General features: G+C 60.8%; 47 protein-coding genes and 1 riboswitch. Of the genes, 27 read left to right on the top strand and 20 right to left on the bottom strand.

Going from position 1 to position 57,493, the window contains the following annotated elements; translation table 11 throughout:
* Positions 1–72: 72 nt before the first annotated feature.
* From Mal15_RS29625 to Mal15_RS29605, 5 genes are all read left to right on the top strand, one after another.
* The gene (locus Mal15_RS29625) at positions 73–2,823 is read left to right on the top strand and encodes a prenyltransferase/squalene oxidase repeat-containing protein (protein WP_233903110.1); all 2,751 of its coding nucleotides are present in this window, start codon (positions 73–75) and stop codon (positions 2,821–2,823) included.
* A 97-nt stretch (positions 2,824–2,920) separates the two neighbouring features.
* Positions 2,921–3,625 (top strand): DUF7450 family protein, encoded by a 705-nt coding sequence (locus Mal15_RS29620; protein ID WP_147871055.1) that lies wholly within the window; start codon positions 2,921–2,923, stop codon positions 3,623–3,625.
* Between the two features lie 470 nt (positions 3,626–4,095).
* Positions 4,096–5,526 (top strand): MotA/TolQ/ExbB proton channel family protein, encoded by a 1,431-nt coding sequence (locus Mal15_RS29615; RefSeq protein ID WP_147871054.1) that lies wholly within the window; start codon positions 4,096–4,098, stop codon positions 5,524–5,526.
* Positions 5,523–7,586 carry a hypothetical protein gene (locus tag Mal15_RS29610; protein WP_147871053.1) on the top strand — a complete coding sequence of 688 codons (2,064 nt, stop codon included), beginning with the start codon at positions 5,523–5,525 and terminating at the stop codon, positions 7,584–7,586. Before Mal15_RS29615 ends, Mal15_RS29610 begins: the two co-directional genes overlap by 4 nt.
* The gene (locus Mal15_RS29605) at positions 7,583–8,626 is read left to right on the top strand and encodes a hypothetical protein (RefSeq protein WP_147871052.1); all 1,044 of its coding nucleotides are present in this window, start codon (positions 7,583–7,585) and stop codon (positions 8,624–8,626) included. The genes Mal15_RS29610 and Mal15_RS29605 overlap by 4 nt, the downstream gene beginning before the upstream one ends.
* Positions 8,627–9,033: 407 nt before the next feature.
* On the opposite strand, the gene purD is transcribed toward Mal15_RS29605, so the two are convergent.
* The gene (purD, locus tag Mal15_RS29600; RefSeq protein WP_390623433.1) at positions 9,034–10,323 is read right to left on the bottom strand and encodes a phosphoribosylamine--glycine ligase; all 1,290 of its coding nucleotides are present in this window, start codon (positions 10,321–10,323) and stop codon (positions 9,034–9,036) included.
* A gap of 559 nt (positions 10,324–10,882) precedes the next feature.
* Here purD and Mal15_RS29595 point away from each other — a divergent pair.
* The 7 genes from Mal15_RS29595 to Mal15_RS29570 all read left to right on the top strand — a co-directional run bounded on the left by Mal15_RS29595 (position 10,883) and on the right by Mal15_RS29570 (position 17,013).
* Complete coding sequence (locus Mal15_RS29595; protein ID WP_233903109.1) at positions 10,883–11,686, top strand: methylamine utilization protein; 804 nt, start codon at positions 10,883–10,885, stop codon at positions 11,684–11,686.
* A gap of 396 nt (positions 11,687–12,082) precedes the next feature.
* The gene (locus Mal15_RS29590; protein WP_233903108.1) at positions 12,083–13,315 is read left to right on the top strand and encodes a cytochrome c; all 1,233 of its coding nucleotides are present in this window, start codon (positions 12,083–12,085) and stop codon (positions 13,313–13,315) included.
* Complete coding sequence (locus Mal15_RS34275) at positions 13,312–13,488, top strand: hypothetical protein (RefSeq protein ID WP_167547121.1); 177 nt, start codon at positions 13,312–13,314, stop codon at positions 13,486–13,488. The genes Mal15_RS29590 and Mal15_RS34275 overlap by 4 nt, the downstream gene beginning before the upstream one ends.
* An 87-nt stretch (positions 13,489–13,575) precedes the next feature.
* Positions 13,576–14,586 (top strand): COX15/CtaA family protein, encoded by a 1,011-nt coding sequence (locus tag Mal15_RS29585; RefSeq protein ID WP_147871051.1) that lies wholly within the window; start codon positions 13,576–13,578, stop codon positions 14,584–14,586.
* A 6-nt stretch (positions 14,587–14,592) separates the two neighbouring features.
* A complete protein-coding gene (locus Mal15_RS29580) occupies positions 14,593–15,654 on the top strand; it encodes a protoheme IX farnesyltransferase (RefSeq protein ID WP_147871050.1) in 1,062 nt (353 codons plus the stop codon).
* Positions 15,655–15,657: 3 nt separating this feature from the next.
* Positions 15,658–16,326, top strand: coding sequence for an SCO family protein (locus Mal15_RS29575; RefSeq protein WP_147871049.1), 669 nt, complete (start codon positions 15,658–15,660; stop codon positions 16,324–16,326).
* Positions 16,327–16,545: 219 nt separating this feature from the next.
* On the top strand, positions 16,546–17,013 hold the full coding sequence (locus Mal15_RS29570) for a DUF420 domain-containing protein (RefSeq protein WP_147871048.1): 468 nt from the start codon (positions 16,546–16,548) through the stop codon (positions 17,011–17,013).
* Positions 17,014–17,135: 122 nt separating this feature from the next.
* Here Mal15_RS29570 and Mal15_RS29565 read toward each other — a convergent pair whose 3' ends face one another.
* The 3 genes from Mal15_RS29565 to Mal15_RS29555 form a co-directional block, all read right to left on the bottom strand.
* Positions 17,136–17,537, bottom strand: a complete 402-nt coding sequence (locus Mal15_RS29565; protein ID WP_147871047.1) for a DUF1844 domain-containing protein — start codon at positions 17,535–17,537, stop codon at positions 17,136–17,138.
* A gap of 5 nt (positions 17,538–17,542) precedes the next feature.
* A complete protein-coding gene (locus Mal15_RS29560; RefSeq protein WP_147871046.1) occupies positions 17,543–19,183 on the bottom strand; it encodes a CTP synthase in 1,641 nt (546 codons plus the stop codon).
* Between the two features lie 65 nt (positions 19,184–19,248).
* Entirely contained in the window at positions 19,249–20,067 is an 819-nt protein-coding gene (locus Mal15_RS29555) for a 3-deoxy-manno-octulosonate cytidylyltransferase (RefSeq protein WP_147871045.1), read from the bottom strand.
* A gap of 53 nt (positions 20,068–20,120) precedes the next feature.
* Positions 20,121–20,397: riboswitch (cobalamin riboswitch) on the top strand.
* Between the two features lie 89 nt (positions 20,398–20,486).
* Here Mal15_RS29555 and Mal15_RS29550 point away from each other — a divergent pair.
* Both Mal15_RS29550 and Mal15_RS29545 read left to right on the top strand, forming a co-directional pair.
* Positions 20,487–21,401, top strand: a complete 915-nt coding sequence (locus Mal15_RS29550; protein WP_233903107.1) for a DUF1559 domain-containing protein — start codon at positions 20,487–20,489, stop codon at positions 21,399–21,401.
* Positions 21,402–21,458: 57 nt separating this feature from the next.
* A complete protein-coding gene (locus tag Mal15_RS29545) occupies positions 21,459–22,280 on the top strand; it encodes a DUF4465 domain-containing protein (protein ID WP_147872677.1) in 822 nt (273 codons plus the stop codon).
* A gap of 44 nt (positions 22,281–22,324) precedes the next feature.
* Here the strand turns inward: Mal15_RS29545 and Mal15_RS29540 are convergent, their stop codons facing one another.
* Positions 22,325–23,230: an NAD-dependent epimerase/dehydratase family protein gene (locus tag Mal15_RS29540; protein ID WP_147871044.1), complete on the bottom strand. Its 906-nt coding sequence runs from the start codon at positions 23,228–23,230 to the stop codon at positions 22,325–22,327.
* A gap of 540 nt (positions 23,231–23,770) precedes the next feature.
* The gene (locus Mal15_RS29535; RefSeq protein ID WP_147871043.1) at positions 23,771–23,965 is read right to left on the bottom strand and encodes a Flp family type IVb pilin; all 195 of its coding nucleotides are present in this window, start codon (positions 23,963–23,965) and stop codon (positions 23,771–23,773) included.
* Positions 23,966–24,221: 256 nt separating this feature from the next.
* Here Mal15_RS29535 and Mal15_RS29530 point away from each other — a divergent pair, with 256 nt between their 5' ends.
* The 3 genes from Mal15_RS29530 to Mal15_RS29520 are packed head-to-tail and all read left to right on the top strand — an operon-like array spanning position 24,222 to position 28,222.
* Positions 24,222–25,988 carry a hypothetical protein gene (locus Mal15_RS29530; RefSeq protein WP_147871042.1) on the top strand — a complete coding sequence of 589 codons (1,767 nt, stop codon included), beginning with the start codon at positions 24,222–24,224 and terminating at the stop codon, positions 25,986–25,988.
* Positions 25,989–27,281: a CNNM domain-containing protein gene (locus tag Mal15_RS29525; protein WP_233903106.1), complete on the top strand. Its 1,293-nt coding sequence runs from the start codon at positions 25,989–25,991 to the stop codon at positions 27,279–27,281.
* The gene (locus Mal15_RS29520) at positions 27,278–28,222 is read left to right on the top strand and encodes a CNNM domain-containing protein (RefSeq protein WP_233903105.1); all 945 of its coding nucleotides are present in this window, start codon (positions 27,278–27,280) and stop codon (positions 28,220–28,222) included. Before Mal15_RS29525 ends, Mal15_RS29520 begins: the two co-directional genes overlap by 4 nt.
* A 110-nt stretch (positions 28,223–28,332) precedes the next feature.
* On the opposite strand, the gene Mal15_RS29515 is transcribed toward Mal15_RS29520, so the two are convergent.
* Positions 28,333–28,725, bottom strand: coding sequence for a hypothetical protein (locus Mal15_RS29515; protein ID WP_147871041.1), 393 nt, complete (start codon positions 28,723–28,725; stop codon positions 28,333–28,335).
* Positions 28,726–29,167: 442 nt separating this feature from the next.
* The gene (locus Mal15_RS29510; protein ID WP_147871040.1) at positions 29,168–30,082 is read right to left on the bottom strand and encodes a tetratricopeptide repeat protein; all 915 of its coding nucleotides are present in this window, start codon (positions 30,080–30,082) and stop codon (positions 29,168–29,170) included.
* Between the two features lie 239 nt (positions 30,083–30,321).
* On the opposite strand from Mal15_RS29510, the gene Mal15_RS29505 reads away from it, so the two are divergent.
* Positions 30,322–30,762, top strand: a complete 441-nt coding sequence (locus tag Mal15_RS29505) for a hypothetical protein (protein ID WP_147871039.1) — start codon at positions 30,322–30,324, stop codon at positions 30,760–30,762.
* On the opposite strand, the gene Mal15_RS29500 is transcribed toward Mal15_RS29505, so the two are convergent.
* The 3 genes from Mal15_RS29500 to Mal15_RS29490 all read right to left on the bottom strand — a co-directional run bounded on the left by Mal15_RS29500 (position 30,759) and on the right by Mal15_RS29490 (position 32,735).
* Entirely contained in the window at positions 30,759–31,307 is a 549-nt protein-coding gene (locus Mal15_RS29500) for a Fur family transcriptional regulator (RefSeq protein WP_147871038.1), read from the bottom strand. The two genes, Mal15_RS29505 and Mal15_RS29500, sit on opposite strands and share 4 nt — an antisense overlap.
* A 365-nt stretch (positions 31,308–31,672) precedes the next feature.
* Positions 31,673–31,993 carry a flagellar biosynthesis anti-sigma factor FlgM gene (locus tag Mal15_RS29495; RefSeq protein WP_147871037.1) on the bottom strand — a complete coding sequence of 107 codons (321 nt, stop codon included), beginning with the start codon at positions 31,991–31,993 and terminating at the stop codon, positions 31,673–31,675.
* Between the two features lie 559 nt (positions 31,994–32,552).
* Positions 32,553–32,735: a hypothetical protein gene (locus Mal15_RS29490; protein WP_147871036.1), complete on the bottom strand. Its 183-nt coding sequence runs from the start codon at positions 32,733–32,735 to the stop codon at positions 32,553–32,555.
* A 164-nt stretch (positions 32,736–32,899) separates the two neighbouring features.
* Between Mal15_RS29490 and Mal15_RS29485 the strand changes: the two genes are divergently transcribed.
* Both Mal15_RS29485 and Mal15_RS29480 read left to right on the top strand, forming a co-directional pair.
* Entirely contained in the window at positions 32,900–33,391 is a 492-nt protein-coding gene (locus Mal15_RS29485; RefSeq protein WP_147871035.1) for a hypothetical protein, read from the top strand.
* Positions 33,392–33,394: 3 nt separating this feature from the next.
* Positions 33,395–33,778, top strand: coding sequence for a hypothetical protein (locus tag Mal15_RS29480; protein WP_147871034.1), 384 nt, complete (start codon positions 33,395–33,397; stop codon positions 33,776–33,778).
* Position 33,779: 1 nt separating this feature from the next.
* On the opposite strand, the gene Mal15_RS29475 is transcribed toward Mal15_RS29480, so the two are convergent.
* The gene (locus Mal15_RS29475; RefSeq protein ID WP_147871033.1) at positions 33,780–35,924 is read right to left on the bottom strand and encodes a fused MFS/spermidine synthase; all 2,145 of its coding nucleotides are present in this window, start codon (positions 35,922–35,924) and stop codon (positions 33,780–33,782) included.
* Between the two features lie 206 nt (positions 35,925–36,130).
* Here Mal15_RS29475 and Mal15_RS29470 point away from each other — a divergent pair, with 206 nt between their 5' ends.
* Complete coding sequence (locus Mal15_RS29470; RefSeq protein ID WP_167547119.1) at positions 36,131–37,048, top strand: cation diffusion facilitator family transporter; 918 nt, start codon at positions 36,131–36,133, stop codon at positions 37,046–37,048.
* A gap of 213 nt (positions 37,049–37,261) precedes the next feature.
* On the opposite strand, the gene Mal15_RS29465 is transcribed toward Mal15_RS29470, so the two are convergent.
* On the bottom strand, positions 37,262–39,097 hold the full coding sequence (locus Mal15_RS29465; RefSeq protein WP_147871031.1) for a TIGR03960 family B12-binding radical SAM protein: 1,836 nt from the start codon (positions 39,095–39,097) through the stop codon (positions 37,262–37,264).
* A 119-nt stretch (positions 39,098–39,216) separates the two neighbouring features.
* Between Mal15_RS29465 and Mal15_RS29460 the strand changes: the two genes are divergently transcribed.
* A complete protein-coding gene (locus Mal15_RS29460) occupies positions 39,217–39,537 on the top strand; it encodes a Rieske (2Fe-2S) protein (protein ID WP_147872671.1) in 321 nt (106 codons plus the stop codon).
* 311 nt (positions 39,538–39,848) lie between these two features.
* Here the strand turns inward: Mal15_RS29460 and Mal15_RS29455 are convergent, their stop codons facing one another.
* Together Mal15_RS29455 and trpB are read right to left on the bottom strand one after the other, a co-directional pair.
* Positions 39,849–40,550, bottom strand: coding sequence for a metal-dependent hydrolase (locus Mal15_RS29455; protein ID WP_147871030.1), 702 nt, complete (start codon positions 40,548–40,550; stop codon positions 39,849–39,851).
* 253 nt (positions 40,551–40,803) lie between these two features.
* The gene (gene trpB / locus Mal15_RS29450) at positions 40,804–42,027 is read right to left on the bottom strand and encodes a tryptophan synthase subunit beta (RefSeq protein WP_147871029.1); all 1,224 of its coding nucleotides are present in this window, start codon (positions 42,025–42,027) and stop codon (positions 40,804–40,806) included.
* A 21-nt stretch (positions 42,028–42,048) separates the two neighbouring features.
* Between trpB and Mal15_RS29445 the strand changes: the two genes are divergently transcribed.
* The 3 genes from Mal15_RS29445 to Mal15_RS29435 are packed head-to-tail and all read left to right on the top strand — an operon-like array spanning position 42,049 to position 45,027.
* Positions 42,049–43,008 (top strand): DUF429 domain-containing protein, encoded by a 960-nt coding sequence (locus Mal15_RS29445; protein WP_233903104.1) that lies wholly within the window; start codon positions 42,049–42,051, stop codon positions 43,006–43,008.
* A 12-nt stretch (positions 43,009–43,020) separates the two neighbouring features.
* The gene (locus tag Mal15_RS29440) at positions 43,021–43,920 is read left to right on the top strand and encodes an Fpg/Nei family DNA glycosylase (RefSeq protein WP_147871028.1); all 900 of its coding nucleotides are present in this window, start codon (positions 43,021–43,023) and stop codon (positions 43,918–43,920) included.
* Between the two features lie 48 nt (positions 43,921–43,968).
* Positions 43,969–45,027, top strand: coding sequence for a prenyltransferase/squalene oxidase repeat-containing protein (locus Mal15_RS29435; RefSeq protein WP_147871027.1), 1,059 nt, complete (start codon positions 43,969–43,971; stop codon positions 45,025–45,027).
* 117 nt (positions 45,028–45,144) lie between these two features.
* Here the strand turns inward: Mal15_RS29435 and Mal15_RS29430 are convergent, their stop codons facing one another.
* From Mal15_RS29430 to Mal15_RS29420, 3 genes are all read right to left on the bottom strand, one after another.
* Positions 45,145–46,191 carry a fatty acid desaturase family protein gene (locus Mal15_RS29430; RefSeq protein WP_147871026.1) on the bottom strand — a complete coding sequence of 349 codons (1,047 nt, stop codon included), beginning with the start codon at positions 46,189–46,191 and terminating at the stop codon, positions 45,145–45,147.
* 147 nt (positions 46,192–46,338) lie between these two features.
* Positions 46,339–48,273: an ABC transporter ATP-binding protein gene (locus Mal15_RS29425; protein WP_147871025.1), complete on the bottom strand. Its 1,935-nt coding sequence runs from the start codon at positions 48,271–48,273 to the stop codon at positions 46,339–46,341.
* 58 nt (positions 48,274–48,331) lie between these two features.
* Complete coding sequence (locus Mal15_RS29420) at positions 48,332–50,434, bottom strand: hypothetical protein (protein ID WP_147871024.1); 2,103 nt, start codon at positions 50,432–50,434, stop codon at positions 48,332–48,334.
* 176 nt (positions 50,435–50,610) lie between these two features.
* Between Mal15_RS29420 and Mal15_RS29415 the strand changes: the two genes are divergently transcribed.
* A complete protein-coding gene (locus Mal15_RS29415; protein ID WP_147871023.1) occupies positions 50,611–51,504 on the top strand; it encodes a cysteine peptidase family C39 domain-containing protein in 894 nt (297 codons plus the stop codon).
* Positions 51,462–54,509, top strand: coding sequence for an FG-GAP-like repeat-containing protein (locus Mal15_RS29410; RefSeq protein WP_147871022.1), 3,048 nt, complete (start codon positions 51,462–51,464; stop codon positions 54,507–54,509). Before Mal15_RS29415 ends, Mal15_RS29410 begins: the two co-directional genes overlap by 43 nt.
* A 5-nt stretch (positions 54,510–54,514) precedes the next feature.
* On the opposite strand, the gene Mal15_RS29405 is transcribed toward Mal15_RS29410, so the two are convergent.
* Positions 54,515–55,753 (bottom strand): lysophospholipid acyltransferase family protein, encoded by a 1,239-nt coding sequence (locus Mal15_RS29405; protein ID WP_147871021.1) that lies wholly within the window; start codon positions 55,751–55,753, stop codon positions 54,515–54,517.
* Between the two features lie 120 nt (positions 55,754–55,873).
* A complete protein-coding gene (locus Mal15_RS29400; RefSeq protein ID WP_147871020.1) occupies positions 55,874–57,469 on the bottom strand; it encodes a serine/threonine protein kinase in 1,596 nt (531 codons plus the stop codon).
* Positions 57,470–57,493: the final 24 nt, after the last annotated feature.

The following is a 57,493-nucleotide window of genomic DNA, read 5'->3' as shown; positions in this document are numbered from 1 at the left end:
TTTTCTGCCCCCCATTTTTCTGTCACCTGCCTTCTAACCTAAAACTTCATTTCCTCCGCGGGCCGATTTGTTTTGCGATTTGAATCTGACTATGACCGTCCTCGTGTCGAAAGCACGCCGACCGATTCGGCGCGGATGTGGCCGCTGGATTTGTCGGTGGTCACGCTGGCCGGTTTGGTCCTGTTTCTGATCGCGACCCCGTTCCGGTTTGATGACCCGCGTCTGTTGTACAACGCGACGACGTACCTGGTGGGGATCATCTGCGTCGCCGTGATTCTTTCGTTGGTCCTGCGGGCGATCACGTCACGCTTCCTACGAAAAGCGATCCTGCTGGGGCTGCTGTTCAGCATCTCCGTGCACCTGTTGCTGTTGATTTTTGCGATCCACTACGTCGTGTTCGCGGCCTACCAGCCGCTTGCTTCCAAGGGCGAAAAACGCGAGCGGACGCCGATCCGAAAAACCGTTCCCGAACACATCTTTCAGGCACCCAAGGAATCCAAAGAAACGCCGGACTGGTCCAAGCCGGTCGACGCGGAAACCAAGTCACGCGAGATCCCCAAAGAGCAGCGTCAATTGCCGCCGGTGGAACGATCGCAACCGCGGTTGGAGGTTCCCAAGCCGCGGCAGCCTGAAAACCAACCGATGCAGAAGTTTTTGATGGAGCGGAATCAGGCCAGCGCTAGCGAACCGATGCCGGCCGATGCGCCGGGGAAACTGGCGCGGCGGGAGAGCAACACGCCGGCGCCCAAGCCGCAAGCCGAGTCGATCGAGGTGCCCTCACCGGCCCAAGAGATGACCAGTCCCGTTCCGGCCGCACCGGCCGAGCGCAAGTTGGCCGACAACGGCACGCCGAGTGCATCGCGACAGGCGGCGGCACGCTTGGACATGCCGGCCGTGGTGCCTCGGCCGAGTGAATCGATTCAGACGCCGCGGGCGATGCCTGCGGCCACGTCGTTGAGCGCAAACGAATCGATGCCGACGATCGGCGATGCGGGGCTGGCGCGATCCAGGCGTTCGCGCACCATCGCCCAGCCGTCTGCAGTCGCCGGTGCCGCGCCGGCACCCGTCGTCGTTTCGGTGGCACGGTCCAGCGAAGACGCCTCGCTGATGCTCTCGCCGACCGACATCCCGACCGAGACGCGAGGCGAAACGACCGGGGCACAGATCACGCTCGGCCCGGCGCCCAGCTTCATGACCGAGACCGCTCCAGTTAGTCCGACCGGCGGCGCGCGGGTCGCTCGCAACACGCTCTCGGCAGCGGTCGGGGCGCCCAACGTGAACGCCGGACCGGCGACACAGGCGCCGGGACGCGGTCGTCGCATGAACGTGGTCCGCGGATCCTCCCCGATGGGAACAATGACGCCGGCCGAGTCGGTGCCGGCCAGTGCCGCGGGAATCGCCGGTGCGGCACCATCGGATCAGCTGGATGATCGGTTGGGCGCGAGCGATGCAGCGGTCGGACGAGAAGGCGAATCCGGTGGGGCGGCGACGACCGAGTTGGCGCCCGCCGGGGCGCCGGCGATGGCGTTGGATCTTTTGGCCGACATCGGGCCGGTCGGGATCAGCGACACACTCGCACCGTCGGCCGGATTGATCCCCAGCGACGCGCAACCGGAGATCGCGGCAATGGAATTGCCGCGCGAAGCAAGGCCCAGGCGCCAAGTCGGCGGTCCGGCCACCCCGGCGGGCACCAAGATCGCCGCCGTGGAATCGTTTTCTCGACGTGTGATGCGAACCAGCGGCGGCGCAGCGTCCAGCGCCCCCGGCATGGGAGGACCTGCGACCGAGGAGGCGATCGAGCGGGGATTGGCCTACTTGGCGAGCGTCCAGAACGAAGACGGCAGCTGGTCGTTGCAGGGGCACGGGGACCGCGTCATTTTGCGAAGCGACACCGCGGCGACCGGATTGTGTTTGTTGGCCTTCCAGGGCGCCGGCTACACGCACACCCAGCACCAATACGCCGGCACGGTCAGCAAGGGGTTGAAGTTCTTGCTGGACAACCAACGCACCAGCGGGAACCTGTACCGCAGCGAAAACGAACTGAGCGATCGCAACGTGATGTTTTACAGCCACGGGATCGCCGCCCTGGCGTTGTGTGAAGCCTACGGCATGACCCAGGACCGCGAGCTGCGTCAGGGCGCTCAGGAATCACTGAACTACATCATGGCAACCCAGCACCGCAGCTACGGCGGATGGCGTTATTCGCCCCAGGTCAGCAGCGACACGAGTGTCACCGGTTGGATGATGATGGCACTTAAAAGCGGCGACCTATCCGGGTTGGACGTGTCACAGGCCGCTTATGACGGGATCGATCACTGGTTGTCGCTCGCACGGGGCGACGGACCGGAGCAATTGGATCGTTACCGGTACAACCCGTTTGCGGCCGACACGCCCCAACAGCGACACGGGCGTTTGCCGACACCGACCATGACCGCCGTGGGCATGCTGATGCGGATGTACAACGGGTGGAGTCGCGAGCAACCCGAGATGCAGTCGGCCGCGGAGTATCTGTTGAAGTACCCGCCGCAGTTGGGTGAGCGACGCCGCCCGTTGCGCGACGGGTACTACTGGTACTACGCCACCCAGTTCATGTTTCACATGGGCGGCGACTATTGGGACCGCTGGAATCAATTCCTGAATCCGCTGTTGCTGGAAACGCAAATCAAGGTCGGCCCGGAAGCCGGTTCCTGGGACCCCGAACTGCCGATCCCCGACCGTTGGAGCGCGCACGCCGGCCGGCTGTACGTGACCACGATGAACCTGCTGAATTTGGAAGTCTACTATCGGCATCTGCCGATTTATGAGGACACCGCCGCCAAGTGACGGTGGACGGCCGAACGACTGATCCCTAGACGGCAGGCGATAATGAAGCACACGCCCCGTGTTCCTTCGTCCGCTTCCGTTTACCGGACTCTTGATCATGTCTGTCCTGCCCTGCTCTGCCCTGCCCTTCCGCGTCTTGTTGCCCGCCGTCTTGATTGCACTCGCATCGGTGCCGCAAACGGTCGCGGAATCACCCCACGACGTGGTGTCGGTTGCGGCGTCCAATCCGGTGCTGCACGGACTAGAGGTGAAGACGGAGTTGGACGAAAAGCGTCGCTGGATCAATTTTCGCGGTCCGAAATTGTACTCGTCTCCGCGGGACAAGAGTCAAGCTGACGACGCGCGGCCGAGCTACTTGAATTGGTACTCCATCCGCAAACCCGATTCTGAGGCGGTCAAAACGATCCAGTTGCGAGACACCTATAGCGGGTCGCAGTCGTTCGGTGTGCGGTTGGGGCAGCCCGCCTTTTATTTGATCCCCGCCCAGACGGTCGCCGACGGCCCGCCGGCCGAGGTTCCGGAATCGTTGGACCATTTCATCGCCTTCGAAATCGTCGACGTCGATTCGTTGGCGTTGCCCGAACCCACGCCTGGAAAGCCTGCGTTTGTTTGCGTGCCGGCCGAAGAATGGCATCATGAAGAGCATGTGCCGATCAAATCCGCGTCGAGTTTCTTGATGGTGTACGCGGTCGAGGCGAGTTCCGTCGACGGCCGTGTCACAACGATCGATTCGTTCGGACTGAACCAATTGACGGTCACATCGAAGGAGTTCGTTGCTGTGGCGGCAAGTCGCGTGCGTTGATTAACGTCGTAGCGGAAGCCGCCAAGGCTTTCGGCGCTCCAGGTGAACGACGCCGGGACGGAACTCCGCAGTGGGGCGCAAGTGAAAAATAGGACCAATACGACCAATAGGACACATGGGACGGAGGTGTGACTGGGGCGGTGATGTCCTATCGGTCGCATCTGTCCTGTTGGTCCTTTCTGGCCACCCGCCCGGTCGCCATCACACGCCCGTTCACCGCACGCCTGTTTGGTGGGTGGCACAATTCCCGATTCGCGCCGCGCAATTCGCGCCCCGCCACGCAATCACGCCGCTTCCGGCGAAACTCTTGGCGAGGTCCGCTACGGGACGTTTGTGCGCTGGTCGATGGGCCGCTGTTGAATTCTGCGGATTGGGTGAAGATGGCCTGAGGGGAAAGACGATGGGGTGGTAAGGATTGTGCTTGGACACCGGTCCAACAATTGGATTCCTCCCTCGGCAAGGACGCAGGCGTGAGCAAAACTGAGTCGCAAAACGCAGGCAAGTTTGATAGCAATCAGGACAGTCGAGTCGCGGACCACCGCGATCGGCTGAGCGGCATCCTCGCGGTGGCCGGTGGGGGCGTGTTGGCGGGCCTCTTTTATGGGGTGGTCTACGCGACCTCGTGGGGACCGCTGGAACGCTACTTTCTCGGGCACCCGGTGGCGATCGCGGCGACCATCTTATTTTGCATCGCGGTTTGCATCTTAGGGCTGAAGGCCTGGGCGACGCGATTGCAATGGGCGTTGCTGCGGCGTGCCGACGATGCGGCCCTGTCGCCCAAACGACAACTCGACTCGCCGACACAGGAATTCCGTGACCGTCACGATGCCGGGTTTGTCGCCCAGACCTGGTCGAGTGATTTGGCAAAACTGCCTCGCGAGGTGGCGCGTTGCCAGCTCGTTGTCCGGCTCCGCGAAGTTCTGATGCGCCAATCCGGCCGCGGGACCACCAAGCATTTGGCCGACGACCTGCGCGAGCTTTCGTCCCGCGATGCCGATTCGGCGCACGACTCGTTCGCCTTGGTCCGGATCATCGTCTGGGCGATTCCGATGTTGGGTTTTTTGGGGACCGTGATCGGGATCACGCAAACGTTGGGCGGTTTGGATTTTTCCAACGGCAACGCCGCGGTCGACAACTTGAAGAGCGGGTTGTACGTGGCGTTTGACACCACGGCGTTGGGGCTGGTGCTTTCGATCGTGGCGATCTTCTTGCAGTTCCCCGTCGAACGAAGCGAGCAGCAGTTGTTAGCTGCAATCGACGAACGCGTGGGTTATCTGACCGGGTTGCATCTGCCGGGTGACGAAGTCGCCGACAACCAATTCGAATTGCTGGCCCAGTTGTGCGAGGGAGTTCGTGCGGCGGTTGCAGAATCGTTGAGCAATCAGACGACGTTGTGGCGGCAAACAATTGACGAAGCCCAGGGGTACTGGCAGCAAGCCCACAACGTGCAATCGCAAAGCTTTGTTGATGCGGTGGAGCAAACCCTGACGCCTGCACTGCGTGACCATGCCCAACAGATGGAGCGTTCGACGCAGCGAAATCGCGAACAGCTTGAGCATCAATTCGACCAATGGCAATTGCAACTTGCGGCGTGGCAAGAAACCATCGTGGCCGGTGCCGACGCGATGACGAAACAGCACGCGGTGATGTTGGACCAAGTCGATCAGGCGGCGTTGGTCCGCGAGCAAGCCAGTTCGGTGCTGAATCTGCAGCAAACGTTGGCGGCGAACTTGAACCTGTTGGACGAAACGAACCGTCGCATCGATGAGAACATGGGCGCGGCGGCCGGCCAGGGCATGGCCGACGCGATGATCGTGCTGGCGCGTGCCGTGGACGTGCTGACGCGCGAGATGGTGGCGGTCAAGTCGAACATCAACCACGATGCGAGGCGGGCTGCATGAGCGGGCGTCGACGCCAGACCCTGTCGCCGACACTGTTCCCGTTCCTGGCCGTCTTGGTTTGCACCCTGGGGACGTTGATCTTGCTGTTGGCGTTGGTGGCACAAAACACGTCCGATGCGGCGCAGCAGATTGCCGAGACGGCGGCCGAGCCGCCGCCACACGATCCGGGACAATTGACCGTCGGTGACGTCGAGTTGTTGGTCGAAGAGGAAGAGTTTCGCTTGGGCGAATTGGTTTCCTTTCGCGACGCACAAACGGGCGATCTGGAAGACCGGCGTGACCAACTGGCTCACGTCGAAGATCACATGCGACGCATTCGTGAGCGGCTGAAACAGATCAGCCAAGCGATGGAGCAGGCGATGTCCCAGGACCCGATGCCGGCGGCGACGGCCGCAGAGGTGAAGGACCTGAAAGAGCAACTGGTCAAAGAGCAGTTGGTCGTGAAGAAGCTGCGTGAAGAAATCGAGACCGCCAAGCCGCGTTTCGTGATCGTTCCCCACCAGGGACCCAACGGCACTGACCGGCGACCGATCTATCTGGAATGCACGGCCAAGGGCGTGACGATTTGGCCCGAAGGCGTCACGATCACGCGGAACCAGTTGGAACAATCCTCGTCCACGGCCAATCCGCTGGATGACGCCCTCCGCGCCGCACGTTATCACGCGATGCAGCAATACGGTGACACGATTCCGCCATACCCGATGTTGTTGGTCCGTCCCGGCGGCGTGGACAGCTATTACGCGGCCCGCGCGGCGATGATGGATTGGGACGATCAATTCGGATACGAACTGGTGCCGGCGGATGTGAATCTGGCCTATCCCAATTCTGATCCGGTGATGCGCCAGCGGATGGAGTACGCGATCAACCAGGCGCTTGATCGAATGACCAAACAGTCGATCGTGCGATCCATTCGTGGATCCGGTAGCCGCCATCCCGAAGGCCGCTATCACGACGGGCCGGTGGGCAACGGTGGAAACTTTCAGCGTGGAACGGGAGCCGGCGGATCGGTCGCGGCGACCGAAGGGCAGATGCCGCCGAGTTCCGCCGACGAATCGCCTTCGCCGACAAAGGTGCCGCGGTTGTCTGTATCACAAATGGATCGCCAGGGCCGGCAGAGTGGATACCGCGATCATCGGATGTTCCCCACTCGAACTTACGGCGGCGGTGGCTCGGGGAATCCGACACCACTGACGCCCGAGGCGGCCAAGCAAAGATTGGAGCGGCAGCTGCAAGAGTCGGCGTCGCTGTTGGCCGAATCGGAAGCCAACGACAACCAGCTGAATCAGGCGGCCACGACGGCGGTCGGCCAGATCGCCGGCGCGAGCGATGCGGATGGCTCCCATCGCGACACCGCCGGGATGCAGTTACCAAGCAGCGGTGATGAACAATCGGCATCGGCCGTGTTGGCCCAAGGCAATGCGGATTCCGGTGGTCGTCAACGTGTCATTGGCAAGGCGAGCAGGCAAACCCAAGATAACCCAGGCGGGATCGGCCCGTTGGCCGGTGCATCGGTGGGAATGCAAGCGATGAACCAGCCCAAGGTGTCTGAGCGCATGAAAGCCAATGTGCCGACCGATGGCCAGAGTGATGCCGAAAACCAGAACCCTGCTTCGTCGCCATCCAATTCGTCCCAAAACCCTCGCCGCATGGTCCAGCGACGCGGGGCCGATTGGGCGCTGCCGAGCAGTGTGGCCTTGGGCCGCGGGAATGAGATCGTTCGTTCGGTGCGGCTGGAGATCTATCCCGATCGTTTTGTGTTGTTACCCGACGCGGTCAGCCGAAGGGGCGAAACATTTGCGGTCGGCCCGGACGGCGTCAACCAGGCGACGCTGGAATTGGCGACCAGTGTTCGCGACCGGATCGAGCGTTGGGGGGCCGCAGCGCCCGGTGCCCGCTGGTCACCGCAATTGAAGGTCGACGTGATGCCCGGTGCGGAGCAGCAATACGAACAATGGAGCCGGCTGATGATCGGCAGCGGGCTGCCGATCCAGCGTGTCGGCGGCGATCAAGGTGACGGATACCGCCACGCAGAAACCAACCCGCAAGGTGATTTCAAATGAGCGGACGACGACGCAGAGAAGGAGTTTCGGTCGGACACGATGCCTTTTTGGACATCGTCGCCAACCTGGTCGGCATCCTGATCATCTTGGTCGTGGTGCTGGGGGCACAGTCGGAGGCGATCCTGCGCGAGGCCAAGCCGAAGACGGTCCAGCCGGTCGATCCCAAGGCGCGAATCGCCGGGCAGGTCGAAATGGAAACGCTGGCCACGGTGGCTGCACGGGCGGCGTCGGCGCAGGCGGATTCGATGCGACTGGAACGCACGATCAAGCTGTTGGATTCCAAGATCGCACAGCAAGCCGAACGGCGGACAATTCTGTTGACGTTGTTGACCGAAGCCGAGGCGGCTTGGGAAGACGAGCAAGCCAAGTTGGACGATGCCCGCCGCGATGCGGCCCTTCGCAACGCCGAAGCGGAGGCGTTGAAGAGCGAGTTGACCGAACTGGTCGGTGCACGCGCCCAACTGGAAACCGAACAGCCGCCGGTCGTCGCGATCTCGCATTTACCGACGCCGATGGCCAAGACCGTGTTCGGAGAGGAGGTCTATTTTCGTTTAAAGAATGATCGGTTGTCGGTGATCCCGTTCAAGTTGCTGACCGAAGAGATTGGACGGAATTTTCGACGAACCTCGGGAAGCCTTCGCGAAGGCGTCAGCGATGCGGCGGTCGGGCCGGTGCGGGGCTATGTCGCTCGGTATGTGCTCAGCCGCAGCAATGAACTGGTCAGCGACGGCAATGCGATCGCCAGGATGAGTCGCGCGCGGGTGGTCGTCGCGTCATTCGAACCGCTCCAGGAACCGCATGGCACTCCGATCGAGCAGGTGTTGGCCAACGATGATTGGTTGGATGTCGAACTGTCGCGTTACCCGGCCGAGACGACGACGGTGACGGTTGCGGTCTATCCCGACAGTTACGGTTCGTTTCGCAAGCTGCGCGAAAAGATCTATGCCAAGGGATACGCATCGGCGGCGCGGCCGATCAAGGACGGCAGCCCGATCTACGTGAACTTCGCCGGCGGCGGGACGCGGTCGGTGGCTCAGTAAGCGGTTGGGAGTTGGGAGTTGGGAGTTGGGAGTTGGGAGTTGGGAGTTGGGAGTTGGAAGTTGGAAGTACGGCCAAAGGCCGTGCACACCCATAGCCTTGGGCATCGCCCAAGGTCTCCGTAGGAATTTGAACCCGATTGGCCAACGGCCATGGACAAACTTGTTGACGTGACGGATTAGTTCGTAGCGGAAGTCGCCAAGACTTTCGTTTTCAGGCGGCCGAAGCGGCTTTTCTAGCGCGAGCCCGCTCTGGCGTTTGCTTGCTGCGCAAACGCCGTCTCTCCCATATCATTGACGTCGATATAAATTACCATGGCTCCCTCTCCCCCGGAAAACCTGACTCGCTGAAGCTCGCCAGGTTTTCCGGGTGCGTGCGTCTCACGCCGTATGCGTGTGCATCTCGAAAACTACCCCAGCGCCTTGTCGCTGATGTCTTTGCGGCACCAGGCGCCGGGCCAGCGGATTTTTTGGACGGCGGTGTAGGCCTTGAGTTTTGCGGCGCTGATGGTGTTGCCGATCGCGGTGACGCCCAACACCCGTCCTCCGGCGTTGACGACGTTGCCGTCGACGGTGGTCGTTCCGGCGTGAAAGACTTTGACGTCTTCGACTTCGGCGGCGTCTTCCAAACCCGTGATCACGCGGCCTTTTTCGTAGCTGCCCGGGTAGCCTTCGCTGGCCATCACGACACACAGGCTGGGGCGGTCATCCCACTCGAGCGGTTCGATTTCGGAGAGTTTTCCGTCGGCCGCGGCGACCAGGACGTCGAACAGGTCCGATTTCAGCCGCATCAGCAGCGGCTGGCACTCCGGGTCACCGAACCGGACGTTGAATTCCAGGACTTTGGGGCCGGCGGCGGTCAGCATCAGCCCGGCGTACAAGACGCCTTTGAAGGGTTTTCGCGCGCGTTTCATCGCGTGGACGACGGGGACCAGGACGTCGGATTCGATTTTCGCGAACATCGCTTCGTCGACGATCGGCGTCGGGCAGTACGCGCCCATGCCGCCGGTGTTGGGGCCGGTGTCTCCGTCGTAGGCTGGTTTGTGATCTTGGGCGGCCGGCAGTGAGATGATGGTTTCGCCGTCGGTGATCGCCAGCACGCTGGCTTCTTGGCCGATCAATTTTTCTTCGATGATCAGTTCGTTGCCCGCTTCGCCGAATTCCTTTTGGCCGGCGATGCGGTCGATCGCTTGCAGGGCGTCGCTGCGGGTCTCGCAGACGATCACGCCTTTGCCGGCGGCCAGTCCGTCGGCTTTGACCACCACGGGGACCTGATCGGTCGGTTCGCTGTACTTGTCTTTGATGTATCGCGAGGCGTCGTCGGCGTTTCGGAAGGTGCGGTAATCGGCGGTGGGGATGTCGGCGGTGTGCAGCAGGTTCTTGCAGAACACCTTGCTGCCTTCGAGTTCGGCCGCGGCGGCGGTGGGGCCGAAGACGCGCAAGCCGGCTTCTTCGAGTGCGTCGACCAGACCCAGCACCAGCGGGGCTTCGGGGCCGACGACGGTCAGGTCGATGGCGTGCTGCTTGGCAAACTGGACCAGGTCGTCGACGTCGGTCGCCGCGATGTCGACGTTGGTCGCTTCGATGGCGGTTCCTGCATTGCCCGGTGCGACGAAGACCTCCGTCACCTTCGGGCTTTGTCCGAGTTTCCACGCGAGGGCATGTTCGCGTCCACCGTTACCGACCACCAATACTTTCATCACATTCACCACGGGAAGGGTTCAACCAAACGGATCGCTGATGCGGCAATGTAATTGTTCGGCGGAAAGGATGGCAGATGGTGCAGCGGGTTGGCTGGACAAACGTAGCTACCTTCGCCAGAAGGTGGATCAGCGGGGTTTTCCACGCTCTGGCGAGCGTAGCTACGGCGATCCGAGAGGCTCGGTCACGACGAATCCAACCCGGCCGACGGAACTTCGCGGGTCTTTACGGCGCTTTAGCGGTAGACATTTTCTCCTTTATGCGTATAATTCCACTCGACCCCCCGGGAATCGTGTTTCTGTCGCCCGCTTTACCCCACCCCACCCCCAGTGGCGACGCGGTTCCCGACGACTAGTTTTTGAGAAGGCGGCGGCCGGCTGAGTTCCCCGCTCTGGTTCGGCCGCCGCCTTTTTCTTTGCTCGTCTTGAACCAGGCTTTGTGAGAAAGCTTTCGATGTCACTCGCTTTTGATGTCGCTGCCGGACGCGGTCTTAATCTCGCCCCGCGGACCAATTACACTCGACGCGTTCGAGGCATCCACCCCTGTAGGAGTTTACGTGTGAACCACTTTGTATCTTTGACCCGATTGTTTGTTCCTTCGGCCGCCGCGATCGCCGTTTGCGCGATGCTGGTGGCCAGCCCACCCGCCCAGGCCCAAGAAACGGGCACGCTGCGGATGACGTTCAAATTGAAAGGGGCGGCGAAATCCTTTCCGCCGATCGCCCCCAACGTGGATCAGGCGTTTTGCGGATTGAAGGAGATTCCGGATGAAACCCTGGTCGTGAATCCCAAGAACAGCGGCATCAAGAACGTGATCGTCTACGTATACACGGGACGTCGCGGGACGGAGTTGCCGGAAATGGAATTGAAGCCGGAAACTCACGAGTTGGCCAACCTGGATTGCCGGTTCGAGCCCCACGTGTTGATCGCTAAGAAGGGCGACACGATCAAGGTCACCAACCCGGATAAGGTCGGCCACAACGCGAATTTCCAGTTCTTCAACAACACCCAGCAGAACCTGACGGTCCCCGCCGGTGGGTCGGTCGAGATTGAGCTGAAAGAGGACGAGCCGGCGCCGATTCCGGTCGCTTGCAATATCCATAACTGGATGAAGGCCCAGGTCGTCGTGCTCGATCACCCCTTTGCGGCGGTCAGCGATGAAGATGGCGTGCTGGAGATCAAGGGGTTGCCCGTCGGTGACGAAGTCGTTTTTCGGGCCAACCACGAGAACGGGTCACTGAAGGATGTGATCATCGACGGCGAAGAAACCGAATGGCGAAGCAGCAAGTTCGAGGTTGAAATCAAGCCCGGCATGAACGACATGGGAACGATCGAAATCCCGGTCGACGCGTTCGGCGGCTGAGCGACCGCGCTTCTGTCAAACCCTCTATCCCGCTTGTTCCTGGGGGCTGTGGCCGGGAACAAGCGGGAAATTGAGAACGCCTGCGACATGCGGGGGTTGATGGGGAGAGATCGGTGACAAGTCCTCGGACTGGGCTGGTAGGAAGATTGATGGGGTAGGAAAATTAGCCAAGTCGAATTGGAGAAGACATTCAACCATTTTCTTACCCCCGAAATCTTCTTACCTGATTTCTCCAGCGGATGAAAAACGTTTGGCCCGAACGTTTGGGCCCGAACGGTTGGGCGAATCGGTAGCGTTCCCGTTGGGAACGGATAAGCCCAGGGCGATGCCGCGGCTGCCAAACTGCGACAATTCATTCGGTTGGTCCAGGCCGCGGCGTTCGGTTACGCTGCTGCAATGAGATCAACCGTCGACAAAACGCCCTTTTCAAAGCTGCCGATTCTTACGGCGCCGATGCTTGTCGCAGTTTTCTTGTGCGGCTGCGATGCCCCGGTGGAGCATTATCCACCCAACCGAGTCTATTCGTTGGTCGTTTCGGCCAAGCTGGACGTGCCGACTGAGCTGGCGGCCGAAGACACGACGGCGGCGCTGGAGGCCTGGTTCGGGACTCCGATCGAGCCGCGGTGGCCGGTCGACCAGATGTCGCACGATGAAGCCAAGACGCTGGTCGGTCTGGAGAACCTGCAGCGGGCCGCTGGGCCGGTCTACAGCGACCAGTCCAACCGGCACTTCGGGCTTTTCAACGAACACTGTGTCACCTGCCACGGGGTCTCCGGCGGCGGAAATGGGCCCGCGTCGCTGCTGCAAAACCCCTACCCGCGCGACTTTCGTGCCGGCGTGTACAAGTGGAAGTCGACCCAGCGGGGAGCAAAACCGACTCGCCAGGACTTGTTGGCAATCTTGCGTCATGGGGCGCCCGGGACGGCGATGCCATCGTTCGAGCGTCTGTCCGAGGATGACTTGGCCGCGTTGGTCGACTACGTCATTTACCTGTCCGTCCGCGGTGAATTTGAACGCCGGATGTTGACCGAAGCGGTGGTGGAGCTGGGGTACGAGGAAACGCGTCCGGACGATGATGCGAGTTTGTTGACGCTGGCTTCCATGGATCCGCAAGCATTCGCCGTGGAAGTGGCCCGCGAGACGCTCGACCGAATCACCGGACAATGGGTCGACGCCGATCAGTCGGTGATTCCTGTCCCTGAGGAAGCGCCCGCCGACGATGCGTCGATCGCGCGTGGCGACGCGTTGTTTCATGGGCGAATCGCCAATTGCGCCGGCTGTCACGGAAAGCAAGGCGGTGGGGATCTGGTCACGTTCGACTTTGACGATTGGACCAAGGAGTTTACCGAGGGGATTGCGGTGACGCCGACCGATCGAGAGGCGGTGCGTCCGTTTCGAACGGCGGGCGCCTTGCGGCCCCGGCAGATTCATCCGCGCAGGCTGACCGACGGGGTCTATCGCGGCGGCGGGGATCCCGAGACGCTGTATCGCCGGATCGTCGCCGGCATCGCGGGCACGCCCATGGCCGGGATCAGCCTGTCGGGCGAGCCGTCAGCAACGGGGCTGACCGGCGATCAGGTTTGGGACATCGTTCATTACGTGAAGTCACTCGGCGAGGCAAAACGATGAGTCGTGAAGGTTATCGCAGCATCGGGGCGATCCTGGGGTTGGGCCTGGGGATCGTGCTGATGACGCTGTTAGGGCAAAGCGGCGTGGTGCCGGGGGCGATCTTCGGCGCCGGCGGGGCCTTGGCCGGCGGCATCCTGGGCGAAAAGACGCACGGGCTGAGAAATCGAAAGTAGCGGGGTAGCGCCGTGGGATAGGCTTCTAGCCTGTCAACGTCAGGGGACGACAGGCTAGAAGCCTATCCCACAGGCAAGAAGAGATTGATGAGCGAAAACGAACCGAGCGAAACGAACCCGAACCCTGCCGACGAGCGATCGAAGTTATTGCATCGTTTGGCGGTGCTGTCGGTGTGTCTGGTCTGGCCGCTGATCTGGGTCGGCGGTCTGGTGACCACCTACGACGCGGGGATGGCGGTTCCGGATTGGCCCGGGACGTACGGCTACAACCTGTTTCTGTATCCCCTGTCGACGTGGGTCTATGGGCCGTTTGACCTGTTCATCGAACACGGGCACCGTCTGTTGGGTGCTGTCGTCGGATTGGTGGCGATCGCGATGGTGGTCGCCGCGATCCGCCGCGAAGATCGCCGATGGGTGTTGTGGCTGACGGTGGTGATTCTGGTCGCCGTGATTTCGCAAGGGGCGCTCGGCGGCGTCCGAGTGTTGTTGAGCGATCGGACGACGGCGATGATTCACGGTTGTTTCGGACCGGTGGTGTTTGTGCTGTGCTGCGTTGCCGCATCGGTAACCAGCCGCCGCTGGTGGGATCGGCCGCTGGCCGCAGCGTCGACGCAACCGACAAAGCCGCTGGGTGGTGTGGCGTTGGCGATGGCGACGCTGCCCGTGCTGTTGAGCTATTTGCAGTTGGTCCTGGGGGCACAACTGCGGCACGTACAGCCCCTGACCACGCCGGGGACGTTCACGTTGATTGTGGCGGTCCACATCGTCACCGCGTTCGGATTGTGGCTGTTGACGCCGGTTTTGTTCCTTTTGGTACGTCGCTGCGGCGATTTGACGCTGTCCAGGCCGGCGGGTTGGCTGATATGGTTTGTGGGCTGTCAAATCTTGCTCGGGACCGGGACCTGGATTGTCAATTACGGTTGGCCGAGCGTTTTGGAGTTTCTTCCGTTTGGCGAAGGCTTTTTGGTTCGCTCAAAGGGATTCCTGGATTCGATCATCGTGACCGCGCACGTTGCGGTCGGGTCGCTGATTTTGGCGACATCGGCGGTCGTCTTGGTTCAAGTTTTACGTCAGCGAACGCTTGCCACCCACGTTTAATCAGTTATGTCCAGCAACGTCCTCGTCACCGATTCCCGCTATGAAACCGATCGCCACGGTGTTGGCGTCGAGTCTGGATTGGGGGTGGCGGTACTCGAAATGCCGGCCCATCGCAGGGATGTACCACAGCGCAGGGAAGCGATGGCCCAGGCACCGCCGGCATCGAGTGGACGGTTGGACAAAGCGGAGGTTTCGCTACGCGTGTTGGTCTCGGACCTGATTCAGCTGACCAAGCCTCGGATCGTCGTGATGATCCTGGTGACGACGGTCGCCACCGCGATGATTGCCGCCGGCGGTTTGGTGTCACTGGGTCAGCTTGCGTTGTTGCTGTTGGGCACCGGAATGGTCGCCGGCAGCGCCGGCGGGGCGAATCAGATTTGGGAGCGGGTGATCGACCGCAACATGCCCCGCACGGCGGTTCGTCCGCTGCCGGCCGCTCGGATGTCGACGGCCGTGGCGACAGCGTTTACCGCGTCGATGGGCACGTTGGGGTTGGCGATTCTATGGATGGGATTTTCCATTGTGCCGGCGGCCGTCGGTTTGGCCACGTGGTTGTTGTACGTGTTTCTGTACACGCCGATGAAGACCCGGACGTCATGGAACACCACGGTCGGCGCGATCGCCGGTGCGTTGCCGATGTTGATCGGATACACCGCCCTGGGCGGTTCGCTGGCCGACGGCACAGGATGGTTGTTGTTCGGCGTCTTGGCGGCGTGGCAGTATCCCCATTTCATGGCCATCGCGTGGCTTTACCGCCGGCAATATGAGCAGGCCGGTTTTTGCATGTCGACGACGGTCGAGCCGACGGGGATTTCCGCGGCGGTGCAAAGCATTGTCGGGTCATTGTCAGTGATCGGCTGCGGTGTCGCACTGTGTTGGCTGGCGCCGGGTATGGTTCCGGCAGTGATCGGAAGTTTCGCGGTGCTGTTGGCCACGGTCCCGATGTTAAAGGCTTCGCTGCGATTTGCCCGCGACCGAAACGATGTGACAGCACGTCGATTGCTGCGATCGTCGTTGCTGGTGCTGCCCGCCGTGTTGGCGGTCGTTACGATCCGTGTGTTTTGGTGAGCTATGAGAACCGCGTCCAATTTAGCCGCGATTTTGTTGGTGGGTGTCGTCTTGGGACTGGTGGGACGCACGCTGCGCCAGCGATCGGCCTCTTCCGGTCCGAGCCCTGATGAAGTGGTCTACACTTCCGAGGTGGCGCCTGGCGAGGAGCCGGTGGTCTCGGACAGTTCTGAGATTGCCAATGAAGAAGTCGCCCGGCCGCCGGAAGATGAGGCTTGGTTGAGCCGTTTCGAGTTGACCGAACGCAGCGGCGAGTTGGTCAAGAGTGAAGACTTGTTGGGCCAGCCCTACGTGGTCAGTTTTTTCTTCACCAACTGCCCGAGTGTGTGCCCGCAACAGAATCAAAAGATCAAGCAGTTGCAGGATCGATTCGAAGGCGAAGACGTCGTGTTCCTGTCCATCTCCGTGGATCCGGAGCGTGACACGCCCGAGGTGTTGCGCGAGTATGCCGCCCGCTTCGGAGCCGACGAAGATCAGTGGCTGTTTTTAACCGGTGATCTGACCTACATCCGCCGCATCGGTGGCGAGATCTTTCAGCAGCCGGTCGACAAGGGCTTTCATACCGAGAAGTTTGTGCTGGTCGACGCGGAAGGCAAGATCGAAGGGTTTTATAGTTGGCCCGAGTCGAAGCAGTTTGAAAAGTTGCAGTCGGCGATCAGCGAGATGCTGTGAGAGGCAGTGGGCGGGTGACAGAATAATGGATCGCGCTGGTGTCCAGGCTTTAGTCGCCAATGTCGCTGCTTCGCAGCGACGGGAAATCGCCTAAAGGCTAGACACCAACCAGCGCTGGTGTCTAGGCTTTAGCCGATTCCCCGCGCGCCTCTTTGGACAAGAAAATGGGTGACAAGAAAATGGTCGCCTAAAACCTGAGACTCGGAACTTAAGAGAAGTATGTGGCAATTATTGGCGGATTATTTGCCGCATTGCACGGCGTTATTGAACGCCGCGGCGACGGGCGTGTTGGCGGCCGGGCTGATCAAGATACGCCAGGGCAACCCGCGCGGGCACAAGAAGATGATGCTGACGGCGCTGGGGATCAGTGCGGCGTTCTTGGTGCTGTACCTGTTGCACAAGGTGGCGCTGTACCAGACGACCGGTGAGCCGAATACGCGGTTCCCGACGGACCCTGAGGTCGCTCCGCTGGCGGCACGCTACACGTACTATGCGATTCTGGGGACGCACCTGTTGCTGGCGATCGCCGTGCCGTTCTTGGCGCTGCGGGCGGTTTATCTGGCGATGAAGGGCCGGATCGTCGCGCACAAGAAACTGGTGCGATACGCGTTTCCGGTCTGGATGTATGTGTCGGTGACCGGAGTGCTGGTTTATCTGATGCTGTATCAGTTGTACCCGGCGGGGTAGCGGGTGTTGCAGATGCCAGCACGTGGCGTGAGCCAGTGGCGGGCGCTGGCGGGCGTGGACGTTTCGTTGAGGCGTCCCGCTGGTGTATGGGGCCGCTCGCTGACGCGTCCCGCTGGCATTGGTTACGCTTTTTGGGCGCCGACGAAGGCCATTCGCAGCAGGTGCAGGACTTCGTCGAACATCTTGTCTTCATCCTTGTCGGTGTTGCCCTTGGTTTTTTCTTGGAGCATTTCAAGGGTGTCGATGAAGTGTTTGGCGACGCGCAGGTCGGTGCTTTTTTCGCCGGTTGAGGGGTTTTCCATCACGCCGAGTGCCATCATGGCTTGGCTGTAGAAGGTGCTGATCAGCATGGCCAAGGATGCCGGCGGCAGGTCGCCGGTGGGGTCGCCGGCTGTGGCGGCACCACCGGAGGGTTGATCCGCGGCGCTGGGCGTGTCCTCGGCGGCGGTTTCTTTCTCTTTTTCGACTTGAGATTTCCAGTCGGTGTCGACGACCAATTCCGGTTCTTCTTTGTTTTCTGACATCGGATTTATCGTTGGCTAACGGCGGGTTGTTCTCGTTCGTGTTTCCGCGATCCGCGTTCGATCGCGGCCTCGACGAATCCGGCAAACAGCGGATGCGCCTTTAGCGGCTTGCTCTTGAACTCGGGGTGGTATTGTACCGCCAGGAACCACGGGTGGTCGGGCAGTTCGACGATTTCGACCAGGCTTCCGTCGGGACTGGTACCCGAGAATTGCATGCCGTGTTCTCGGAATTGGTCCCGGTAGGTGTTGTTGAATTCGTAGCGGTGTCGATGTCGTTCATGCACGTCGTCCAGGCCATAGCATTGTTGGGCCTTGCTTTCGTCGGCCAGGAGTGTCGGCTGGCTACCCAGTCGCATCGTGCCGCCCATTTGCGTGACGTTTTGCTGTTCGTCCAGCAGGCAGATCACCGGATCCGGGGTGTCCTTGTCGAATTCGCTGGAGTGGGCCTTTTCCAGTCCGCAGACGTTGCGGGCGTATTCGATCACGGCGCACTGCATGCCCAGGCAGATGCCGAAGAAGGGGATGCCTCGCTCGCGGGCGAAGCGGATCGCTTGGACCTTGCCTTCGACGCCGCGTTCGCCGAACCCGCCGGGGATCAGGATGCCGTCGAATCCGCTGAGCAGTCGTTCGGCGCCTTCGCGTTCGATATCGCTGCTTTGGATCCGGCCGATGCGAACTTGGGCTTGGTGGTGCATGCCGGCGTGGTCGATCGATTCGTAGATCGACTTGTACGCGTCTTTGTGTTCGGCGTATTTGCCGACCACGGCGATGCTGACTTCGTGGCGGGGATTGCGAAGCCGGTGCAGCAGGTCGGTCCAGGGGGTGATGTCCAGCGCTCGGCTGGGCAGCCCCAGTTTCTTGACGACCAATTCGTCCAGTTTGTTGTCGACCAACGAGATCGGGACTTCGTAAATCGAAAAATCCTTGTCTTTTTCCTCGATCACCGCTTCGGTGGGGACGTTGCAGAACAGCGCGATTTTGTCGCGTTCTTCGCGGCTGATCGGGTGTTCGCAGCGGCACACCAGCACGTCGGGCTGGATACCGATTTCCCGCAGTTGGCCGACCGAGTGCTGGGTCGGTTTGGTTTTCAGTTCGTCGGCGGCTTTCAGGTAAGGCACCAGGGTCAGGTGCATGTACAGCACGTTTTCGCGGCCGACGTCTTGGGCGTATTGCCGGATCGCTTCCAGGAAGGGCAAACTTTCGATATCGCCGACCGTGCCGCCGATTTCGGTGATCACGACGTCGACGTCATCGCCGCCCATCCTGGCGATGACGGATTTGATTTCGTTGGTGATGTGGGGGATGACCTGGACGGTTTTTCCCAGGAAGCGTCCCTTGCGTTCCTTTTCGATCACCGACAGATAGATCTGGCCGGTGGTGTAATTGCAGTCTCGCGTCAGCGCACCGCTGGTGAAACGCTCGTAGTGTCCGAGATCCAAATCGGTCTCGCTGCCGTCATCGAGCACGTAGACTTCGCCGTGCTGATAGGGGCTCATCGTGCCGGGATCGACGTTGATGTAGGGATCCAGCTTCTGCATTCGCACTCGCAAACCGCGAGATTCCAGCAGCATGCCCAAGGAGGCGCTCGTCAGTCCCTTTCCAAGCGAGGATACCACCCCGCCGGTTACAAAGATGTGTTTGGTCATGGACGCGGATGATACCGCGCTGAGGAAAAACCGGAAGTGCCGTGAGCCTCAATGCGACGATGTTCTCAGGAGGCGGACGTCTCAAGACGGCGGCGAAACGCGGCAAGATCCTCCGGGGTGTCGATTCCGGGCATGGCCGGGCCGACGGCGGCGACGACGATTTTTTTTCCCGCTTCGATCGCCCGCAACTGCTCCAGCTTTTCGGTTTGCTCCAGCGGACTGGGGGGCGAGCCGGCGAACCATGACAAGAAGTCGCGGCGGTAGGCGTACAGTCCCAGGTGGTGCCAGTAAATCGGCGGGTCGACGTCCAGCAATTCGGCGGGCTCCCCTTCGCGGCGGTACGGCACACAGGCTCGGCTGAAGTAGATCGCCCTGCCCTGCCCTGCTCCGTGTCCCTGCCCTGCTCTGTGTCCCTGCCCTGCTCTGATGCTCATGCCTGTCATCACGATTTTCACGATCGCCGGGTCCTGCAGCGCCGCGGCGGTTCGGATCGGCGTGCCGGCGGTCGCCATGTCGGCCTCGGGGTCACCGGCGAGTGTTTCGGCGACCGCGTCGATCGCGGCCGGATCGATCTCGGGTTCGTCGCTTTGGACGTTGATGAAGATTTCAGTCTCGGGGAAATGTTCGGCGACGACGGCGATTCGGTCGGTTCCGCTGGGGCAATCGCTGGGGGTCATGACCCAGCGGCCTCCGAACGCATCGACCGCCTCGGCGATCCGCGGATTGTCGACCGCCACGATCACGCCGGCCGAGGCGGCGGCAGCCCGCGACGCCGCTTCATAGGTGTGTTGCAGCACCGTTTTGCCGGCGACTTTTTGCAGCAGTTTTTCCGGCAGGCGGGTCGAGGCAAGTCGTGCGGGCAGCACGATTTGGGTGTCGGGCATCGGTGGGCGTCTCGGGGAAAACGGTTGACAGTCGGTGCGGGCGGGTCTACCTTTCGCATCCAACGTTTGGTGGTGCCGTCGGGCGATAAGGAATCGTCGGCGGAAACAGGGAACTTTGGTGAAACTCCAAGACGGCCCGGCCGCTGTAACCGATGCTGTTGATTGTCTCGTTGGCCTGGGTGCCGGCGCGTCGATCAGCCGTCCACACTTCACTCTTTTGGCCATTGTCCGCGGATCATCCTGCTTGACGCAAGGTGACCGAATGACGAGAAGGCGAAGTGGGCGACGAGAATCGGAAGTCAGAAGACCTACCACGAAACGGACGCTTCAGGGACCTTCCAGGGTGAGGTCGGCGTCAACAGATTGGCTCGCACCGCACTGGTTCTCTTCGCCGTCAAAAGCGGTCACGGAGACGCGAGATGGGTCTGTTCACTATAGAGTTTGCTGCTGCCGGCACCCCGAGTCTGGTCATGCGCTACCGCCAACGCCGACACGATGGCATCGTTGCCAGGTCGCTTGCTGCGCCCGTCGCGGGATCCACCGCTGGTCCGATGCGAGCGGGATTCACGTTGGTCGAACTGCTGGTGGTGATCGCCATCATCGGCATCATGGTGGCGTTGTTGTTGCCGGCGGTGCAATTTGCCCGCGAGGCGGCTCGGCAGACCAATTGCCGCAACCACCAGCACCAGATCGGTGTGGCGTTGCACGCGTACCACAACATGCATCGTTCGTTACCGATCGGATGTTTGGAGTGGCGGTTTTGGGGCCAGCCGAGCACGCGAAAGAATTTGGCGTGGTCGGCATTCCTGCTGCCGCAAATGGGTGAACAGGCGCTGTACGACGCGATCGACTTTGATTATGCGTTTGATCATCCGCGCAACGCGGAAGCCGCCGCAGTGGTGGTCGAATCGTACCTGTGCCCCACCGAGGTGCCTCAGGGGACCAACGGACGCGGCGAGATCAGCTATGGCGGCTTGTTCGGCGAACGTCTGATCGACCGGCGGCCCGATGACGGTGTGTTCTTGTACGAACAGCGGATCCGTTTTCGCGATTGTCTGGATGGTCTGTCCAACACGATGGCGACCGGTGAAGACATGGTCGGGCCGGACAGCGAATGGATCAACGGAGGGAACGTGTTCGTCCAATCGCATCCGATCAACGACGATTCGGCCTGGGTCGGCGACAACGAAATCCGATCGCTGCATCCGGCCGGCGCGATGGTGCTGTTTCTCGACGGCAGCGTGCACCTGTTGAACGAATCGCTCGACGAAATCGTGCTCGGCGGAATGATCACGCGGGCCGGTGGCGAAATGATTCCGGCAGATGCGTGGTAGGTGTCCGTGCGAGCAATCTGGGCTTCATGACTTTACAACCAAGATTTTGAAATTCACATGAAACGTTTTCGATCCTTTTTACTCTCGCTTTTCACGGTCGGTTCGCTCGCTTCGTCGGCCGCGGCCGCAACCGTGACGTTTGAGAATCTGCTGGCCGCACCGGACACCTATTACAAAGGCGACACGTCACAGATTAATAGTGATCCTTGGACCGTCGATGGTGTTGAATTCAGCAACCAAACGACTTTCCCGGGATACTGGAGCGGTTGGGCCTACAGCAACACGACGGACACCGTCACGTCGGGATTTACCAACGAACATTCCGCGATCGCCGGCGGTGGAAGTGACGGGCTGGGTGGAGCGGTCAGTGGAGGCACTTACGCGTTGGCATTTGACGACAGCGCGACCATCAACCTGCCGACCGGCGCGATGGTTCAAAGTGTCGATTGGACCAACGGGGCGTATTCTTATTATTCGATGCTCAACGGTGACGACTTTGCAAAGCAGTTTGGCGGTCCCGGTGGAACCGACGAGGACTTTTTTCGTGTGGTCCTGACCGGCTACAGTGACGTCGATCGCGGGGGCGCGACGACCGGCGCGGTGACGTTGACCTTGGCTGATTTCACCTTCGCCGATGGCAGCCAGGACTACATCGTCAACACTTGGCAGGTCGCTGAGGACTTGACGACGTTGGGCGATGCGCGTTCGATCGGGTTGACGTTCCAGTCCAGTGACTCGGGCCAGTTTGGGATCAATACACCGAAGTACCTGTTCATCGACAACTTGCAGTATTCGGTCACCGCCGTTCCCGAACCGACGGCGTTTGGTTTTCTATTATTGGTCGGTGGCGTCGGTTGCTTACGAAGGCGTCGTCGCTGAAGGACGACGCGGGATAGGCTTCTAGCCTGTCCCACTTTCACGACTCATCGGTCGGCGCTGCGGATCGCCGCGACGAGTTCGGCGATGGTCTGTTCGAGCAGCTCGGTGTCTCCGAATTGCATGCCCAGGGCCCGAATCTTTTCAGTGACGATTTGATTCTTGGCCGTTTTGGCCGGGCCGGTGATTTCCGAGGGGCTGTCGGCGAGCCGTTTGGCGATTCCGGCGACTTCGAAATCGCTGATCATCCGGTCGCAGCAATTGTAGGTTTCCCCGGCGATCGATTCGTCGTGGTTGAGCAACAGCAGCGCGGCTTTGGCGACGTCGTGGGCGTGGACGGCTTTGCCACCGCCGCGGGCGTCGACCGATCGTCCGGCGCAGATCCCGGCGACCAGGTCGTACCAGCGCGATTGGCTGATCGGTTGGGCTACGCCGTAGATCGAGGGCGGACGGAGGTTGGCCGCGACCAGTTTTCCGCTCGCGCCGTAATGGTGCACCACGGTTTCGATCGATGCCTTACAAGCACCGTACAGGGTCGACGGCAGCAGCGGGTGGGTTTCGTCCAGCGGGCGGTCGCTCAGCACCGTGTCGTGGACGGTGCCGGAGGAAATGAAGATAAACTTCTTCACGCCGGACCGCTCGGCGGCGTCGAGCAACTGCAGCGATCCGGTCGCATTGCGATGCCAGTATTTCAGCGGGTCATCGCCGCTGTCCATGAAGGAGTCTCCGCCGCGAAACAACCCGGCGTGGATCACGGCGTCGGCTCCGGCGACCAGGTGTTCGGCTTGCGTCAAGTTTCCCAACTCACCTTCGACCCAATGCACGTGGGTGGATTCGGGCATGGACGCGGCCAGGGTGCGATACCACGCGGTGACTTCGTGACCTTGGTCGATCAGGTGGCCGATCAGGTGGCGGCCCAGGAAGCCGGTTCCGCCGGTGATTGCAATTCGCATCGGAGGGTTGCGGTGATGGGAGGATGTCGGGGCCACTCACTTGCGTTTTGTTGATTGATCTGGATCGCAAGTGGGATTAGCCGTTTCGCGCAAGCGTACGGGCCTTACTCACCGAGGAAACGTCTCCAGGGTCCGTAGGCTCGCGCCAAACGGCTGATGAAATTAACCGGCCCGCAAGCCGGTGACGCAATACGGTGGTCGGATTCTACCTCGCATTATTCAAACGCTTGACCGCGCAGCAAACAACCGCCTCGAGCAGTCGCAGCGTCGGATTTGTTCGAGCTGCCTGCGGGGGCGGTTGTGCGATGGAGAGAAGTGATGTGGAGAGGAAAGAGCGGTGAGGAGGGGCTAAACGGTGTTCCCGCCGGGTGGTCGCGGCGTGCCGTTTCAATCGACGTCGGAGTGGATGTCGGGCCCACCGGATGGCGCCAAACGGTTCAGAACGCATCGCGGCGTCTGGCCTTCGGCGTCGGCGTCGGAGCCCCTGGTTGCACTCGATCGTTGCGGCAATGGGCCGGCGAGGCCCGGGGGGAGAGCAGGTTAGTTGCCCATGGCGCCGGCGATCGCGGCTCCGGACTTGTCGAAGCTTTTTTGGGTCTCGGAGGTCAACGTGGCGACCGAGCCGATGCAAACGGCGATGATCAGGGCGAGCATAACGGCGTATTCAACCGCCGTTGTGCCCTCCTCATCCCGCCACAGCGACTTTCGCTCGGGGAGTTCGTCTTGCTTAGTCATGGTGGGGATATATCTTTTTGGTCGGTTTTCTCGGGGAAAAGGCACAGCCGATGAAACATAGGCCAGAAACCTGCGTACTCACTGCCAATACGTACACTTTTTGGGTGGCCAATCGCGCTGCCGGTGGCGCTGCGGTAGGGATTGGAACGTCCATTCGGATTGCCCGGCGTGTCGACACGGGGCAGCCTGCGCATTGTCATCGGTGGGCCCGCGTTTTACCCTGTTGCGGGCTCCTTCCCCTTCAACCCCAGTTTCGATGATCGGTCCAGTATTCAATCGCGAGGCGACCGTCGTTCCCAAGCGTCCCAAGACGTATTTGGCGCGCGGTTTGTATTTGATCGCACTGTTCGGATTGCTCTGCACCGGCTACCTGGTGTTGGACGGTTCGCGTTCGCTGGCGACGGTGTCCGATTCGGCTCGGTTCGGCGGCTGGATGTTCCTGTTGCTCGCCCCGCTGCAATTGCTGGTGCTGTCCAGTTTGGCGGCGGTGGGGTCGGCGGCCAGCGTGGCGCAGGAGAAAGATCGGCGGACGTTGCTGTTGTTGTTGATGACGCGTTTGAGCGGGTTCGAGGTCGTTGTGGGGAAGTTGGCGGCGACGCTGCTCGGACCGCTGGCGATGCTGTTAGCGGCGTTGCCGTTTTTTTTGGTGCTTCCGCTGCTGGGCGGTGTTTCTCCCGGTCAGGTGTTTTCGGTGTTTCTGGTGACCGCCGCGACGGTGGTGTTTTCCGGTTCGGTCGGCACGGTGGTCGGGTTGTGGCGTGAGAAGACGTTCCAGGCGATCGCGTTGACGGTGCTGACGTTATTGATGCTGGTCGGTGCCGGGGAAATCCTGATCGCGCTGGCGAACCTGCCCGAGGCGGTGTCGCTGGCGCTCAGCCCGGTGCGTGCCCTGGGGGCGGCGGCCTCGCCGCTGGCGAGTCTTTCGCAGCAGACGTCGCTTGGGGTGTGGTTGTTCACGGCGCTCACCCTGGCGGGATCGGTCGTGGTGTTGGGCATCGGTGTCGCACGGGTGCGGATTTGGAACCCGTCGCGGGAGGTTCGGCTGAAAGCCCCCGAGCCGGAGACGAGCGAGGATTTGGAGACACTGGAGGCGCCGAGCAGTTGGAAGGTCCGCGCGCCGCGTCAGGTTTGGAAGAATCCGATCCTTTGGCGTGAGGTCCGCACGTGGGCCTATGGGCGTAAGGTGGTCGTGATTCGGTTGGCGTTCGCGGCGTTGTTCCTGTTGGGTGCGGCGGTGATTTACGGCCAGATGCAAAACGGGACGGCGTACGAGCCGGCGGCCAGGATCGGCCGGGCGTTGCCGGCGGCGACGTTACCGGTCGCCGCGATCGGCGTGGTCAGTTTGGTGTTGATCAACGCGTTGGCCGTCAATGCGGTGACCGGTGAACGGGACGGGTTGGCGTTGGACCTGTTGTTGGTCACGGATTTGAGTCCCCGCGAATTTGTGTTCGGCAAGTTGCTGGGGGTGTTGTATGTCGGCAAGGAGATGATTCTGTTGCCGTTGGGGATGTTGTTGTTCTTGGCGGCCAACGGGGTGATGACGTTTGAGAACATGGTCTATGCGATGCTCGGCTCGGCGATCTTGTACGTGTTCGTGGCGATGTTGGGGATCCACGCGGGTTTGAATTACGTGGCCGGGCGCACGGCAACGCTGGCCAGTTTGGGGACGGTGTTTTTTCTGTGTGTCGGGATCGCGATTTGCATGACGATCATGGTCAGTTTTCGCGGCGCCTTTCAGCTGCAATTGGCCCCGTTCTTGGTCATGATCTTGGGCGGCGGTGCGGCGTTGTTCGCGTCGTTGGGTTGGCGGAATCCGTCCTCGGCGATTTTTCTAGCCTCGTTCACGTTGCCGTTGATCACGTTTTATTCGATCACTCAGTTCTTGCTGCAAACCGACCACCTGTTCGTCTTCTTTTCGATGGCGGTCGGTTATGGTTTTACGATCGCCGCTTTGATGATCCCCGCACTCAGCGAATTCGATGTGTCGCTCGAACGCGATCGAGGGGCCGAGGGAAATGGCTGATTGAGCGAGCTGATGCAGTATGTCGGCTGGTTGGTGCCGATGGCGGTTTTGGTGTTGCTGAGTGCGTTGTTCAGCGGCAGCGAGGCGGCCCTGTTCTCGTTGACGTTGCGACAGCGCCGGCAACTTCGGCGCAGCGGTGTGGGCGGTCGAATCGCCGATCGGATGCTCGGCGATTCGGAAAAGCTGCTCTCGGCGATCCTGTTCTGGAATCTGCTGATCAACATGACGTACTTTGCGATCGCGTCGATCGTTGCCAGCCGCCTGGATGCGTCGGCCGATGCCGGGGCCAGTGTCGCCTTGCTGTTCACGTCGGCCAGTTTGTTGGCGATCATTTTCTTCAGCGAGATGCTGCCCAAGAGTTTGGCGTTGCTGGCCCCGATGCAGGCTTCGGTGTTGCTCGCGCCGGCATTGAACTTGGCGGTGCGTTTGGTCAGTCCGCTGTTGCCGATCATCAAGACATCCAATCTGTTGGCCGGACGGTTGCTGTGGCCGTCGTTTCAGCCGGAGAACGAGATCGATTTGGCGGACATCGAACGGGCCGTCGAACTCGGCACCGACGACGCGGCGTTGATGGCCCGAGAGCGATTGGCGTTGCAGAATCTGGTCGCCATTGCGGAAATGCGGGCAAGTGAATTGATGCGACCCCGCAGTCGCTTGCACCTGGTCGAATCACCGATCCAAGCCGACGAACTCTTTTCTCAATCGCCCCCGGGCGGCTACGCGATCATTACCGACCAGTCCGGCGAGACGATGGTCGGGGCGCTGGGGGTGAGGATGCTGCGCCCGAGTCAGATCGATCATTTCGAAGACTTGGTCGAACCGGTGATCTATGTCCCCTGGTCCGCACCGGTCGCCCGGGTTTTGGATCAGCTCAAGGAGAACGACCTGAGTGTTGCGATTGTGGTGGACGAATACGGGGACGGGATCGGCGCGCTGTCGATCGACCGGATCTTTCGACGAATGCTGGCTCCCGAGCACGACCAGTTTGAAGATGATGCCGATTCGGCGGCGATCGAGCAGATCGAACCCGACCTTTATCACGTCGCCGGCGGCATTTCGCTGCGGCAGCTGGCCAAACAATTGGCCGTCAACGTTCCCGATGGATCGGTGGCGACGGTCGCCGGGTTCATTCAACGCCATAACGAACGCCTGCCACGGCTGGGCGATCAAGCCACGTTGGAAGACTATGTATTGACGGTGCTCGAAGAGATTGAGGGCACGCTCAGGATCGAAGTCCGGCGCCACAGGCCGGCCGACCCCTCGGGCTGGAACGACGGGAGGGACGCCCGATGATCTTTTTCGCGATCCTCTTGTTCTTGTTCGGCCTGGTCCTGAGCGCGTTCTTCAGTGGCAGCGAGACCGGAATGTATCGGGTCTCCCGAACCCGTCTGGTGCTCGACGGTCTGGACGGCTCACGCAGCGCGCGGGCACTGATCTGGGTGCTCAATCGACCCGCGCTGTTCGTCGCCACGGCGTTGGTGGGAAACAACCTGGCGAATTTTTTAACCAGTTTCGCAATCGTGCTGGCGGTCATCGCGCTGTTCGGCGACTCCTCGGCGGCGGAGCTTGTCGGACCGGTTCTGATGACCCCGGTCGTGTTTGTGTTTGGCGAACTTTTGCCCAAGCACTGGTTCTTTCAAGCTCCCTACCGGTTGTTGACACTGGTGCGGCCGGTGTTGTTGCTGGCGACCGTGTTGTTTTTGCCGGTGTCCGTCTTCTTGGGGGTGCTGGCCGCCGCGTTGGGCGCATTGACCGGCCAAGCGCCATTCCGAATCTCCGTCGCCATGGCTCGCGGGGAACTGACGCAACTGTTTCGCGCCGGCGAGGAAGCCGGGATCCTGCACTCCGGCCAGCGTTCGCTTGCCGGTCAATTGTTCGAGCTGGGCAGCGAACTGGCCGTCTCCTTCGCAGTCCCGTTGAACCGATTGGCGACGGTGGAGTTGCCGATCGATAAAGACGCGACCGCAGCGGCGGCGCGACGCCAGAATCACGCGATCGTGCTGGTCCAACAGAAAAAGAGAATCGTCGGCTACCTGAGGTATTCCGAGCTGGCGACCGGCAAGGCCCAGGTGGAGATTCGACCGGTGATCCGAGTCCCGCTGACCGAACGCCACCTGACCACGTTGCTGAAACTCTATGACGAAGCGAGCGAGGTCGCGCTGCTGTGTGACGAGAACGACGATGTCCGCCACGTCGTCACCCGTCGGCAGCTGTTGCGGGCGATGACGAAGTAAGAAACCGCAGGTTCAGGGTGTAGCGGAAGCCGCCAAGGCTTTCGACACGCCATGTGGCGTCGCCGCCCCAGTGCGAAACTCTTGGCGAGTTCCGCTACGGGAAATGCAGACTACGATTTGCTGTAACCCAGGTTGGTGATCACCATCAGCATTTCGTCACACGTGATGTAACGACGATGGTGTTCCAGTTTGTATTGGTCGATCGCCAACGCCAATTCACGCCCGGCTTCGGAGAGTCCGTCATGGGAGCTGCCGAACTGTCGTCGCTCTGCGCCAGCTTTCGATCCGCCTTGGCGACGTCGATCGACAAAACCTTCGCTGCCCGGGCCCTGTGAGATCTGGCCTTCTGCGATCTGGCCCTGTTCGATCTGGCCCTGTTCGATCTGGCCCTGTGAGCCCTGATGGACCGGTGAGTCCTGACGCGGGCCGGTGACCGGGGGAACGATCGGCGCGGTCGGGAATTCACTTGATGGCGTTGGGCTGGAAGCGTTGAATAGCGACATGAAGAGCTCTCATTCTTGGAAGGGACTGTTGACGGATCGGGCGACGGATCTTCCGCTCGGTGTCGTTAATGTGGGAATCGAGGACACTGCTGTTCGATCGTGTGCGCCCTGTCCCGCGCAGTTCGTCACTCAACCGTAGTTCATTCGCGGGGGTGGCGCGGTGCGAGAGCCTGAAAAACCTACCGGCTATTCACGGGGAAAACCCGCTGGTGCGTTCTGGGTTCCGAATGCGGGGGCCGCCCGCGGGATCCGGGCCGGACAATCGGAACAATCGAGAGAACGTTCCGTCGACTGCCGCATCGTTTCCCGTTGGGCCGGACAGTCGCCGTCCTCTCCGAGGCCGGCGCGGGGCGAAGCTTCGCTCTTGCGCGTGCGCCGAGTTCGGAGAACACGGCGACTGTTCGAGCGGATCGGCAGCCTAAGTTTAGAAGTTGACCTCGCCCTAGCGGCGCGTCCCTTGATCGGCCTGCTGGGCAGCCAATTGTTCGGGCGTCAGCAGGTACTGGCTCCAACCGCTCGATTCGACCAGTCGGCGATCGAGTTCCAGAGCACGTGCGACCGACCGGCTGGCCAGATCCGCCCTGCCCTTTTCCAGTTCGATGGCGGCGATTTGCAGATGCGGTTCGGCGCGTTGAGGATCGCTTTCGGCGGCCTTGGCGAAGTGTTTGACTGCGATTTCGGGTCGGTTCAGATTGCGCATCGCGATCCCACGCAGCATGTGCACCCTGGTCGGCGCGGCCGATTCGTCGCCGGTCGGGTCAAGCTGGTCGAGCGTCGCGACGATGCGATCGTACTGATTGCTGTTGAGGTACAGTTCGGCGACTTGCAGCTTGGCGTCGATGAAATCCGGCTGCAGGGCGAGGGCGCGGTGGTAGGCGGCAAGCGCTTCCTGTTCGGTGCCTTTTTGCCGCAGACAATCGCCGCGGAGGGTCCAGATTTCAGCGGAGCCTCGTTCGGACGCCAACGCGATTTCGCTCTGTCGTTCGGCTTTCTCCAAGTGCCCTTCTTGCAAGTACATTTCGCCCAGCCGTCCGACCAATCGCGGGTCACCCGCGCTCAATGCAACCGCTTTCTCCATGTGCTCGATCGCGGAAACTCGCTGCCCGCGGTTCCAGTACGCTTCGGCCAACCCGCGATGGGCGTGGTCGTCTTTGTCCGACAGCGCCAACGCTTCTCCGAAAAGTTGCTCCGCGTCGGTCCACTTTCCCACCCGCATTTTCTGCAAGCCCTGTCGCGACAGTTTGCGTGCGGCGATCGACTGTCGGCTTTCCCCGATCCCCTGAATCGCGCGGCAGCCGACCGATGTGCAGCACAACAACGACAGGACGCAGGCCCAGGCCGCCAGGCGGCGCGTCATGCGATGGGCGCATGCGTTCGCGGGACGTTGAAAGAGCGTTAGAGAGCGGATGCTCAAGCGCACGCGGGTCACCCGGCAGTGTGGGGGGACTGTGTGTTCGCGCCGTCGCGCGGTCAAACTACAACGAGTCGGAGTTGTTCTTCGGCACCGCGACTCATTGACAGCAGTGAGAAATACCAGCGAAATGCGTTCCGCTGCAATTGCGTCTTTTTCATCCCCCGGTCCTCCCCATCAGTTTCATGCCTGCTCAATTTGATTCCTTCGGTATTCGATTCCTGTACCCCGACAACTGGTCCGTCGCCGATCGCGGCGAGGACGAAGGGGATCAGGGGGCGACGCTGGATTTTCCCGGGGGTGGGTTTTTCTCGCTCGAATTGACCGGCGCCGAGGCGGTCGGTCCGCTGATCGACCGAATTGTCAGCACGATTGCGGCCGACTACGAAGACCTGGAACGCGAGGATGTCACCTTGGACGTCTTGCCCGCTGGGACTGCCGTGACGGATCTCAGGTTTTATTACCTGGACTTGCTGATCATCAGCCGGATCGCGGTCCTAAAACAGGGCAATGATTCCAGCCCAGACGACGTGTTGCTGGTCCAGATGCAGGCCGAAAGCCGCGATTTTGACAAGAACGAACCGGTGTTTGCCGCGATCTTGAAACAGATCGCCGACGCCGGCTAAACCAAGTCTTGCTTGCGTTTTTTCCGCCGTCGACGCGAGCATTCGCGGCACACGCCGTTGATGATCATCTTGTGGCTTTCGACGCGAAAACCGTGCAATGCCGCCATTTGGTCCCGGATCGCGACCAGTTCATCGCTCTGGAACTCCAGCAGTTTCCTGCAGCGGGTGCAGTACAGGTGATCGTGCTCGGGGTAACCGTAATCGTGGTCGTAAACTGTCCGGCCATCGAGTTGAAAACTGTTCAGCAGTCCGGCGTCGACACATTCCCGCAGCGTGCGATACACCGTCGCGGTGCTGACGTAGTTGTCTTCCCCCCGTCGGGGGAGTCGCTCGATCAGCTCTTCGGCATCAAAATGCTCGTGCTGGCTGAACACTTGTTCGATCAAGAATTTTCGCTGGCTGGTTTGGCGCAGGCCGCGCGATTGCAGGTACTCGCTGAAGCGTTCCTGGGGTGACAGCGACGTCTCCAGCGGTTGGACCTTGGTCGCAACCGTTTCGGAGCTTGATTTCGCGGTTTCGGAGGTCGATTCCGACAATTCAGCCATGATGGGAGGTCAGAGAAAAGAAAGCATCACCCCGTCAGCGTGGGGCGAGCGCCCTCTCGAGACGCTGTGTCGACGAGTTCCGGTCATGTAAGAAGTCTACACGACTGGTCAATCGCTGTCTCTGGCGGGCGGGCGATTGCGGTCGCCCCGAGGCGGCATTCGGCCAGCGGTAACGGAACTCGCCGAGAGTTTCGTTTTCGATCGGGCCGGACAGTCGCCGTCCGCTCCGAGGCCGGCGCGGGGCAAAGCTTCGCTATTGCGATCCGCCGAGTTCGGAGAACACGGCGACGCTTGGAACGGACCGGCAGCCCGCAAATTGAGCTGCGTCCCTCGCCCGTGGCGCGGGCGAGCAAATCAACAAGCCGCTAACCCAGCAGGTCCAGGAAGCGATCCAGGGCCGCGTCCATTCGTTCGGGGGTGTCGTAGGAGCCGTCGGCGATTTGACGTCGCAGTTCGGCGACGCGTTCGAACCGGATGCCTTCTCCGGCGACCGCCGCATTGCCCTCGATGCGATTGGCCGACGTGGCCGCTTGGCTGAGGTCCAATTGGTCCACCGGGCCGGCCGGTGAGGACGACGGGGCTTGATCGACTTTGGACGCAGCGGAACTGCGATCGACTTGCGAGGTGGCTTGGACGTTGGAAGCGGATTGCGTGGTGGAAACCCGATAGGGACCGTAAATCTGCATTTGAGCGATGCTCCGAAGACAAAATGGACAACCCAATCACCGGCTGATTTGCCCCAACAGGGGTGGTCTTGCCGTGATTAGGGGATTTAGGCGACGTAGGCCGGACCGGACCGATGGGGCAAGCCCCACCGACAAATCAGTCATTTCCGCATCGGCCGTCAGCGCCGCGATCCGTGTCCCAGGATGCAATCCGTACAGCTTTGAAGAGACTTTTGCTAAGCGCGAAGCGGGCGGAAACAGTAATAGCTTTCGGCTCGCAGGTCCGCGTCAGTTGAGTCCATTCGTAAACTTTTTGGGGGCAAACCCGGGACATTCACGCCGACAGTAGCAAAGTCACCGACCCCGATGCAAGGGAATCTGTCGAGAACCGTTCAACTGGTCTCGGGCTACCGGTTCGATTAAGTTGGATCGAGTGCCGAATTCGCATCAACCCACGGATGGCAGAGCGTACCCACGGATAAAACGCAGGCTGGGATCTTCGCTTGGAAGGCCAAGGGTCTCGTCTCACCGCTCACACCCTTCGCCTCAAGCCGATGCCCGAGCGCCCGAACGTTAATCCCTACAAGCCGACGAGATTGATAGGATCGCAACGCACTTCGTTCTTGAGATTGATCGTGTGTCTCATCGGCATTCTGATAACGGCGGTCGCATTCTTGTACTTTGCCGCTGTTTCCTTGCTGTATTGCTGGATGCTCTTTGTTCCAATGCCCGGTTGGCCCGTCAGCCAGTTAATGTTTAACATCGTTATCTGGACGGCATTTGCGACGCTTTCCGCATTCGGTTTTTGGAGAACCTTCCGGGCGCTGGCGTCCTCGTCGCGGATTGATCCCGGTCTGGACGGAATGCGGTCGGACTGACGGCCGCTAGTCAACCAATCGTCTCACCTTCGTTCGAACGGGATGTACCATGTACCGGTTTCTTTTCGCAGTCGTGTTCGTTTGGGTCCCCGTCAGCTTCATGTCGCTTGTCGCAGTCGGACAAGTCGAGGAGTCGCAGCCGGCAGACGCCGGAGAGCCGACGGTTGGCGAGACGATCAAGGGGGAGTGGGTGCTGTATCGCGAAACGCCCAATGGCAAGTACATGACGATCAAAGTGCATCGCGGGGATCATACGGTGGTGACGACCTATGACCCGAACAAGCATCCGATCCAATCGCATCGGTCCGAATACCGCATCGATACCAGTGGTGCGGTGCCCGTCTTTCGCTATCGCAACAAAGTCGTGCTGGTCGGACCTAATGCGGGTGCCAAAGATGAACGGGAGTCGGCGTATATCTTCCGCATCGATGGTGATCGCTTCTATGAAGTGCACGGGATGTTGCCCGATGACAAGGGCAAGCCGTCGCTAATGATTTGGCAGCGGCTGAAAGACAACCCGATTCCCAAAGACGAGGCCTGAACCATGGCCGATCGATTCAATCCCAGCGATGCGCAAACCTATTTCACGTCGAAGTTCTGGAAGGACCATGTCTTCATCGGCAACGAACTGAGCAAGAAGAAGGCCGAGATCGTTTTTCAGCGACGGAGCGTGCGGATCAGTTCGGTGATCTGTTTGACCCGAGCCGAATTGACGTCACTTGCCGGCGAAATCCACAACCGTCAGACCGAATTTGCTAACGCGGGGCCGCACTCGATGTACGTCAGTCGCGCCGCGTACGACATCTGGTCGCGCGGCGGCAGCAAGCCGAGCGATCGGCAATCGGCCAGTCACAAAAAGTCGACGTTTCGTTTTGCGGTTCAGCGACAGGTCGACGGCAAGTACGCGATCCATCATTTCGATGGATGACCTATTGCCACAGTCGCAGCACGCTGACCAAGTTGTGGTGCTGGTCGGTCCACAGCGGCGCCTCTCGCAGCTCTTCGTCGGTCGCCGTGGTGGCCTTGGCCAGAGAAGCGGCTTGGAAGATCGTGTGTCCGGGTTGGGCGATGATCATCCATGTCGAGTGGGTCGTGCCGATGGAATTGTCGCCGATGCCTTCGAACATGCGGCTGTCCATCTGGGCATCGCGGCTGAGGTTGTGGACCAGTGGTGAGAGTTCCAGGTGGTTGTTGGACGTGTGAATCGCCAGGACGCCTCCTTCGGCGAGTCGCTCTTTGTACAGCGACATCGATTCGCGCGTCAGCAGGTGTGCGGGGATCGCATCACTGCTGAAAGCGTCGAGCACCAACAGGTCGAATTTGGCGTCGGTCATCCGCTCCAGCACCAAGCGTCCGTCGCCGAGGTGGCGGGTCATCGACGAGGGGCAGTCTTTCATGAAGGTGAAATAGCGGTCGGCAATGTCGATGACTGCGGGGTTGATTTCGATCAGGTCAAAGGAGTCGGTCGGGCGTCCGTAGCTGGTCAGCACGCCGCAACCGAGTCCGACGATGCCGATCCGTAGCGAGGGGTGTTGTTGCTGCAACTCTTTGATCACGTGGCCGACACCGCTTTCGTAGCCGTAGTAGGTCGTCGGCTGGGATTGATGCGGTGCATGGCGTTGCATGCCGTGCAGCGTGCTGCCGTGCACCAGGCAAATGCCGAGTGGTTTCTCGCGGACTTTGAGCACGCCGAAGAAATTTCGCTGCGATGCGATGGTCCGATTGTTGGAGACGAAGGCCATGGTGATGATCGGCGAGATCATCACCAGGAGCGCCCCGTACTTCAGTCGTGCCGCTGCGGCCCAGTCGTATTCGGCTTGTCGCCACGTTTTACAGGCGAAGAACAGCAGGAAGGTGAGTGCGGTGACCAGGGCCACAAAGAACGGCAACTCGGCGTGGTTGTTCAGCAGCAGCGGACACAGGATGGCGACGATCACGCCGCCGAGCGCGCCGCCGGCCGACAGCATCGCATAGTACTGTGTCAGTCGTGCGGTGCCCGGTTTCAATCGGGCGACTTCGCCGTGGCAAAGTAGACAGGCACCGAACAGCATCACCATGTAACAGCAGGCTTCGGCGATCAATTGAATGCTGCCCGGCAGCAGTGTCTTGCCCTGAATCAATGCCAGTGCGGCCAGTGTGACCGCGGCGATCGGTTTGGGGCGGTACCACTGAGGTGAGTCAAAGCAAACGATGAAGCTGGCCAGATACAAACTTAGCGGCAGTACCCACAGAAAGGGGACCACGGCGATGTCTTGGCACACATGATTGGTGACGACCAACAGCATCACCGAGGCCAACGCGGGAAGCGCGATCCAGGCGGCTTGTGTGGCCGCGGAAACGGGCGCGGTGGCGGCGGTCGATGCGGGGGAGGTCTCCGGTGCCTTTGGTTCGGTAGCTTCGAAGGAATCGGGCGTGATCCGGAACAGACTGACGGCGACGTAACCTTGGACGAGCGCGAACAGACAAAACAGCAACGACCACATGCTGGACTGTGTCGACACCGACAGCACGGGTTCAAACAGAAACGGATAGCTGAGCAGCGCGAACAAGGAGCCTGCGTTGGACAGGGCGTACAAGCGATAGACGCGTTCGCTGTTGTCGTGGAAGCTGAGCCAGGCTTGGACCAGCGGCCCGGTGCTGGAAAGCACGAAGTACGGCAGTCCGACGTGGCTGGCGAGCATCCACAGCAGGTGCAGCGTCGGCGATTCGCTGCCAGTCGGTTTCCAGGCGTCCGACGGTTCGATCGGCAACGTCATCGCGGCCGCGCTGAGCAGCAGCAAGTGCACCGCGGCTTGTGCGAACGGATTGCAATAGGTGCGGAGCACGTGTGCATAGAGGTAGCCGCCGAACAACAACAGTTGAAAAAACAACATGCAGGTGGTCCAGACCGCCGGTGTCCCGCCGAACCAGGGCAGGACGCATTTGCTGATGATCGGTTGGACTTGGAAAACCAGGAAAGCGCCCAGCAAGATCGTTGCGGCGAACCAAATCATCGATCGACTGCGACCGTCATCCGTTGTGGCTGGTGAGGATTGTGACGGTGTTGACGGTCGGCTGCTGATTGAGTTGGACATTGCTCGAAGGAATTCCCACATGCGGCGTTCGGATTTCAGGGATTGCGGTCGCAATCGATAGAAATGGCGCGAAACCTTAGGTCACCGATAGCGCGGTGATCGACGTGCGGGGTGAAAGTCGGGTAACTTACGGCTGTTTGAATCAACAGGGCACTAATGCCTTTCGTTGAGATGTCCTTCCCCACCGGTCCCGGATCCGCAAACGCGTGTCGCTCAGTCCCCCACGAGACGAAGCATCCATTGCCGTTCGCGATCGCGTCTACGTCGACGCCAAGCGAGCTGCGCTTTGGGGCCTGACCAGCAACGCGGTGTTGGTGATCGTCAAGTTGGTCGGTGGGCTGTTATTGCGCAGTTCGGCGTTGATCGCCGATGCGGTCAACTCCATCGGCGACGTCACCAGTTCGGTCGTCGTCCGTGCCGCGCTGCACATCGCGGAACAGGAGGAAGACGACGATCATCCCTATGGGCACACCAAAGCCGAATCGATCGCCGGGTTCGGCGTCTCGCTGTTGGTCATGTTCGGGGCCGGGATTCTGACCATCGAGACGATTCACGGGTTTTCTGAGGAGCCGGAGATCCCACACTGGTCGGCCGGCGTGGTCGCAGCGGTTTGCAGCCTGATCAAGGAGGCGCTGTTCCGATACACGTCTCAGGTGGCCAAGCGACTCGATTCGGCGGCCCTGCGTGCGACGGCGCTCGATCACCGCAGCGACGCGCTCGGCTCGGGGGCGATCGCGATCAGCTTGTTCGCCGCGCCCTCGCTGGGCGGCTTCGGTCCCTATGTCGATCCGATCGCGGCGCTGTGTGTTTGTGCCATGTTGATCATCACCAGCGCCAAGATGTTTCTGGCAATCGCCGCCGAGTTGATGGACCAGCAAGCGGATGCGGAAACGGTGGCCAAGGTCCGGGACATCGCGGCGGAGGTCGATCAGGTCAAAGACACCGAAAAGCTACGCGTGCGAAAGAGCGGATTGGAGTACTTCATCGAACTCCATGTTCAGGTCGACGGCCAGCTGAGTGTTGATGAAGGCCACCGCATCGGACACGAAGTCAAGGACCGATTGTTGGCGAAGATGCCACGGGTTCGAGACGTGCACATTCACATCGAACCGTGGACGGACTGATCGTTCCTGGGCCAGGTGTGTTGTGAACGTTTTTGATTGGGGTAGCGGAAGCCGCTAAGGCTTTCGGTCTTCCGCGCGGCGTCACCGCGCCTGCGCGAAACTCTTGGCGAGTTCCGCTACCCGAAAACTAAGCTGCGACGAACTGCTCGTGCCGCGGCGCGAGCAAGGGACGAGGCGGATCCACTCGCTTACGCTTCGGGCTCATACTGATCTTTACGTTGCTTCGGCGAGGGCTTGGAGTTGGACGGTTGCCCTGCCCTGCTCTTTTTCCAGGTAGGCGCGTCCGAATTTGACGTTGACGTGGTCCCAGGGCAACTTGTCCAGCAGGTCATATTTGTCGTGGACTTGCTGTTGGACGTCGATGCCGGCGTCTTCGATCGCCGACCACCAGCGATCGGGATCCAGGTGCTCGGTCCAGCCGTCCATGCGTGCCCCACGCTCCCAGGCCAATCGGATCGCTTTGCCGGTGCGTCGATCACCGCGGCTGAGCACGCCTTCGAGCAGACTGGTTTCGATGTTGTGGCACTTGATGTTGACGCTGCGTATTTTTCGCCGACTCCACATGTACTTGTGGGCCCAGTGGAAATACTCGCGGCTTTGCATGCCGTTCCACTGGTAGGGCGTGTGGGCTTTGGGAACAAAGTTGGACACGCTGGCGGTGACGCGGGCGTAGCGGCCTTTGACTTCTTTGCCGACCGTGGCGATGGTTTCCGCCAAGTCGACGATGCCGTCCAGGTCGACCGGTCGTTCGCCGGGCAATCCACACATGAAGTACAGTTTGACGCTATCGAATCCGTTTTGGAACGCGTTGCGACAGCCTTCGATCAGGTCGCTGTTCTTGATCTTCTTGCGAATCTGTTCACGCATGTCATCGCGTGCGACTTCCGGTGCGAGTGTTAACGAGCTGCGTCGGTCGGTGCCGATCAGTTGTGGCAGCGATCGCAATTGATCGTTGACGCGCAAACTGGGCACGCTGATGTTCACGCCGAGCGGCTTAAAGACTTCGTGCAGCCGTTTGACCAGCGGTTCGAAATGCGGGTAGTCGCTGCTGGAGAGCGAGAGGATGCTGATTTCGTTGTGGCCGGTGTTCAGATAACTTTGCCAGGCGGCATCGACGATCGTGTCGACTTCGCGGATCCGCAAGGGGCGTTTGATCACCGTGCTTTGGCAGAACCGGCACAGGTGCGGACAGCCACGCATGATTTCCAAGGCGATGCGGTCGTGCACACATTCGATGTAGGGCACGATCGGCTCGACCGGCAACGGGATGCCGTCCAAATCGCTGATCACGCTGGGGGCAAACGTGGTGGGGACGTCCTCGCGCAGCCGCTCGAGCGATACGATCCGGCCGTCTTTGTAGGCCGGCTCGTAGAACCGCGGCACGTAGGCGTAATCGAGCGTGTTGGCGACTTTGGCCAGGGCATCGCTTCGCTGGCGTTTGCCTTCTTCCCCGTCGGGCAACGTGCCGTCGTCGCGGCGATAGCTCTCTTTGATTTCCAGCCACAGGTCGCAGACGTCCGGCAGGGCCGGTTCGCCGTCGCCGGTGATCATGACGTCAAAGTAGTCGGCCATCGGTTCGGGGTTTTGACAGCAGGGGCCGCCGGCGACCAACAGCGGGTCGTTCATCGTGCGGTCGACCGATTCCAGCGGGATGCCGCCCAGGTCGATCATCGTCAACACGTTCGGCGAGCTGATCTCGTACTGCAGGCTCAACCCGACGACGTCAAATTCCGACAGCGCGGTGAAGGTTTCCAGGGTGTACAGCGGGATGTCGTGCTGGCGGAGCAATTGCTCCATGTCCGGCCAGGGGGTGAACACACGCTCGGCACACCAGTCGTCGCGGCGGTTCATCAGCGAGTACAGCACCTGCAATCCGTGGTGGCTCATCCCGATCGTGTAGGCGTCGGGAAACCCGACGGCCAGTTTTCCACGCAGGCCGCGATGGTCTTTGACGATGATGTTGCGTTCGCCGCCGACGTATTGCGCGGGGGTCTGAACGTGCGGCCAAACGCGGGATTCGAGCAGTTTGCGTCGCTGGTGGTTGATCATTCAGGAATGCCGATTCGCTGGGGGCGGGTGTGGTGGACAATCGATCCAATGCCTAAAGTGTGGTCGGTACCGGGGCATGAACGCAAGACAAACCGACGATTTCAAGGTGCATGCGAGCTGTGAGCGAATTTGAATCAGTGGGGAAGGTGGACGATTTCGAGATCGGCCGCGGAAAAGCCGTCCCGATCGAGGGCCGGATGGTGGCCGTGTTTCGCCAGGAAGATGGCAGTTGGTACGCGATCGATGACCTCTGCCCCCACATGGGGGCTTCCCTGGCCGAGGGGCATGTCGAGGGGACGACGGTCACCTGCCCCTGGCATGCCTGGCGATTTTGCATCGCCGATGGAACCTGGGAAGACAACCCGCGGGTGAAGACCGACTGCTTTGAGGTCAAGGTCGAAGGCGAGGAGGTGTTCGTCCGCGAGCTTGAGCAGGAGTGACAACCGATTTTGTGATCTACCAACGACTACCATTGGGGGGCTGGGCAGAAGGCCTCAACTGAAATCAGCTGAGTCGTGCTGGTGGTCCTGCTTCATGGCCGTCTGCGGAAATCGGGTAAGAAAATTTCGGAGGTAAGAAAATGATGAAATGCACCCTTCATTCGATGTAGGTCATTTTTCTACCCAAAAAATTTTCCTACCCTTCTACCCAGCCACGACGTCCTTAGTAGGTCGTCGCGCGGAGCCCCACGGGCGACGGCCCGGAAGGGCCGTCGTACACGGAAACGTGTTCGCTCTAAGCTGGACGCTCCCTACAGGCCCCGGACCAACTCCAGGGTGTGGGATTGGCCGACTTTCAGGACAACGGGTTTGGCGTCGGTTTCGGCGGTCACCTTGTTGGCCCAGGCCGCGGCGTCTTGTTCGATCGGCGGCCAGGTGTTGTAGTGGGTCGGCAGCACGACGCGGGGTTCGATCAACTTGATCGCTTCGATGCTGTCGTGGATGCCCATCGTGAACAGGTCTCCGATCGGCACGACGGCGACGTCCGCCCCACCGGCGTACCATTTCATGTCGTGGTAGTAGGCCGTGTCGCAGGCAAAGTAGACGCGGAAGGTCTCGAACTTGAGCAGGAATCCGGCGGCCGAACCGCCGTAGGATCCGTCCGGCAGGCTGCTGCTGTGCAGTGCGGGAACCATCTTGGCGGTCCCGTCACCGATCGGGACGTTGCCGCCGACGTTCATCGCCACCACATTTTCGAAGCCGTGGTTCTTTTTGAACCATTCGGCGATCTCCCAGGTCGCGATCAATTGGGCGCCGGAGTGTTTGACCACCGAAGCGACGTCGCCGACGTGATCGGCGTGACCGTGCGAAACCAGCACGTGCGTGACGTCGGGGAAATCTTCCGCTTTGGCTTCGGCTTTCGGGTTATCGGCAAAAAACGGATCCAGCAAGATCCGTGCATCTTTAGTTTCGATCAGCCAGCTTGCGTGGGAGAGCCAGGTGAGTTTGATCATCGGGTTCGATCTTCCTTTTGTTGGCGAAGTTTAGAAAGGATAACATCTTCCGCCGTCGCGATGTCGGCCTGGGCGTGAAAGACATTCCCCGCTTGCCGTCGGGCGAACTCTCTCCGCGAATCGTCATCGTTTCCCAGAACCCGGCGAGGATCGTAGGTGGTAGCGGAATTCGCCAAGAATTTCGGCTTTTCCCGTGTGGTCTGCTGCGCGTCGAAAGCCTTGGCGGCTTCCGCTACGGGTTGAGGGACGAAGCCTAATAATCTTCGCCACGCAATCGGGCGATTTCCATGGCGTCCTTGTCGCCGCGTCCGGACAGGCACACGACCAAGTTCTCGCTTTTGGGCATTTCGGCGGCCAGCTTCATCGCCTTGGCCAACGCGTGGCTGGATTCCAGGGCGGCGATGATGCCTTCGCTGCGGGCCAGTTTATCAAACGCGTCCATGGCCTCGGCGTCGCCGCACTGGATGTAATCGACGCGGCCGGTATCTTTCCAGTAACTGTGTTCGGGGCCGACGCCGGGGTAGTCCAGTCCGGCACTCATGCTGTGCACGTCGCAGGTTTGGCCGTCTTCGTCTTGCATCACATAGCTGTAGCTGCCGTGCAGCACGCCGGGCGATCCGAAGGACATCGGGGCGGCGTGATCGCCGGGATTGCTGCCGCGGCCGCCGGCTTCGACGCCGACCAACCGCACGCCGTCGTCTTCGATGAAGGGATAGAACATGCCGGCGGCGTTGCTGCCACCGCCGACACAGGCGACGACACAATCGGGCAGTTTGCCGAACACCTCGAGCGATTGATCGCGTGCTTCGCGTCCGATGACGGCCTGGAAATCGCGGACCATCATCGGGAACGGATGGGGGCCGATCACGCTGCCGATGATGTAGTGGGTGTGCTCGACCGAGGCCATCCAGTCACGCATCGCTTCGTTGACGGCGTCCCGCAACGTCCGCGAACCGGATTCGACGGGGCTGATCGTCGCTCCCATCAGCCGCATGCTGAACACGTTGGGCTTTTGCCGGCGAATGTCTTCGGACCCCATGTAGACTGTGCAGGGCAGCCCGAAGTGGGCGCAGGCGGTCGCGGTGGCCACGCCGTGTTGGCCGGCGCCGGTCTCGGCGATCACACGCGTCTTGCCCATGCGCAAGGTCAACAAGGCCTGGCCAAGCGTGTTGTTGATCTTGTGCGCCCCGGTGTGATTCAGGTCTTCTCGTTTGAGCCAGATCTGGGCCCCCCCGGCGGCCTCGGACAGCCGTCGGGCATGGTAAAACGGGCTGGGGCGTCCGACGAAGGTTTTCAGCAATCCGTCCAGTTCCTGCTGAAAGCTCGCATCTTTCTTGGCCAGTTCGTATTCCTGGGCCAATTGATCGAGTGCCCGGGTCAGCGTTTCGGGGACGAATCGGCCGCCGAAATCGCCGAATCGGCCTCTTTCGTCTGGGACGGATGCGGTGGCGGGTGATCGGGAAGGAGCACTGCTCATCGTAAGTTTTGCCAAAAAGGTATGCTTCCGTATTTCAAGTTCATCATCTTCCCCCGGTCATCCAAATTGGTCAACGCGACGAACTCCCGCCCAAAGCGATTCCGCCGGATTGACGATGCCGCGATCGGCACGGTGATGGGAGTCGACTACAGCGGTGCGGCCCAGTCCGGGAGAACGGCGTGGATCGCGGAATTAGCCGCTGCCGGACCGCTGCGGGTGGCTGACGATGAACCGAGTTTCCGGCTCGCGTCCTTGCATCCACTGGGCCGGTTGGCCGGTGGCGACGACCGCGACAGCGTCAACCGCTACTTGGTCGACCGCATTGCATCGCAATCGAAAACGTTTTGGGGGTGCGATTTTCCGTTCGGATTACCGATCGAGTTGAACATCGGCGACTGGCAGGATCAATTGTCGCACGCCAGCGAGTTCGACGGTTCGGCCAAGGAATTCGGCCAGTCGCTGGTTGAGCGGACCGAGCAGGTGTTGGGGACCAAACACGTTCGCCGCACCACGGATCGGGAAACGCAAACGCCGTTTGATTGTTACCACTATCGGATCATCTACCAGACGTTCCACGGCATGCGGGACGTGTTGGCCGAGTTGGTCGCCCATCGCAATGTCGTCGTGTTGCCGTTTCAATATGACCAAGCGGGCCGCGGCGTGGCATCCTCGATCCTGGTCGAAGCATGTCCGTCGTCGACCCTGAAGCGATTGGAATTGCCGCACCAGCGTTACAAGCAGTCTGGTGGGAAGCCGCCAGAAGACACGCACAAGCGGACGCGACGAACGATCTTGAAGACGGTTTCGAAATACGTCCAGATCTCGCCGCATCGACGACGGGTGATCATGAACGATCCCGGCGGCGATGCACTCGATGCGGTGCTGGCGGGGCTGGGAGCGTGGTTGGGGGTGGCGCGAGCCGACCATCACGCGATCCAGGCCCACCCGCGTTATCGGCGCGAGGGGTTTGTGTATTGTTGAAGGAAAGACACGATGCCGGAATTGCCTGAAGTCGAAACGATGTGTCGTGGGGTGTTGCCGATCGTGGGGCATCGGATCGTCGCCGCCGAGCGTCCGCCCTGCGGACGCAAACCGATTTTGTTTCAGCCAGCGATCGCCCAGTTCGATCGCCGCGTCCGCGACCGCCGGATCACCGGGATCGACCGGCTGGGAAAACGGGTGATCATCGAGCTGGAAGACGACCAGGCGATCGTGATCGAGCCACGGATGACGGGTTTGGTGCTGCTGGCGGACCCGCCGGGGCCGGAGCACTTGCGATTGAGACTGACCCTGGCGGGGGATCGCTGCGAGGAAATGCTGTTTTGGGACCGTCGCGGGCTGGGCACGGTGCGGTTGTTGACGGCGGAACAATTGCGGCGCGAGGTCCGCGACCGACTGGGGCCCGATGCGACCAAAATCACCGCGGAGCAACTGCGTGAGGGTCTGCGGCACAGTCGCCGCGTGATCAAAGTCGGCCTGCTGGACCAGGCGGCCGTGGCGGGCATCGGAAACCTGTACGCGGCGGAGATTCTATTTGTCGCCGGCGTCGATCCACGCACCCGCTGCGACAAGCTCAGCCGGCCGCAGTGGCAACGGATCCACGCCGGAATCGGATTGGTGCTGGGCGAGGCGATCGAGCACGAGGGCAGCACGCTTTCCGACGGAACCTACCGTAACGCGCTCAACAACGAGGGCAGCTATCAGAACTACCATCGGGTCTACGACCGGGCCGGATTGGGGTGTGGACGCTGCCGGGCGGGTGTGATTCGCCGAATCGTCCAAGCCCAGCGGAGCACGTTTTTTTGCCCGATTTGTCAGCGGAAAACGGGGCAACACGCGTCGGTCGGTCGAATCGAAGTTTCGCCCGCCGCGGGTCGCACGGTACAATCATAAGCCGCGTGGACACTTAAATTTTGAATTTCTTGCCCGTCTGGAATCACGATGCCGATTTCATCCAACCGACGCGATTGGTTTCGCAAGTCCGCCTTACTGGCCGCCGGCGGAACGCTCGCCGCATCGTCGCTCGGACCTCGGCCGGGTGTTGCCGCGGCACGCAATGCGTCTTGGGAAACGGCGACGCAAAAGGCGCTGGCCTGGCTGGCGCGAACCCAGTCTTCACGCGGGCATTGGAACACCCAGGTCTATCCGACCGCGATGGCTGCCTTGGCCGGCACGGCGATGATCGGCAGCGGTTCGACGACCACGCAAGGACCGTACGCCAAAGAGATCGCCCGGACGTCAGATTTTTTGATCAGCAAGAGCCGCGACAACGGGTTGATCGGCGACCCCAAAACGGACCAGCGTTACACCTACGGACACGGGTTCGCGATGTTGTTCCTGTCGCAGGTCTTGGGCGAAGAAGGTTTGTTGGATCGTCGCCGCGAGATCGTGGACGTGCTGACGCGGGCGGTCGAGTTCAGCGGCAACGCCCAGACCGCGGCCGGCGGTTGGGGGTACGTGTCGGCGGCCGAGGGCAATGATTTTGACGAAGGCTCCACCACAATCACCCAGGTCCAGGGGCTGCGCGGTTGCCGCAATGCCGGGATCCCGGTCAGCGGTGACGTGATCGATCGTGCCAAAGAATACATCTATGGCTGCAAGAACAAGGACGGCGGGATCAGCTACAGCAGCCGTCAGCGCGGCAACAGTCGTCCGGCGATCACCGCGGCAGCATTGGCGGCACTGTACAACGCCGGCGACTATGACAGCGAGCACGTCCCGGAGATGCTGGAGTACACCAAGAAGGAGCTGCACGGGATCAGCGACGGCGCCCGCGCGTTCGGCCATTGGCACTACACATACTTGTATTACAGCCAAGTCGTTTATCGCCAAGGCGACGAGTTGTGGCAGCCGTTCCGTACCAAGTTGTACGAACGCATCACCAGCCAGCAGCGTCCCGAGGGAAATTGGGAAGGCCAAATCCATCCGGTCTATGTGACCGCGTGCAACTTGATCATGCTGCAATTGGATTACGGCTACCTGCCGATCTATCAACGGTAGCGTTCTAATTAAACCCGCGGATCGTTGTACGATGTCCTTTATAGGTCGTCGCGCAGTGCCCCACGGACGACAGCCCGGAAGGGCCATCGTACTGCGAAAAGCGCCCGCCGCCCACGGTCAACTTGGTGTCGTTTGCGGCTTTCGAGCAAGGGTCTTTCGCGCGACCGCAAACCAGCTGGATTGTTGCAAATCACGGTACGGGGACTCGACCGGCAGCGTTTGCATCAGGTACTGGTCGGCCGCCCGCAGGTTGTGATACGGCAGTGAGGGAAACAGGTGATGCAGGGCGTGAAAGCGAATCGAGAAGGGATACAGTAACCAAGTGAAAAAATCGCGGCCGGTAAAATTGCAAGAATCATGCAGGTGCTCCGATGCCGTCATCTTTGTCCCATCGCTTTCGAAGTGATGATCGGCCAACAGCCTCAATTGATTGAGCAACAGGACGCTGATGCCGAGCGAATAGAGCATGGGGATTCTCGTCCAATGGTTGATGCCCAACAGCACGAGTGCCGGAATCAATGTTGCACGGATGCAAGTCAAAATTTCGACCGCCGTGATGCGGCGTCGATCGGCCGCGGAAACCCTTCGCACATAGTGGGGATTCATCATCAGTGATGAACAACGCGTTAACACGAACGTGCGAAGCCTGGGGTGCAAAAACGTCAACGGGGTTAGGACAAACCGCGCAGTAACAATGATGGGAAATGCCAGCACCAACAGCGAGTAAGCGAGTATGCTGGACCAGTTTCCGCGTCGGAAGCAATTGACGATGTATTCGGGGTCCTGCTTGGTTCCATACAGGCGGTGGGTATGGTGATCGCGGTGATGGCCGGAAAAGAAAGGCGAAGGTGCCAACATCAGTACACCTGCGATCAGATTCCAGGCGACCTTGTAAGCACGCATCTCATGTTCGCCCAGATGGGCGACTTCATGAACAAGTGAACCGGCGCGATAAAGCCAAAACACCGCGATCGGAAACGCGACGACTTGGTAGACCGACCAGGATTCCGCAGTCAGATAGACGCTCGCGGCGGTGTACGCCAGCACGGTGCTGACCAAAAAATCTCGCCAATAGATCCATGATGAAACGCGAAAGTAATCGGTCTCGGCGTCGCGCAACGCGACTTTGGAATCATGGACCCACTGCTGTGAACAAGCATCCATCAAAATCTCCGTCTAGCAGGTCGGTGCGCAGGCCTTCCCGCGAGGCCGCGTCCAATGTAAGCCGAAAGCTTAGGCGATTGTCGCCCGATTGTAGAGGTGAACTCGGCCCATCGGCGTCGAATGTTGTTTCAATGCGTCGCGATCCTGCTAGTGGGTGTGTTGGGGCTCGGAGGTTTGCAATTTGACCATGTCCCGGTACCGGCCTCCGCCTGCGAGCAGTTGCTGGTGCGTGCCGACCTCGACGATGTGGCCGTCTTCGAGCACGACGATCTTGTCCGCGTTACGAATCGTGCTCAACCGGTGTGCGATCACCAGCGACGTCCGGTTTTCCAGCAATTCTTCGAGGGATCGTTGGATCATCTGTTCGCTTTGGCTGTCCAGGTTGCTGGTCGCTTCGTCGAGAATCAAGATCTTGGGGTCGGCCAAAATCGCGCGTGCGATGGCGAGGCGTTGACGTTGTCCGCCGGAGAGTTTGACGCCGCGTTCACCGATGACACTGTCGTAGCCCTGGGGCAGCTTTTCGATGAACTCGTGGGCCGCCGCGGCTTGTGCTGCGGCGATGATTTCCGTTTGGTCGCAATCACGACGGGCGTAGGCGATGTTGTCGGCGATCGTGCCGTCAAATAAAAACACCTCTTGTTCGACGATGCCCAGCAAGCTGCGAAAGGAGTCCAGGTTGATGTCGCGAAGGTCGCGGCCGTCCAGCTGCACGCTGCCTTCGACGGGATCATAGAACCTGGCGATCAAGTTGGTCAGGGTGGTTTTTCCCGCACCGCTGCGACCGACCAGGGCGACCGTTTCGCCGGGTTCGATCTCCAGCGAGATGTATTGCAGTACGAAGGTTTCGGTGCCGGGGTAACGGAAGGACAGCTCTTTGATCTCGAGTCTGCCGGCGGTCGATGCTTTGGCGACATGGACGGCATCGGGTTTGGTCGGCAATTCGCTGTCGACTTCCATCACGTCCAGGATGCGGTCCAGTCCGGCCAAGTTGTTTTGAAACCCGACGGCGCTGCCGGCGATGGTTGCCAGCGGGTCCAGCAGCATGGTCAGGTAAACGAGAAACATCATCAGGTCGCCGAGTGTCAGCTCGCCTTGAATGATTTGGTATCCGCCGTAGAGCAACAATCCGGTCGACGCCAGCGGGATGATGACTTCCCAGACCGTTTCGATGATCCGCGTCCACCACCAGGTGAAAAGCTGTTGCCGGACCAGGAAGCCGCCCTCGCGAACGAACTTGGCCGATTCGCGACGTGATCGGGAAAAGGTTCGCACGACCCGGATCCCGCCGAAGGTCTCGGTCGCGCCGGCGTCGATCCGTTGGCGTTGTTTGCGGATGTCGCGGTAAAGCGGCCGGATACGGTTGATCCAGGTGCGATGGCTGACCCACACGATCGGCAGTAGCAGCAAGCCGCCGACCATCAGTTTCCAGTCGACGAAGATCAGGATGATCAGGCTGCCGACGAATTGGACGATCGCCCGCCAGGGGTTGTACAACATCGAAAAGATCAGATCCGCCACGCCGCCGGCGTCTTCGCGAATCAGACTGGCCACGCCGCCGGATTTCAGGTCGTACACGCGTCCCAGGGGCAGACGGATGGCATGGTCAAACACGCGTCGACGGATCGTGATCTGGGATTGGTTGACGGCTTTGGTGGCGGTCCAGCGGCTGAACAGATGGACGATGGTGGCCAGGATGGTCATCACGACGACCGCGGCGGCGATCCAGACCAACCGCTGCATCTTGTCGCTCGGCCAGCCAAACTCGGCCAGCCACGCCGGCAGCGGTTTGGGGGGATCGGTCAGTACGCAATCGATCGCCAGCTTGGTGCCGACCGGGGGTACCAATCGCAGCCCGATCGCGATGGTCAAGAAGAAGAGTGCGATGATGATCTGACGTCGGTGCGGACCGACCAGCTTCCAAAACTCGCCGATCAGTTCCCAAAAAGTGCGCTCGCGCTCGCCCCACTTGACGGCGCTTCGATCGCCACCGTGATGGCCCGTCGGGCGGATTTTCTGGGCATTTCGCTGGCGGACTTTCTGACGGTAGGCAGCAAATCGGTGGCGACTGGGCAGTGTAGGCATACGATATTGGTAGCGCCGTGGCGGACGGATGACAAGGTGACATCGGGTTGCGGGCGGTTCAACCGCTGACGGTCGATAACTCCACACGCCAGACTCCCGCGGCGATGCGTCGCATCGCCAGACCGTGCCGTTTGGACAGCCGAGCCAGGAATGCATCGCCGCCCGGACGCTTGTCGATGATCAACGTAATCCGTTTCCGTGCGATCCAGTCGGCGAGTCCGGAAACACTCTGTCGGTCCAGCAGGTCGTAAAACAGTTTGCGGTCGGCCAAAAAATCGTCGCCGCGATGAAACCAGGCAAACGCCTCGACGTAGGGGTCTGCCCAAAAAACCCCCTGTCGAATCAACCAGTAGTGTTTGGTGGTTTCAAGGTCCAGCAGCAACACGCGGTCGGAAGGTCGCAAATAGTCCGGGCGCAAATCGGCCAGCGTCCGCGCCGGTGCGATCGATCGCCACCGCGCCCGCCGTTTACCCATGTCCGCCAGCTCGGCGTCAAGCAGGCTGTTGAACCCACGCGCGCGAGCGAGTGGTGTTGAGATTTCGAAGCGATATGCCAACGCCGAGACGCCCACGAAAACCAGAATCGCGATGCCGGTCGTTCGGCGAACGCCACGCGGGACGCAACATGAGAGCGCCCCGGCGACGACGGTCAAAGCGATCGGATAGGCAAACCAATGCAATCGTTCATAGCCGGCGGCGTAGTGCGGAAGCCGCGTCAGGAAGACGCCCGAGACCAGCCACATGCCCCACAACATCCCGGCGGCAACCAGCCCCGACCCCAGCAGGCGCCATCCCGATGCTAGCAGACGCCTGGAATCAGCACGTTTTCCCCGCCAAGTTGCCACGCCCAGCACCAGCACGCCGATCTGCATCATCGCCAACAGCCCGCATCCGGTGATCACCGAGTGTTTCAACTGCAGCCGATCGCCGACCCACTCGGTCGTGTCACTCGGCAGCGGAGTGCCCGGTAGGGTGTTGTAGAAACCGACCCAGTAATGAATCGGCCTTTCGTCGAGTGACTGTCGGTAATCGATCCGGATGATTTCACGAATCTGCTGGTGGTTGCTTTGCGCGTCGCCGATCAGGAAAACGCCGACGCACAACACAACGGCCGCGACGGCCAAAGTCGCGGTCCGCCGGATCGCGCGAGGATCGGCGGGGGTGACCAGGACGGCCACCGGTGCGGCCAGCAAGAGCAGATAAATCGAGGTCAACGGGTGGAATCGAAGGAGCGCAGGCAGCAACGCCACCAGCGGAACCCCATACCGCGACCTGCCGGCGATCCAGCCGCGGGCCAACCAAAGCGTCGCGGGGATCAGGAAGAACAACGCGATGTCTTTGTCCAGCAACAGGTTGTTCGTGATCCGAAACGAATAGTTGAACGCGTTGAAGTTGCGATACCACAGCAACACACTTCCCAGGATCGCGAGCAACACGATCGGATAAGAGACACGTCGACCCGCCAGGGATCGGATAACCTCCGCCAGGCACAGCAACACCGAGAACGCGATCGGGATGGTTGCATAACGCAGCAAGACTTGATCGACGGCGACCCCGCTGGTGTACGCGATCATGCTGGGCAACGAATGCCAATAGTGTGACTTCCAGCGGGGCATGGCCTGGTCGACGTCCATCGCGGACATGCCGATCGATGAAACGTCCAACGAGGCGTTGGCGAGCATGTCCTGTTGTTGCAGCAAAAACTGATGAATGTCGTTGGATCGTGGCGTGCGGTAAACGCAAACCGAGAACACGATCAAAGTGGTGATCATCAAGCTGTGTCGTGGCGGCCGGACGACCGGCCACGGAGCCGCACCCACCGCCGTCCTGACCAGATGGCCGTAACGCAGCGCCGCCGCGGCCAGCAGAGCGACGGCCATGATTGTCAGGTACGCCTTCATCCCCAGTCCGGTCAGCGATGCGGCGCAGGCCAGCAGACCGTGGAGGGCGATCGAGGAGATCATCGCGGCGAAATATCGACGAATCGGTGCGCAGTGATCGCCGATCCACCACGGGGCGCTCAGCCAGCCGAGGGCCAGAAACGCCGCCCAGGTCAGTTGGACACGCACATCGGCCAGATTGCCCGGACCGAGGGTCAGTGTCGCGATCAGCAGTGCCGAATGCCCGGCAATCAGCGGCGATAAATCGCGAAGCAACGGCATGGACGAAGGGCGAAATGTGGGGGCGGGGGGATGCTTGCATTGGCCGGGGGACGCCGCGGCCAGCGGGGCTGGAGGTGGGGCGGCGAAGATTTTGATGCCATCGCGATCCAGGGGATGTTACACTGGATCGCTCTCCTCGTCGGTCTCCGCTTGTCTTTTTGTTCGGAGGGGTGTCCATGCTGGATCTTGTCGTCGCGACCTCGGTCATGGTTTGTCTGTGTCTGGTGATCGGATCGTTCGTCGCGGTCCGGATGAAGCGCGAGTCGCGTTTCTCCAGCGTGGTGTTGTGTTTTTCAGTGCTTTCGGCGGCCGGGTACGTCTACTTTCTAAACGGGACATTGACGTGGGCTCGGTTCGTCCCGTTGACCGCGGCGATCGTGTGGACCAATTTTGCGCCGATCTTTTTGTGCGTCGCCAGCGCGGCGGCACTGGCGATCCCCAATCGACCGTTGTGGCGGCGCGGCGGGTTGTCGTTGATGTTGGCGTTGTTCGCGACCGCAACATTGTTGCAACCGATCGTCCAACCGGTGATTCGTCCGGTGCGGCACAGCATGAACACGGTTTGGCTGGGGCACGACGTGTGCCAGCAATCTGGCAGCGTGACCTGCAGCCCCGCGGCCGCGGCGACGTTGTTGAAGGCCAACGGGATCGACGCGGAGGAACATCAGTTGGTGCAGTGGTGCTTGACCGATGCACTCGGCACGACATCGCTGGGGTTGTGGCGAGGGTTGCGTTTGGCGACCGCCCAGACCCCGTGGGAGCCGGAGGTGATGGACGTCACCTTGGAGGATCTGCTCAGCCGCGAGCCGCGCGACGATATTTTTCCCTGCTTGATCTTGGTCGGATTTCCTCGCTTCGGAACGGTCGCATCGCCGGAAATCGAATCACGTTACATTAAGGAGTACGGTTGGCCACGAGGATTTCGACACAGTGTCGTCTTGTACGGACCGGCTGAGGACGGCGGGATCGAAGTCGGTGATCCGTCGATTGGACGTGAGCGTTGGGCAAAGCAGGATCTGGAAATCCTATGGCGTGGAGAAGCGGTACGATTGGTGCGTCGCGAATCTTGATGGTCGGATGGATCGTCGCGGCGGTGACCGGCTGCGACGTTGAGACTCAAGCAACCAAGCAGCCCGATCCACCGACGGCGGCATCGGCCAGCCAGCGCCCGTCCGCGTTTGGTCAACCAGATCCCACTGCAGAACCAGATCCCACTGCAGAACCAGATCCCGCTGCGGACGTTTCGGGGGAGACGCTGACGCAACAGCTCGGCCAGATTCGCGCTCGGTTGGATGCCGGCCGTCTTGACCAGGCGGAGCAGACGGCGCGTCGTCTGTTACTTGACCACCCCGGCGACCGCGGTGCTCAGGCGATGTTTGCCGAAGTGTTGAAGATGACCGGGCGGTTTGCACAGGCGGCCGCATGGGCGTTGCAGACTGCCGATGCGGAGACCTCCGCGGCGGGCGCGATCGGTTGGCTGGAGCGATCGTTTTTTTGGAGCCTGGAGGCGGGCGATTGGGGGCTGGCGGAGAAAGTGGGGCGACGGACGGTCCAGCGGTTTCCTGACGCTCCCGATGGGCATCGTTTCTTGGCCAGGCTGTTTTCTTCGCAGGGGCGACGTCAGGAAGCGAGCACGCACGTGCGGCGGTTGTTGCAGTTGGGGGCTGCCGACGACCGCGAAGTGCTCAGTCTGGTCGACGTCTCCGGGCCGTTTCAAATCGTGTCCTTTGATCGCTGGACCGACAACAGGGAACTCGGGGTGTTCGCGCTCGGAAAGGCACGCCAGACGTATGTGGCGGACAATGAGATCGACGAAACGTTGGCGATCCTGGAAACGCTACGTCGCGACCATCCCGGCATGCCGAGCGTGGAGGCGTTTTACGGCCGCGTGCTTGTCGAAGCGGGGCGGGACGCAGACTTTCGACGCTGGTTGGACAACGTTCCCGAGGGCATCGACGCCCAGTCCGACTACTGGGTCGCAGTCGGGAATTGGCTGCAAGGGATCCAACAAGATCGTCAGAGTATCGCGGCGTTGGCTCGGGCGATCGAAATTGATCCCAGTGACCGGCGGGCACTGCGATTGATCGTCGCCGCGTTGTCACGTGTGGGACAGGACGAACGTGCCGCCGCCGCACAGGCGTCGCTGTCAAAACTGGATGCGGTGTTTCGCAAAGCCGCCCGCGCCGATGCCAGTGAGGCGTTCGAAATCGGCGCGGTGTTGGAATCACTGCTGCGACCTTGGGAGGCGCTCGGCTGGTACAAGATCGCCGCCGAGCGTGGTGCGGGCGAGACGCTGCGGCCAGAGAAACTGCAGCAGCGAGCCGCGGCGATTGGGCAATGGGAACGCGATTCGACCGCGGAACAAATCGTGCAGGCGCGGACGCGGAAGCTGTTGGGGTTTGACCCCGGCGACTATCCGCTGCCCGAGCGACTGGTGACGCGACGGCACGACGGCGGGGAGCCCGAATCGGCCGAGCGAAGTCCGCTGGTGTTTCGCGACGTCGCCCACGCGTCCGGTCTGCGGACGTCCTTTGTCAGCGATTACAACCTCCGGGAAGTCGATTTCTTTTTGCATCAGGCCAACGGCGGTGGGTTGGCGCTGTTGGATTACGATCGCGACGGCAAACTCGATGTGTATGTCGTCCAGTCCGGCGGCGACCCCAACATCGCCGATGACTCGATGCCCAACGAGTTGTACCGCCAAACCGATCCGGTGGCGTTTGGTCGTGTGGAGACCGCCGCAGGATGTGATGGACGCGGGTTCGGTCAAGGCGTTTGCGCGGCAGACATCAATCAAGACGGGTTTGTCGATCTGTTGGTCGCCAACATCGGTCGCAATCAAGCATTGATCAACCAAGGTGACGGGACGTTTCGCGATGTCACGTCGACGCACCTGCCGGACGAAGGCCTGTGGACGTCCAGCATCGGCGTCGGCGATCTGGACGGTGATCAGATTCCCGATCTGGTCGAGGTGAACTATGTCGATGATCCCGAGGTGTTTCAGAAGAAGTGTCAGGGCGAGGTCATCGCGTGTGTGCCGCAGAGTTTTCGTCCCGCGCCAGACCGTTTTCTAACGGCGACTCCCGAGGGGCGATTTGTGCAGGATGATTCGCTGGTCGGTGAGTCGGTGCCGCCCAACTACGGATTCGGTGTGGTGATCGCGGACTTCGATGGTCGTCCGGGTAATGAAGTCTTTGTGGGCAACGACGGGGATTTGAATCAATATTGGCGGAGCGGGTTATCGGCAAGTGAGCGGTTGGTCGAAATGGCGGGGATCAGCGGATTGGCGGTCGGCGCATCGGGCGTTGCGGCGGCTTGCATGGGAGTCGCATCGGGGGATTTTGATCGCAGCGGTCGCTTGGACTTGGCGATTACGAACTTCTACAAGGAGCCGGTCAATCTGTTTCTGCAAAGTCCGTCGGGGACGTTTGTCGATGATGCGATGCGGCGTGGGCTGGATGTCCCCAGCCGAAGTGTGTTGGGGTTCGGTTGCCAAGCGGCCGATCTGGACAACGACGGTTGGCTGGATTTGGCAGTGCTGAACGGGCATCTGTACGATTTCCGACAGCAGGGCATTCCGTTTCAAATGCAGCCGCAACTGTTTCGCGGAACACCGAAACGATTCGAGCCGGAGCAGGTTGCCGATGAAGCCTCCTATTTCGCCATCAAGCGACTCGGACGCGCGCTGGCGATGGGCGATCTGGATCGGGACGGTCGCATGGATTTGTTGGCCAATCATCTCGACGCGCCGGTCGCCTTGCTGATCAATCAGTCGCAATCGGGCAACTGGTTGCAGGTGCAGTTGGTTGGTCGCCGTAGCGAACGTGATGCCGTGGGCGCGATCGTCTCGGTCGATTGCGGTGAGGAGACGTTTTCATTGTGGACCAGCGGCGGTGATGGATACATGTGTTCCAACGAACCGCTGTTGCATGTCGGTGTTGCCGACCATCAGGCCATCGATCAGTTGACCGTTCGTTGGCCCAACGGCGACCGCGAAACGTTTACTGATGTGCCGATCAACCGCCGCGTGTTGGTGGTCGAAGGATCGGGAGAGGTGGTCGCCGATGGGGGATGACATCCTTACAGCTTTCGGGCTTCGGTGGCGAGTCGGGCCAGTCGCGTGGTGAGTTCTTGCCCGAGTGTTTGCATCAGCGGATCGGGTTGGCCTTTGGGGGGGCGTTTGGTGTCGACTTGGATGGCCGGCGCGAATTCGATGACGGCTTTCAAGGGGATCGTGTGGTCGGCGTGTCCGTTGACGGTTTCTTGCATCCGTTGAATGGTTTCGACGATGCGGGTGTCGGTCACCTGATCGGCCATCAGGTAGCTGTCGGGATACGACGAAAGGTCTTGGGCGATGTCGGCGGCCTGGACATGGCGTTTGAGCGCGGTGGCGGTCGCGGGATCGGCGCCGTTTTCGAAATAGCGCGACGACGCGGTGGAGCGAATCAGCCGGACACGTTCGCGGACGTCCGCCGAGGGTTTATCCAGTTGCATTTCGGCTTCGGTGGACGTGAGCAGATGTTCGATCAAGGCATCGCGTCGCGACGGCAGGTCGCCGGCACCGCAGTGGCCGAGGTATTGAATCTCTTTGAGCGCCAACAGTGCTTCGGCGAGCCGGACGGTGCGCTGGCGAATGTCGCGTGGCGGCATCCGTTTCCAGCCCAGGCGTTGTTCGAATCGGTCCAGTTGCGTGGTCGCCCAGCGGTCGATTTTTTCGAGGCACAGGTACTTGATGGCGACCGGGTGAACGACGACGTTGCCGCTGCCGTCATCTGCGGTTTTCGACGGGTCGGCGTGGAGTTTTGCGCGTCGTTTGGCGGCGGTGCGGGCGATGAAGGCGACACCGTCCAGCAGCGGTTTCAGCTGGTCGTTGGTCCGGTTGGTGGTGCCTTCGGGGAAGATGATCAGCGGCCGACGACCTTCGACCAGGATCTCGATCGCGGCTTCGAGTGATTGCCGGTCGTTGCCTTCGCGAAAGATGCTGAAGGCGCCCATGCGTCGCAGTGCGAAACGGTCGAAACGGCCTTCGTTGAACAGGTGCCACGATGCCATCGCGTGGACATGGATGCCCAGTTGCCGGGCGGGCCAGCCCATGACCAGCGGATCGGCATAGCGGCAATGATTGGGGGCCAGCAAGATTCCGTGCTGCGCGTCGAGCGACTGCCGCAGGTGTTCGGTGCCGCGGAGTTCATAGTCGACGACGCCTTCCTTGCGTTTCAGATAGCGGTCGTAAAGTCGCAGCCGTTGGATCAACCAGGGCCAGAGCCTTCCACGGTAAGGAGGCACGAACTGATACGGACGCTCAAACACAACGGTCATCGGCGGGGGCAACTCTGGGGCGGAACGTTGATGGTCGCAGGATCAGCGTGGCGACAGACGCGTTGCGGACACAAACGAGGGCATGGTCGAGAGTTTAGAGAGCCCGAGGGCGCGTGACCATTACGGTCCGGCGCCGGAACCGGATGCCTGTCCCAGGAAAAATCCCAAACCGACCGCGACGATGAAGAACGCCACCAAGAGTGCCGCGATCAGCATCTTGTCAACGCCTTTTTCTTTGACCGGCTTGCGGCTTTCGGGTTTGTAGACGTCCGATTCGCTGCCGACATGAACGCTGGACCGCCCGTCGGTTCGTTCGGGGTAGTGCTGCGATGCGGCGGCGCTCGGTGTCTTTTTGGCGGCAGTCGGTTTGCGTGAGGCGGGCGGGCGGGCGGTCGCACCGCCGTAACCCGATTCGACTTGCAGGTCTAAGAAGCTGTTGTCGTTGAAGTCGATCGTCGGACGTCTGACGTTGACCATTTTTCCGCTGTCGTTGGTGCTCAATCCTTCGCCGCGGATCAGACGACTGCGGCTGCTGGTGAGCGTTTCGTCGTTCTTGTTGGACAGCGTGTCGCCACCTTGGTTGGGTCGCAGGGTGTCGTCGTCCAGCGAGATCGACGAGGAACCGTCACCGCCGATCCCCGGCAGATCCCCCAGACCGACCGTCACCTTTTGACCGCGCGGGACCTTGGCGACGTACCGTTCCAGGACTTCGGCAACATCTTCGGCTGTCTGGTAGCGGTAATTCGGATCCTTTTGGATCATCTTGACGCATATGCCTTCCAGCTCTCCGGGCACGCCCTTGCGGATTTCACGGATCGGTTTGGGCATCTCCTTTTGATGCATCGCGATCCGCTGGGCCAGGGTGCCCTGGTTGAAGGGCGGTTGGCCGGTCAGCAGGTAGTACATCGTGCAGCCCAAACCATAGATGTCGGCGCGGTGGTCGACCGTGTGGCTGTTAAGGGCTTGCTCGGGCGCCAGGTAGTCTGCGGTTCCGAGCACGTTTTCGTTGTTGGCCACCGTCAGCGATTCGTCTTCGTCGGCGCCCATCAACGCCAGCCCCATGTCCAGCAGCCGGACGGTGTGGGAGGAGTCCAACAGCAGGTTGGCCGGTTTGACGTCGCGATGAATCACGCCTTTGGAATGCGCGTGGGCCAGTCCGCGAGCGGCTTGGGCGATCACCTCGGCGGCCGTCGAAGGATCCAGGGCGCCGTCACGCTTGACCAACGCTTGCAGGTCCAGGCCGTCGACGTATTCCATCACGATGTAATGAACGTCGCCTTCGTTGTCGATGTCGTACGCCAGCACGATGTTGGGGTGATTAAGCGACGCGATCGCTTTGGCTTCCAGCTGAAAGCGGGCCAAGTAGGACGAGTCGGCGACTCGTTTCTTGGGCAACACCTTGATCGCGCGACGGTCGTGCAGCTTGGTGTGCTCGGCCAAATACACGCTGCTCATTCCCCCGGTGCCGATGTGGCCGAGCAACTTGTATTTGCCTAAGAAGAAGCCTTTGTATTTGCCGTTGAGCAGTTTTTCATTGTGCCATTCGGTCAGCAGTCCGTTTTTGACAAACAGGCGGGCCAACGTTTTGGCGTCCGATGGCAACCCGCCGTCGTAGTGCTGGCGAACCTTCTCCAACAACCGCTTCGCTTTGACTGGATCTACCAGGCGGCTTTTCTCGACCAGTTCAAGAAACTTTTTGGGCGACGGTTCCGACATAAGTGACCGTTTTGGTGGTCCCAC

Origin of the sequence: Stieleria maiorica, from assembly GCF_008035925.1 — a bacterium.
In the GTDB taxonomy this organism is placed as follows: Bacteria; Planctomycetota; Planctomycetia; order Pirellulales; family Pirellulaceae; genus Stieleria; species Stieleria maiorica.
The sequence above is the reverse complement of the archived record's forward strand: the minus strand, read 5'-3'. Positions and strand labels throughout refer to the sequence as shown.

What these genes read in the sequence shown, in the direction of transcription:
- Mal15_RS29620 (WP_147871055.1), top strand. Translation starts at nt 2,921, where the DNA reads ATGTCTGTCCTGCCCTGCTCTGCCCTGCCCTTCCGCGTCTTGTTGCCC.
- Mal15_RS29610 (WP_147871053.1), top strand. Translation starts at nt 5,523, where the DNA reads ATGAGCGGGCGTCGACGCCAGACCCTGTCGCCGACACTGTTCCCGTTC.
- Mal15_RS29605 (WP_147871052.1), top strand. Translation starts at nt 7,583, where the DNA reads ATGAGCGGACGACGACGCAGAGAAGGAGTTTCGGTCGGACACGATGCC.
- purD (WP_390623433.1), bottom strand. Translation starts at nt 10,323, where the DNA reads ATGAAAGTATTGGTGGTCGGTAACGGTGGACGCGAACATGCCCTCGCG.
- Mal15_RS29590 (WP_233903108.1), top strand. Translation starts at nt 12,083, where the DNA reads ATGAGATCAACCGTCGACAAAACGCCCTTTTCAAAGCTGCCGATTCTT.
- Mal15_RS34275 (WP_167547121.1), top strand. Translation starts at nt 13,312, where the DNA reads ATGAGTCGTGAAGGTTATCGCAGCATCGGGGCGATCCTGGGGTTGGGC.
- Mal15_RS29585 (WP_147871051.1), top strand. Translation starts at nt 13,576, where the DNA reads ATGAGCGAAAACGAACCGAGCGAAACGAACCCGAACCCTGCCGACGAG.
- Mal15_RS29580 (WP_147871050.1), top strand. Translation starts at nt 14,593, where the DNA reads ATGTCCAGCAACGTCCTCGTCACCGATTCCCGCTATGAAACCGATCGC.
- Mal15_RS29575 (WP_147871049.1), top strand. Translation starts at nt 15,658, where the DNA reads ATGAGAACCGCGTCCAATTTAGCCGCGATTTTGTTGGTGGGTGTCGTC.
- Mal15_RS29570 (WP_147871048.1), top strand. Translation starts at nt 16,546, where the DNA reads ATGTGGCAATTATTGGCGGATTATTTGCCGCATTGCACGGCGTTATTG.
- Mal15_RS29565 (WP_147871047.1), bottom strand. Translation starts at nt 17,537, where the DNA reads ATGTCAGAAAACAAAGAAGAACCGGAATTGGTCGTCGACACCGACTGG.
- Mal15_RS29560 (WP_147871046.1), bottom strand. Translation starts at nt 19,183, where the DNA reads ATGACCAAACACATCTTTGTAACCGGCGGGGTGGTATCCTCGCTTGGA.
- Mal15_RS29555 (WP_147871045.1), bottom strand. Translation starts at nt 20,067, where the DNA reads ATGCCCGACACCCAAATCGTGCTGCCCGCACGACTTGCCTCGACCCGC.
- Mal15_RS29550 (WP_233903107.1), top strand. Translation starts at nt 20,487, where the DNA reads ATGGGTCTGTTCACTATAGAGTTTGCTGCTGCCGGCACCCCGAGTCTG.
- Mal15_RS29545 (WP_147872677.1), top strand. Translation starts at nt 21,459, where the DNA reads ATGAAACGTTTTCGATCCTTTTTACTCTCGCTTTTCACGGTCGGTTCG.
- Mal15_RS29540 (WP_147871044.1), bottom strand. Translation starts at nt 23,230, where the DNA reads ATGCGAATTGCAATCACCGGCGGAACCGGCTTCCTGGGCCGCCACCTG.
- Mal15_RS29535 (WP_147871043.1), bottom strand. Translation starts at nt 23,965, where the DNA reads ATGACTAAGCAAGACGAACTCCCCGAGCGAAAGTCGCTGTGGCGGGAT.
- Mal15_RS29530 (WP_147871042.1), top strand. Translation starts at nt 24,222, where the DNA reads ATGATCGGTCCAGTATTCAATCGCGAGGCGACCGTCGTTCCCAAGCGT.
- Mal15_RS29520 (WP_233903105.1), top strand. Translation starts at nt 27,278, where the DNA reads ATGATCTTTTTCGCGATCCTCTTGTTCTTGTTCGGCCTGGTCCTGAGC.
- Mal15_RS29515 (WP_147871041.1), bottom strand. Translation starts at nt 28,725, where the DNA reads ATGTCGCTATTCAACGCTTCCAGCCCAACGCCATCAAGTGAATTCCCG.
- Mal15_RS29510 (WP_147871040.1), bottom strand. Translation starts at nt 30,082, where the DNA reads ATGACGCGCCGCCTGGCGGCCTGGGCCTGCGTCCTGTCGTTGTTGTGC.
- Mal15_RS29505 (WP_147871039.1), top strand. Translation starts at nt 30,322, where the DNA reads ATGCCTGCTCAATTTGATTCCTTCGGTATTCGATTCCTGTACCCCGAC.
- Mal15_RS29500 (WP_147871038.1), bottom strand. Translation starts at nt 31,307, where the DNA reads ATGGCTGAATTGTCGGAATCGACCTCCGAAACCGCGAAATCAAGCTCC.
- Mal15_RS29495 (WP_147871037.1), bottom strand. Translation starts at nt 31,993, where the DNA reads ATGCAGATTTACGGTCCCTATCGGGTTTCCACCACGCAATCCGCTTCC.
- Mal15_RS29490 (WP_147871036.1), bottom strand. Translation starts at nt 32,735, where the DNA reads ATGTTAAACATTAACTGGCTGACGGGCCAACCGGGCATTGGAACAAAG.
- Mal15_RS29485 (WP_147871035.1), top strand. Translation starts at nt 32,900, where the DNA reads ATGTACCGGTTTCTTTTCGCAGTCGTGTTCGTTTGGGTCCCCGTCAGC.
- Mal15_RS29480 (WP_147871034.1), top strand. Translation starts at nt 33,395, where the DNA reads ATGGCCGATCGATTCAATCCCAGCGATGCGCAAACCTATTTCACGTCG.
- Mal15_RS29475 (WP_147871033.1), bottom strand. Translation starts at nt 35,924, where the DNA reads ATGTCCAACTCAATCAGCAGCCGACCGTCAACACCGTCACAATCCTCA.
- Mal15_RS29465 (WP_147871031.1), bottom strand. Translation starts at nt 39,097, where the DNA reads ATGATCAACCACCAGCGACGCAAACTGCTCGAATCCCGCGTTTGGCCG.
- Mal15_RS29455 (WP_147871030.1), bottom strand. Translation starts at nt 40,550, where the DNA reads ATGATCAAACTCACCTGGCTCTCCCACGCAAGCTGGCTGATCGAAACT.
- trpB (WP_147871029.1), bottom strand. Translation starts at nt 42,027, where the DNA reads ATGAGCAGTGCTCCTTCCCGATCACCCGCCACCGCATCCGTCCCAGAC.
- Mal15_RS29445 (WP_233903104.1), top strand. Translation starts at nt 42,049, where the DNA reads ATGCTTCCGTATTTCAAGTTCATCATCTTCCCCCGGTCATCCAAATTG.
- Mal15_RS29440 (WP_147871028.1), top strand. Translation starts at nt 43,021, where the DNA reads ATGCCGGAATTGCCTGAAGTCGAAACGATGTGTCGTGGGGTGTTGCCG.
- Mal15_RS29435 (WP_147871027.1), top strand. Translation starts at nt 43,969, where the DNA reads ATGCCGATTTCATCCAACCGACGCGATTGGTTTCGCAAGTCCGCCTTA.
- Mal15_RS29430 (WP_147871026.1), bottom strand. Translation starts at nt 46,191, where the DNA reads ATGGATGCTTGTTCACAGCAGTGGGTCCATGATTCCAAAGTCGCGTTG.
- Mal15_RS29425 (WP_147871025.1), bottom strand. Translation starts at nt 48,273, where the DNA reads ATGCCTACACTGCCCAGTCGCCACCGATTTGCTGCCTACCGTCAGAAA.
- Mal15_RS29420 (WP_147871024.1), bottom strand. Translation starts at nt 50,434, where the DNA reads ATGCCGTTGCTTCGCGATTTATCGCCGCTGATTGCCGGGCATTCGGCA.
- Mal15_RS29415 (WP_147871023.1), top strand. Translation starts at nt 50,611, where the DNA reads ATGCTGGATCTTGTCGTCGCGACCTCGGTCATGGTTTGTCTGTGTCTG.
- Mal15_RS29410 (WP_147871022.1), top strand. Translation starts at nt 51,462, where the DNA reads ATGGCGTGGAGAAGCGGTACGATTGGTGCGTCGCGAATCTTGATGGTC.
- Mal15_RS29405 (WP_147871021.1), bottom strand. Translation starts at nt 55,753, where the DNA reads ATGACCGTTGTGTTTGAGCGTCCGTATCAGTTCGTGCCTCCTTACCGT.
- Mal15_RS29400 (WP_147871020.1), bottom strand. Translation starts at nt 57,469, where the DNA reads ATGTCGGAACCGTCGCCCAAAAAGTTTCTTGAACTGGTCGAGAAAAGC.